General features: G+C 69.1%; 59 protein-coding genes and 1 pseudogene. 42 read left to right on the top strand and 18 right to left on the bottom strand.

The genetic code is table 11. From position 1 onward, the window contains the following. Positions 1-27: 27 nt before the first annotated feature. The 9 genes from AC5592_RS31020 (at position 28) to AC5592_RS30980 (ending at position 8,784) form a co-directional block, all read left to right on the top strand. Positions 28-1,233, top strand: a complete 1,206-nt coding sequence (locus AC5592_RS31020; RefSeq protein ID WP_063066246.1) for an MFS transporter — start codon at positions 28-30, stop codon at positions 1,231-1,233. Positions 1,234-1,303: 70 nt separating this feature from the next. Next, on the top strand, positions 1,304-2,653 hold the full coding sequence (locus tag AC5592_RS31015; RefSeq protein WP_063066245.1) for a pentapeptide repeat-containing protein: 1,350 nt from the start codon (positions 1,304-1,306) through the stop codon (positions 2,651-2,653). Between the two features lie 115 nt (positions 2,654-2,768). Further along, positions 2,769-3,884, top strand: coding sequence for an alcohol dehydrogenase catalytic domain-containing protein (locus tag AC5592_RS31010; protein ID WP_063066244.1), 1,116 nt, complete (start codon positions 2,769-2,771; stop codon positions 3,882-3,884). 108 nt (positions 3,885-3,992) lie between these two features. Then, entirely contained in the window at positions 3,993-4,748 is a 756-nt protein-coding gene (gene dapB / locus AC5592_RS31005; RefSeq protein ID WP_371507552.1) for a 4-hydroxy-tetrahydrodipicolinate reductase, read from the top strand. Next, a complete protein-coding gene (locus AC5592_RS31000; RefSeq protein ID WP_063066243.1) occupies positions 4,745-5,233 on the top strand; it encodes a hypothetical protein in 489 nt (162 codons plus the stop codon). Before dapB ends, AC5592_RS31000 begins: the two co-directional genes overlap by 4 nt. Positions 5,234-5,263: 30 nt before the next feature. Further along, a complete protein-coding gene (locus AC5592_RS30995) occupies positions 5,264-5,716 on the top strand; it encodes a flavodoxin family protein (protein ID WP_030513190.1) in 453 nt (150 codons plus the stop codon). Positions 5,717-5,841: 125 nt separating this feature from the next. After that, the gene (locus AC5592_RS30990) at positions 5,842-6,498 is read left to right on the top strand and encodes a response regulator transcription factor (RefSeq protein WP_063066242.1); all 657 of its coding nucleotides are present in this window, start codon (positions 5,842-5,844) and stop codon (positions 6,496-6,498) included. Beyond that, complete coding sequence (locus AC5592_RS30985) at positions 6,462-7,763, top strand: sensor histidine kinase (RefSeq protein WP_157122345.1); 1,302 nt, start codon at positions 6,462-6,464, stop codon at positions 7,761-7,763. The genes AC5592_RS30990 and AC5592_RS30985 overlap by 37 nt, the downstream gene beginning before the upstream one ends. Beyond that, positions 7,753-8,784 carry a DUF8320 family protein gene (locus AC5592_RS30980; RefSeq protein WP_157122343.1) on the top strand — a complete coding sequence of 344 codons (1,032 nt, stop codon included), beginning with the start codon at positions 7,753-7,755 and terminating at the stop codon, positions 8,782-8,784. The genes AC5592_RS30985 and AC5592_RS30980 overlap by 11 nt, the downstream gene beginning before the upstream one ends. Before the next feature lies 1 nt (position 8,785). On the opposite strand, the gene AC5592_RS30975 is transcribed toward AC5592_RS30980, so the two are convergent. Next, positions 8,786-9,232 (bottom strand): hypothetical protein, encoded by a 447-nt coding sequence (locus AC5592_RS30975; RefSeq protein WP_063066241.1) that lies wholly within the window; start codon positions 9,230-9,232, stop codon positions 8,786-8,788. A 147-nt stretch (positions 9,233-9,379) separates the two neighbouring features. Here AC5592_RS30975 and dapA point away from each other — a divergent pair, with 147 nt between their 5' ends. From dapA to AC5592_RS30955, 4 genes are all read left to right on the top strand, one after another. Beyond that, positions 9,380-10,288 (top strand): 4-hydroxy-tetrahydrodipicolinate synthase, encoded by a 909-nt coding sequence (dapA, locus tag AC5592_RS30970; protein WP_036503318.1) that lies wholly within the window; start codon positions 9,380-9,382, stop codon positions 10,286-10,288. Then, positions 10,285-12,366, top strand: a complete 2,082-nt coding sequence (locus tag AC5592_RS30965; RefSeq protein ID WP_063066240.1) for a ribonuclease J — start codon at positions 10,285-10,287, stop codon at positions 12,364-12,366. Before dapA ends, AC5592_RS30965 begins: the two co-directional genes overlap by 4 nt. Positions 12,367-12,439: 73 nt before the next feature. After that, positions 12,440-13,063: a TIGR03085 family metal-binding protein gene (locus AC5592_RS30960; protein ID WP_036503315.1), complete on the top strand. Its 624-nt coding sequence runs from the start codon at positions 12,440-12,442 to the stop codon at positions 13,061-13,063. A gap of 114 nt (positions 13,064-13,177) precedes the next feature. Beyond that, positions 13,178-15,766: a DNA translocase FtsK gene (locus AC5592_RS30955; protein WP_063066239.1), complete on the top strand. Its 2,589-nt coding sequence runs from the start codon at positions 13,178-13,180 to the stop codon at positions 15,764-15,766. A gap of 29 nt (positions 15,767-15,795) precedes the next feature. Here AC5592_RS30955 and AC5592_RS30950 read toward each other — a convergent pair whose 3' ends face one another. The 4 genes from AC5592_RS30950 to AC5592_RS30935 form a co-directional block, all read right to left on the bottom strand. After that, positions 15,796-16,221 carry a TIGR03668 family PPOX class F420-dependent oxidoreductase gene (locus AC5592_RS30950; protein WP_063066238.1) on the bottom strand — a complete coding sequence of 142 codons (426 nt, stop codon included), beginning with the start codon at positions 16,219-16,221 and terminating at the stop codon, positions 15,796-15,798. Between the two features lie 36 nt (positions 16,222-16,257). Continuing rightward, a complete protein-coding gene (locus tag AC5592_RS30945) occupies positions 16,258-16,674 on the bottom strand; it encodes a nuclear transport factor 2 family protein (RefSeq protein ID WP_036503311.1) in 417 nt (138 codons plus the stop codon). Between the two features lie 65 nt (positions 16,675-16,739). Beyond that, positions 16,740-17,042 carry a YciI family protein gene (locus AC5592_RS30940; protein WP_036503273.1) on the bottom strand — a complete coding sequence of 101 codons (303 nt, stop codon included), beginning with the start codon at positions 17,040-17,042 and terminating at the stop codon, positions 16,740-16,742. Between the two features lie 17 nt (positions 17,043-17,059). Next, entirely contained in the window at positions 17,060-17,602 is a 543-nt protein-coding gene (locus AC5592_RS30935) for an amino-acid N-acetyltransferase (protein ID WP_051024760.1), read from the bottom strand. Positions 17,603-17,721: 119 nt separating this feature from the next. On the opposite strand from AC5592_RS30935, the gene pgsA reads away from it, so the two are divergent. The 10 genes from pgsA (at position 17,722) to AC5592_RS30885 (ending at position 25,041) form a co-directional block, all read left to right on the top strand. Further along, on the top strand, positions 17,722-18,384 hold the full coding sequence (gene pgsA / locus AC5592_RS30930) for a CDP-diacylglycerol--glycerol-3-phosphate 3-phosphatidyltransferase (RefSeq protein ID WP_369974834.1): 663 nt from the start codon (positions 17,722-17,724) through the stop codon (positions 18,382-18,384). A 16-nt stretch (positions 18,385-18,400) separates the two neighbouring features. Further along, the gene (locus AC5592_RS30925; RefSeq protein WP_051024759.1) at positions 18,401-18,916 is read left to right on the top strand and encodes a CinA family protein; all 516 of its coding nucleotides are present in this window, start codon (positions 18,401-18,403) and stop codon (positions 18,914-18,916) included. Between the two features lie 147 nt (positions 18,917-19,063). Next, positions 19,064-19,435 carry a helix-turn-helix domain-containing protein gene (locus AC5592_RS30920; protein ID WP_036503270.1) on the top strand — a complete coding sequence of 124 codons (372 nt, stop codon included), beginning with the start codon at positions 19,064-19,066 and terminating at the stop codon, positions 19,433-19,435. A gap of 219 nt (positions 19,436-19,654) precedes the next feature. Then, positions 19,655-20,467 (top strand): phage shock protein PspA, encoded by an 813-nt coding sequence (gene pspA, locus AC5592_RS30915; protein ID WP_036503267.1) that lies wholly within the window; start codon positions 19,655-19,657, stop codon positions 20,465-20,467. 494 nt (positions 20,468-20,961) lie between these two features. Continuing rightward, positions 20,962-21,711, top strand: coding sequence for a phage shock envelope stress response protein PspM (pspM, locus tag AC5592_RS30910; RefSeq protein WP_036503264.1), 750 nt, complete (start codon positions 20,962-20,964; stop codon positions 21,709-21,711). 211 nt (positions 21,712-21,922) lie between these two features. Then, complete coding sequence (locus AC5592_RS30905; protein WP_030513209.1) at positions 21,923-22,096, top strand: hypothetical protein; 174 nt, start codon at positions 21,923-21,925, stop codon at positions 22,094-22,096. 177 nt (positions 22,097-22,273) lie between these two features. Continuing rightward, positions 22,274-22,987: a PIG-L deacetylase family protein gene (locus tag AC5592_RS30900; RefSeq protein WP_036503262.1), complete on the top strand. Its 714-nt coding sequence runs from the start codon at positions 22,274-22,276 to the stop codon at positions 22,985-22,987. Positions 22,988-23,095: 108 nt separating this feature from the next. Further along, positions 23,096-24,259: a glycosyltransferase gene (locus AC5592_RS30895; protein ID WP_036503299.1), complete on the top strand. Its 1,164-nt coding sequence runs from the start codon at positions 23,096-23,098 to the stop codon at positions 24,257-24,259. Between the two features lie 46 nt (positions 24,260-24,305). After that, positions 24,306-24,500 carry a DUF3046 domain-containing protein gene (locus tag AC5592_RS30890; RefSeq protein WP_063066237.1) on the top strand — a complete coding sequence of 65 codons (195 nt, stop codon included), beginning with the start codon at positions 24,306-24,308 and terminating at the stop codon, positions 24,498-24,500. Positions 24,501-24,567: 67 nt separating this feature from the next. After that, positions 24,568-25,041: a nuclear transport factor 2 family protein gene (locus AC5592_RS30885; RefSeq protein WP_063066236.1), complete on the top strand. Its 474-nt coding sequence runs from the start codon at positions 24,568-24,570 to the stop codon at positions 25,039-25,041. Between the two features lie 116 nt (positions 25,042-25,157). Here AC5592_RS30885 and AC5592_RS30880 read toward each other — a convergent pair whose 3' ends face one another. Continuing rightward, the gene (locus tag AC5592_RS30880; RefSeq protein WP_051024757.1) at positions 25,158-26,567 is read right to left on the bottom strand and encodes an MFS transporter; all 1,410 of its coding nucleotides are present in this window, start codon (positions 26,565-26,567) and stop codon (positions 25,158-25,160) included. Positions 26,568-26,663: 96 nt separating this feature from the next. Between AC5592_RS30880 and AC5592_RS30875 the strand changes: the two genes are divergently transcribed. The 6 genes and pseudogenes from AC5592_RS30875 to AC5592_RS30850 all read left to right on the top strand — a co-directional run bounded on the left by AC5592_RS30875 (position 26,664) and on the right by AC5592_RS30850 (position 31,757). Next, positions 26,664-27,698: an Lrp/AsnC family transcriptional regulator gene (locus AC5592_RS30875; RefSeq protein ID WP_063920425.1), complete on the top strand. Its 1,035-nt coding sequence runs from the start codon at positions 26,664-26,666 to the stop codon at positions 27,696-27,698. Positions 27,699-27,914: 216 nt separating this feature from the next. Further along, on the top strand, positions 27,915-28,958 hold the full coding sequence (recA, locus tag AC5592_RS30870) for a recombinase RecA (protein WP_025351561.1): 1,044 nt from the start codon (positions 27,915-27,917) through the stop codon (positions 28,956-28,958). Between the two features lie 795 nt (positions 28,959-29,753). Further along, positions 29,754-30,398 (top strand): annotated as a pseudogene (gene recX / locus AC5592_RS30865) (recombination regulator RecX); the annotation flags it as partial. Between the two features lie 138 nt (positions 30,399-30,536). Then, positions 30,537-30,989 carry a hypothetical protein gene (locus AC5592_RS30860; RefSeq protein WP_371507553.1) on the top strand — a complete coding sequence of 151 codons (453 nt, stop codon included), beginning with the start codon at positions 30,537-30,539 and terminating at the stop codon, positions 30,987-30,989. A 160-nt stretch (positions 30,990-31,149) separates the two neighbouring features. Beyond that, entirely contained in the window at positions 31,150-31,560 is a 411-nt protein-coding gene (locus AC5592_RS30855) for a hypothetical protein (protein ID WP_157122341.1), read from the top strand. Further along, on the top strand, positions 31,557-31,757 hold the full coding sequence (locus tag AC5592_RS30850) for a DUF6186 family protein (protein ID WP_063066233.1): 201 nt from the start codon (positions 31,557-31,559) through the stop codon (positions 31,755-31,757). Before AC5592_RS30855 ends, AC5592_RS30850 begins: the two co-directional genes overlap by 4 nt. Positions 31,758-31,951: 194 nt before the next feature. Here AC5592_RS30850 and AC5592_RS30845 read toward each other — a convergent pair whose 3' ends face one another. The 4 genes from AC5592_RS30845 to AC5592_RS30830 form a co-directional block, all read right to left on the bottom strand. Next, positions 31,952-32,857, bottom strand: coding sequence for an amino acid ABC transporter permease (locus AC5592_RS30845; protein WP_063066232.1), 906 nt, complete (start codon positions 32,855-32,857; stop codon positions 31,952-31,954). After that, positions 32,854-33,540, bottom strand: coding sequence for an amino acid ABC transporter permease (locus tag AC5592_RS30840; protein ID WP_036503247.1), 687 nt, complete (start codon positions 33,538-33,540; stop codon positions 32,854-32,856). Before AC5592_RS30840 ends, AC5592_RS30845 begins: the two co-directional genes overlap by 4 nt. Before the next feature lie 66 nt (positions 33,541-33,606). Then, on the bottom strand, positions 33,607-34,437 hold the full coding sequence (locus tag AC5592_RS30835) for a glutamate ABC transporter substrate-binding protein (protein WP_036503245.1): 831 nt from the start codon (positions 34,435-34,437) through the stop codon (positions 33,607-33,609). Between the two features lie 85 nt (positions 34,438-34,522). Next, positions 34,523-35,251 carry an amino acid ABC transporter ATP-binding protein gene (locus AC5592_RS30830; protein WP_036503292.1) on the bottom strand — a complete coding sequence of 243 codons (729 nt, stop codon included), beginning with the start codon at positions 35,249-35,251 and terminating at the stop codon, positions 34,523-34,525. A gap of 297 nt (positions 35,252-35,548) precedes the next feature. On the opposite strand from AC5592_RS30830, the gene miaB reads away from it, so the two are divergent. Together miaB and AC5592_RS30820 are read left to right on the top strand one after the other, a co-directional pair. Next, the gene (gene miaB, locus AC5592_RS30825; RefSeq protein WP_051024756.1) at positions 35,549-37,141 is read left to right on the top strand and encodes a tRNA (N6-isopentenyl adenosine(37)-C2)-methylthiotransferase MiaB; all 1,593 of its coding nucleotides are present in this window, start codon (positions 35,549-35,551) and stop codon (positions 37,139-37,141) included. Positions 37,142-37,289: 148 nt separating this feature from the next. Beyond that, the gene (locus AC5592_RS30820; protein ID WP_063000884.1) at positions 37,290-37,871 is read left to right on the top strand and encodes an Rv2732c family membrane protein; all 582 of its coding nucleotides are present in this window, start codon (positions 37,290-37,292) and stop codon (positions 37,869-37,871) included. Positions 37,872-37,899: 28 nt separating this feature from the next. Here the strand turns inward: AC5592_RS30820 and AC5592_RS30815 are convergent, their stop codons facing one another. Next, on the bottom strand, positions 37,900-38,301 hold the full coding sequence (locus tag AC5592_RS30815) for a nitroreductase/quinone reductase family protein (RefSeq protein ID WP_063066231.1): 402 nt from the start codon (positions 38,299-38,301) through the stop codon (positions 37,900-37,902). Between the two features lie 88 nt (positions 38,302-38,389). Next, a complete protein-coding gene (locus AC5592_RS30810) occupies positions 38,390-39,898 on the bottom strand; it encodes a DUF349 domain-containing protein (protein WP_036503240.1) in 1,509 nt (502 codons plus the stop codon). 199 nt (positions 39,899-40,097) lie between these two features. Between AC5592_RS30810 and AC5592_RS30805 the strand changes: the two genes are divergently transcribed. The 7 genes from AC5592_RS30805 (at position 40,098) to AC5592_RS30775 (ending at position 47,533) form a co-directional block, all read left to right on the top strand. Then, on the top strand, positions 40,098-40,859 hold the full coding sequence (locus AC5592_RS30805; protein WP_063066230.1) for a class III extradiol ring-cleavage dioxygenase family protein: 762 nt from the start codon (positions 40,098-40,100) through the stop codon (positions 40,857-40,859). Then, a complete protein-coding gene (miaA, locus tag AC5592_RS30800; protein WP_063066229.1) occupies positions 40,856-41,779 on the top strand; it encodes a tRNA (adenosine(37)-N6)-dimethylallyltransferase MiaA in 924 nt (307 codons plus the stop codon). The genes AC5592_RS30805 and miaA overlap by 4 nt, the downstream gene beginning before the upstream one ends. After that, positions 41,776-42,636: a TrmH family RNA methyltransferase gene (locus tag AC5592_RS30795; protein ID WP_084507446.1), complete on the top strand. Its 861-nt coding sequence runs from the start codon at positions 41,776-41,778 to the stop codon at positions 42,634-42,636. The genes miaA and AC5592_RS30795 overlap by 4 nt, the downstream gene beginning before the upstream one ends. Before the next feature lie 32 nt (positions 42,637-42,668). Continuing rightward, complete coding sequence (dapF, locus tag AC5592_RS30790; RefSeq protein ID WP_036503284.1) at positions 42,669-43,550, top strand: diaminopimelate epimerase; 882 nt, start codon at positions 42,669-42,671, stop codon at positions 43,548-43,550. 94 nt (positions 43,551-43,644) lie between these two features. Then, complete coding sequence (gene hflX, locus AC5592_RS30785) at positions 43,645-45,246, top strand: GTPase HflX (protein ID WP_036503234.1); 1,602 nt, start codon at positions 43,645-43,647, stop codon at positions 45,244-45,246. Between the two features lie 77 nt (positions 45,247-45,323). Continuing rightward, positions 45,324-46,235 (top strand): lysophospholipid acyltransferase family protein, encoded by a 912-nt coding sequence (locus AC5592_RS30780; RefSeq protein ID WP_232329627.1) that lies wholly within the window; start codon positions 45,324-45,326, stop codon positions 46,233-46,235. A 152-nt stretch (positions 46,236-46,387) separates the two neighbouring features. Next, positions 46,388-47,533 carry an acyl-CoA dehydrogenase family protein gene (locus AC5592_RS30775; protein ID WP_036503217.1) on the top strand — a complete coding sequence of 382 codons (1,146 nt, stop codon included), beginning with the start codon at positions 46,388-46,390 and terminating at the stop codon, positions 47,531-47,533. 79 nt (positions 47,534-47,612) lie between these two features. Here the strand turns inward: AC5592_RS30775 and AC5592_RS30770 are convergent, their stop codons facing one another. From AC5592_RS30770 to AC5592_RS30755, 4 genes are all read right to left on the bottom strand, one after another. Next, on the bottom strand, positions 47,613-48,239 hold the full coding sequence (locus AC5592_RS30770; RefSeq protein WP_036503214.1) for a UdgX family uracil-DNA binding protein: 627 nt from the start codon (positions 48,237-48,239) through the stop codon (positions 47,613-47,615). Positions 48,240-48,263: 24 nt separating this feature from the next. After that, entirely contained in the window at positions 48,264-48,821 is a 558-nt protein-coding gene (locus AC5592_RS30765; protein ID WP_063066228.1) for a type 1 glutamine amidotransferase domain-containing protein, read from the bottom strand. Positions 48,822-48,848: 27 nt separating this feature from the next. Beyond that, positions 48,849-49,112, bottom strand: coding sequence for a hypothetical protein (locus tag AC5592_RS30760; protein WP_063066227.1), 264 nt, complete (start codon positions 49,110-49,112; stop codon positions 48,849-48,851). A 450-nt stretch (positions 49,113-49,562) separates the two neighbouring features. After that, the gene (locus AC5592_RS30755; protein ID WP_051024753.1) at positions 49,563-50,210 is read right to left on the bottom strand and encodes a flavodoxin family protein; all 648 of its coding nucleotides are present in this window, start codon (positions 50,208-50,210) and stop codon (positions 49,563-49,565) included. A 142-nt stretch (positions 50,211-50,352) separates the two neighbouring features. Between AC5592_RS30755 and AC5592_RS30750 the strand changes: the two genes are divergently transcribed. From AC5592_RS30750 to AC5592_RS30740, 3 genes are read left to right on the top strand one after another with little or no spacing between them, the layout of a single operon-like run. Continuing rightward, complete coding sequence (locus AC5592_RS30750; protein WP_083870861.1) at positions 50,353-51,447, top strand: iron-containing redox enzyme family protein; 1,095 nt, start codon at positions 50,353-50,355, stop codon at positions 51,445-51,447. 27 nt (positions 51,448-51,474) lie between these two features. Continuing rightward, positions 51,475-52,125, top strand: a complete 651-nt coding sequence (locus AC5592_RS30745; RefSeq protein ID WP_036503207.1) for a HemK2/MTQ2 family protein methyltransferase — start codon at positions 51,475-51,477, stop codon at positions 52,123-52,125. Then, positions 52,115-52,336, top strand: a complete 222-nt coding sequence (locus AC5592_RS30740; RefSeq protein WP_036503219.1) for a CDGSH iron-sulfur domain-containing protein — start codon at positions 52,115-52,117, stop codon at positions 52,334-52,336. The genes AC5592_RS30745 and AC5592_RS30740 overlap by 11 nt, the downstream gene beginning before the upstream one ends. Positions 52,337-52,350: 14 nt before the next feature. On the opposite strand, the gene AC5592_RS30735 is transcribed toward AC5592_RS30740, so the two are convergent. Continuing rightward, the gene (locus tag AC5592_RS30735; protein ID WP_063066225.1) at positions 52,351-53,874 is read right to left on the bottom strand and encodes an MFS transporter; all 1,524 of its coding nucleotides are present in this window, start codon (positions 53,872-53,874) and stop codon (positions 52,351-52,353) included. Positions 53,875-53,948: 74 nt separating this feature from the next. Continuing rightward, positions 53,949-54,650, bottom strand: a complete 702-nt coding sequence (locus AC5592_RS30730) for a TetR/AcrR family transcriptional regulator (RefSeq protein ID WP_167332019.1) — start codon at positions 54,648-54,650, stop codon at positions 53,949-53,951. Between the two features lie 104 nt (positions 54,651-54,754). On the opposite strand from AC5592_RS30730, the gene AC5592_RS30725 reads away from it, so the two are divergent. Continuing rightward, the coding region (locus tag AC5592_RS30725) for a phosphatase PAP2 family protein (protein ID WP_198163980.1) at positions 54,755-55,671 on the top strand (917 nt) is incomplete at its 3' end.

Here is a 55,671-nt window from a genome sequence, read left to right as displayed (position 1 = left end):
ATCAAACTTACCTGATGGAGAGAATCGATGGCCGCAACTGTCACGGTTGCACCGGCTCAGCGGACCACACAGTCCTGGGCCTATGCACTGATTCTGGTCGCCAGTGGAGTCGCGCTCGGTGTGTCCGGTGTTCCCGCCCCGCTCTACGGCCTGTACCAGAAGGAGTGGCATTTCTCGCCGCTGACCACCACCATCGTCTTCGCCGTCTACGCCGTCGCCGCCCTGGCCGCGGTGCTGGTGTCGGGCAAGATCTCCGATGTGGTCGGCCGCAAACCGGTGCTGCTGGGCGCACTCGCCACGATGGTGCTCGGGCTGGTCGTCTTCCTGTTCGCCGACAATGTCGCGATGCTGCTGGTCGCGCGGGCGCTGCACGGTGTGGCCGTCGGCGCGACCGTGGTGGCCGGGGCGGCGGCACTGCTGGATCTGCGTCCGCAGCACGGTGCGCGATCGGGACAGTTGACCGGTGTGGCCTTCAATGTCGGTATGGCCGTGGCCATTCTGGGTTCGGCACTGCTGGCGCAGTACGTCCCGCATCCGCTGCGCACGCCGTATGTGGTCATCACGGTGTTCTGCCTGCTGATCGGCGTCGGCGTGGTGGTGATGACCGAAACCCACACCGCGCGGATGTCGGGTCCGATCCGGATCGCGAAACCGGCGGTACCGCAGGAGATCCGGGCCGATTTCTGGTTCTCGGCGCTCGGCGTGATGGCGGCCTGGTCGGTGCTCGGTGTACTGCTGTCGCTGTATCCCTCGCTGGCCGCGGAGAAGACCGGCGTGCACAATCTGGTCTTCGGCGGTGCCGTGGTCGCCTCCACCGCGACGGCCGGGGCCCTGGCGCAGCTGTTCGCGACCGCGATTCCGGCGCGACGCGCGGCCATCGGCGGTGATACCGGGATGGCGATCGCCCTGCTGCTGACCCTTCCGGCGCTGGCGACTCACAACTGGGTGGTCGTCCTGCTGGCCGGAGTCCTGCTCGGCACCACCTTCGGCCTGGGCTTCGGCGGATCGCTGCGGCATCTGTCGAATGTGGTGCCGCAGCACAAGCGCGGCGAGACCATGTCCGCCTACTACCTGCTGGCCTATACCGCGATGGCGCTGCCGACGGTCCTGGCCGGCTGGGCCGCCACCCAGTGGGGGATGGGCACGATCTTCCCGTGGTTCGTGGTGGTGGTCGCGCTGGCGTGCCTGGCCGCGGCCGCGATCGGTGTCCGCGGGAGTCGCGCGGCGGCCTGACCGCCGCGAAACAGGTTGCCGGACAAGACGACGCGGTGTGGCGGATTCGAATTCTCGTTACTATGCGCCCATGGCTCGGCGGGGGACTTTTCTGCAGCGGCAGGCTCAGCGGATACAGCGCTCGGCATTGCTGGTATCGGTCGTCACGGTGGTGCTCGGCGGCTTGGCGATCGCGGGTATCGCCTGGTGGGCGCTGTGGCTCGTGCTCGGCGCGAAGGCCGATACGCCGAATCAGCTCGATCTGACCAAGATCGCGTTGTCGGTCTCGGCCGGCGTCGGCGGTGCGGTGGCCCTGGTCGTGGCCTATCGCAAGCAGCGCGACAACGAACGCGGCCGCTTCGCGCAACTGTTCGGCGCCGCCGCGGCGCAACTGGGCAATGCCGATGTCGCGGTGCGGATCGCCGGCGTCTACGCGATGGCCGGGGTGGCCGACGAATTCGCGACACGCGGCATGCGGCAGCAGTGCATCGACGTGCTGTGCGGCTATCTGCGCCTGCCCTACGATCCCGAGGAGGGCGCCACCCACCTGAGCTCCCGCAAGGTCACCGAGGAGGCGGGGAGCTCCCAGGTGGAGCGGGCCTACCAACTGCGTCAGAACGATCGTGAAGTGCGTCGCACCATCGTCTCGGTGATCGCCTCGCGGCTGCGCCCGACGGCCGAAATATCCTGGTCCGCATATAATTTCAACTTCGACGACGCGGTGCTCGAGGATGTGGACTTCCGTGGCGCGGTCTTCGCCGGCCGGCATACGCATCTGCGCGGCGCGCGTTTCACCGGTAGCCGCTCGGCCAATTTCACCGACGTCAAATTCGTCGGGCAGCATGTCACCTTCCATGCCGCGCAATTCGACAACGATGTGCTGTTCCACAACACGCACTTCGCCACCACCGCCTATACCGACCACACCGCCAGGGCCGGAACGAGTTTCGTGGACGCGGTCTTCCATCGGGGTGCCGACTTCACCGGCGCCGAATTCCTCGGTCCGGGAACACGATTCCTGCGCGCCCGCTTCGCCGGCGAATCGACGTCGCTCAGTGGCGCGAGCTTCGGGGCCGATATGACGGATTTCCGGGAGACCCGCTTCGAGGGCGGCCGAACGCATTTCGACGACGTCCGCTTCGCGGGCGCGGACACCCGTTTCGACGACGCCGTGATCCGCGGTTCGCACATCACGTTCGCCGACACCCGTTTCGATGCCTCCCACACGGTGTTCGACAACGCCCGCATCGGCGCCGATGGTGACTCGCCGCACGCCGATTTCCGTGGCGCCACCTGTCGCGGCAGCGTCTCGACCGAGGGTGCTGCGATCCCCGGCTGCCCGTTCGGCCCCGCGGCGCCGGAGGAGACGCCGGCACCGCAGGGGGTCCGAGAACCTGACGGCGCCGTCCTGTCGTCGCCGGACAACCGGACACGTGAGTAACTGCGGCCGGTAGGCGCTGACGGCGAATCGGGTGCACCGCGCCCGCGGCGGCTCCGGATGATCACGGTCCGCCGAGTGATACTCCGCTCCGCGCTCGCCCGGTACCGTCGGTGCCATGAAGATTCGTGGTGCTGTGCTCGAGCGGATCGGCGACCCGATTCCCTACGCCGATTCGACCCCGATCGTGATCGAGGATCTGGAGTTGGCGGAGCCGGGGCCGGGCGAGTTGCTGGTCCGGATCGAGGCGGCCGGACTGTGCCATTCGGACCTGTCGGTGGTCGACGGAAACCGGGTGCGGCCGGTGCCGATGCTGCTGGGGCACGAAGCGGCCGGACGGGTCGAGCAGGTGGGCCCGGGTGACAGTGATCTGCGGGTCGGCCAGCGCGTCGTGATGACCTTCCTGCCGCGCTGCGGGCAGTGCGAGGGCTGCGCCACCGACGGCCGCACCCCGTGCGTACCGGGCAGCGTCGCCAACAACGAGGGCGAGTTGCTGGGCGGCGGGCGGCGGCTGCGCGGCGCGAACGGTGCCGTGCACCACCATCTCGGCGTCTCCGGATTCGCCACCCACGCCGTGGTCGATCGGCGCTCGGTGGTGCCGGTCGACGACGACGTGCCGCCGGAGATCGCCGCCGTACTCGGCTGCGCGGTCCTCACCGGCGGCGGAGCGCTGCTGAATTCGGCCCGGCCCAGCGCGGGTGATCGCATCATGGTCGTCGGGCTCGGCGGCGTCGGGATGGCCGCGGTGCTGGTCGCCGCCTCGCTGCGGGAAAGCCTCGGCGCGGAGGTCATCGCCGTCGATACCGTGCCCGAAAAGCTCACGCTGGCACGTGAACTCGGCGCCACCCAGGTGTACACCCCGGCCGAGGTGGCCGAGCGCGGAATCGCCGCGGAGGTTGTCGTGGAGGCCGCGGGAAATGTGCGGGCCTTCGAGACCGCGGTGGCCGCCACCGCCCCGGGCGGTACCACCGTCACCGTCGGACTGCCCAATCCCGAAGCGCGCGCGAGCATTTCGCCGCTCGGGCTGGTCGCGCAGGGACGGTCGATCGTGGGCAGTTACCTCGGCTCCGCGGTTCCGGCGCGCGACATCCCGGAATACGTGCGGATGTGGCGGGAGGGGCGGCTGCCGGTCGAACGACTGGTGTCCTCGCGTATCCGGCTCGACGAGATCAATCACGCGATGGACGAGCTGGCCGCCGGCCACGCCCTGCGCCAGGTGATCATGTTCGACTGACCCGGGGTGACCTACGCGACTTCCGGGTGACCGGTGTGGCGGCGGCCGGTGCCCCTGCCGATAGGCTCTGAGCGCAACGGGCATCGAACGGTATGTGAGGAGTTCACGGTGGCGACGAACCGGATCCGGGTGGGCGTACTCGGCGCGCAGGGCAAGGTCGGGCAGGCGATCTGCGCGGCGGTCGAGGCAGCCGACGACCTGGAGCTGGTCGCCGGCGTCGACAAGGACGACGCGCTGGATGCGTTCACCGAGGCCGGCGCCCAGGTGGTGGTCGACTTCACCCATCCCGATGTGGTGATGCCGAATCTGAAGTGGTTGGTGGAACACGGCATTCACGCCGTGGTCGGCACCACCGGATTCGACGAAGCCCGGCTCGAGCAGGTGCGCTCCTGGCTTGCGAGCAATCCCGAGGTGGGCGTGCTGATCGCCCCCAACTTCGCGATCGGCGCGGTGCTGTCGATGCGGTTCGCCGAACAGGCCGCGCGCTGGTTCGATTCGGTCGAGGTCATCGAACTGCATCATCCGAACAAGGCCGACGCACCCTCCGGCACCGCCTACCGGACCGCCGGCATCATCGCCGAAGCCCGCAAACAGGCCGGTGTGGGCCCGAGCCCCGACGCCACCACCACCGAACTCGACGGCGCGCGCGGGGCGAGCGTCGACGGGGTGCGGGTGCATTCGGTGCGGCTGGCCGGGCTGGTCGCGCACCAGGAGGTGCTGTTCGGCACCCAGGGCGAAACGCTCACGATCCGCCACGACTCGATCGACCGCACCTCCTTCGCTCCGGGCGTGCTGCTGGGTGTGCGGCAGATCGGCGCCCGCCCGGGACTCACCGTCGGGCTCGATCCGCTGCTGGACCTGTGAACGAGCGCGACAGCGGGCGGCAGGTGCTGCGCATCGTCGCCTTCATCGCCTTCCTGGTCATCGCGCTGGCTTTCTATTTCCTGCTGCTGGGCCGCATCGCGATCGAACTGCTGACCTCGGGCAAGGCCGCCGCCGTCGCGATGGGCGTGGGCGTGCTGATCCTGCCGATTCTCGGGGTGTGGGTGATGGCCACCAGCATTCGCGCCGCGCTCGCCCACCAGCACCTGGCCCGGCGCATCCATGACGAGGGCCTCGAACTCGACGTCTCCGAGCTGCCTCGCCGCCCCTCCGGCCGGCTGGAGAAGGCCGCGGCCGACGAGTTGTTCGAACAGGTCAAGAAGGAGTGGGAAGCCGACCCCGACAACTGGCGCACCAACTACCGCGCCGCCCGCGCCTACGACTACGCCGGCGATCGCTCCCGCGCCCGCGACATCATGCGCCGCGCCGTGGAACTCGAGCGCGTCGAACGCCGGACCGGGTCCTGACACCCCATCGGCCCCACTAGGCTCGCCTGGGTGCCGACGTTGCTGATCATCCACCACACGCCTTCGCCGTTCCTCCAGGACATGTTCGAAGCGGTGGTCGCGGGCGCGACCGACCCCGAGATCGAGGGGGTCGAGGTGGTGCGCCGGGCGGCGCTGGCGGTGACCGCGAGCGATGTGCTCGCCGCCGACGGCTACGTCCTGGGCACGCCGGCCAATCTCGGCTACATGTCGGGCGCGCTCAAACACGCCTTCGACACCTTCTACTACCCGTGTCTGGACAGCACCCGCGGCCGGCCGTTCGGGGTGTACATCCACGGCAATCAGGGCACCGAGGGGGCCGAGCGCAGCATCACGACCGTGACGACCGGGATGGGATGGCAGCAGGCCGCCGCACCGGTGATCGTCACCGGTCAGCCCGGCAAAGACGACCGGGAGAAGTGCTGGGAACTGGGGGCGACGATCGCGGCGCAGTTGACCGCGTGAGCCGATGACCCGATTTCTGGTGTCTCACACGGATATCACCGGCACCGTCATACTCGACGGCAGGACGTCGCGCTCACTGGTGGGGCGCGGTGTGGTGTTCGGGTTTCGGGAAGGGTGAGGACCATATGACGCCATCGCGGCGGATCGGTCTGGTCGAGGACCACGAGTCGGTCGCGCTCGGCTTGGCCAGCATGCTGGCCGGCGAAAGCGATCTGGAACTGGTCATCACCGCCGGAACGGTGTCCGAATTGCTCTCGGCGGCACCGGAATTGGATCTGGTGATTCTCGATCTACGGCTCGCCGACGGCTCCACCCCGCAGTCCAACGTGCAGGCCCTGCGCGACCGCGGGGTCGAGGTGCTGGTGTTCACCGGAGCCGACAATCCGTTCCTGGTGCGCTCGGCGGCGCGGGCCGGGGTGCTGGGCGTGGTTCGCAAATCCGAGGATGTGCAGACCGTGGTCGCCGCGGTGCGCGCCGCCGCGAGCGGCGAACAGGTGGTCACCACCGATTGGGCCGCCGCCATCGACGGAGATCCGCAGCTGCCCGATGTCGGCCTGAGCCCGCGCCAGCAGGAGGTGCTGACCCTCTACGCGTCCGGCGAGAAGGCCTCGCGGGTGGCGCGGTTGACCGGGCTCTCGGAACAGACCGTCAACGACTATCTGGGCCGGATCCGCCAGAAGTACGCCGACGCCGGTCGCCCGGCGCCCACCAAGACCGACCTCTACAAGCGTGCGGTGGAGGACGGGTGGCTGCCGGTGCCCGAGCGCAACAACCAGGCATGATCGCGGTCGACGCACCCGGAGTCTTCGCCCGCACCGCGGCCGCGGCCCGCATCCGGGTTCCCAGCCGCGCCCAGGTGCGCGCCGATACTCCCGCGGTGGAGCGCGTCATGCGCCGGCTGGGTCTCTCGGTCGGCGCGGGCGGGGTGATCATGGGCCTCGCCGACGTTCCGGAGATCACCGAGCAGGCCCAGTTCACGCCCGCCTGGTGGACGCCGGCCGCAGGCGCGCTCGCGTTCGGACTGTTCCCGGTACTGGCCCTGCTGTCGATCCGGTCGAGCCCGCGCACCATCCGGCTGATGTCGGGCTGTGCCGCGGTGGCCTTCCTGTCCGCGGTGGCGACCATGCTGATCGGACTCGACACCCACAGCATCGGCGCGAATTCGGTGTGGCTGTACCGGATGCTGCCGCTCGGGGTGCTCGCGGCGACGTTGGCGTGGCCGACGCTCGTCGCCATCGCCTATCTGCTGCTCGGGTCGGCGGCCGTCGCGTCGACGAATATCTATCTGGCCGAACAGTTCACGGCAGCGTCGGTGCTCAGCGCGTTCGCCCGCGCGGTCGGGTTGTCGGCGCTGTTCCTGTGGTGCGTGGTCTCGGCGCTGTCGGCCGCGGCCCGGGTGGACCGCGAATCGGTGGCGGCGAGCAGACAGGCCGCCGAAGCCGCCGCGGCCGCGGCGCGCGACAACGAGAGCGCCCGCTTCGCCGCCCTCATCCACGACGCCGTCCTGTCCACGCTGCTGGACGCCTCGCGCGGCAGCGAACCCTCCGACGTGTTGCGACGGCAGGCCGAACGCACCCTGGACCAACTCGACGAGATCCGGGTCGAATCGCGCGAACCCGATGTGCTCGACGCCCGTGCGGCCGTGAACTTCCTGCGCGCCTCGGTGCACGAGGTGAACGCCGGCGTTCGCTTCACCACCAGGACCTGGCCGGGCTTCGACGACCTGCGCATGCCCGCCGCCGCCGCACGCACCCTCGCCGCCGCCCTGGCCGAGGCGATCCGCAACAGTCTGCGTCACGCCCCGGTGCCCGGTCGCGCGGTGACGCGCACGGTGACCTGCACGATCAGCGCGGGCAGCATTCGGGTCGTCTTCGCCGACGACGGTGCGGGATTCGATGTGAACGCGGTCTCCGCGGACCGGCTCGGCATCTCCGTGAGCATTCTGGGCCGCATGCGCCAGCTGGCCGGCGGCGCCGGATTCGTGGAATCGCAACCCGGGGAGGGCACCGCGGTGACGTTGGTCTGGGGTGGTGACGGTGCGCACTGAAACCGGTCGGGAGCAAGCGTTCGGTCTGCGCGAGCTGCTGGGGCTGCGCGGCGGTACCGCCTGGCTGTTCCTGGTCCTTCTCGAAGTGACCATCACTCTCTACATGGTCCGCAACCTCGACACCACGAATGCGCTGCCCGCGGTGACCGCGCTGATCGTGATGGTGGTGGCCGGTGCGCTGGTGCTGGTGGCTCCCGGTGATCCGCTGCCCTGGACCGTGACGATCTTCGTCGCCGCCGCCGGGCCGGTCGCCACCGCGCTGACCTCCGCCGATCCCGGCACACCGGAAACCCGGCACATGGTGTGGACCACCTTCGCGACCTCGTATGTGCTGGCCGTGCTGGTACTGCGGGGCCGGATGGGCACGGCGTGGCTGGGCGTGGCCGGAGTCGCGGTCGTCATCGGTGTCGACGGCGCGCGGGCCTGGCTGAGCGCGAGCGCCATCGTCGCCGCGATCGTGCCCATCGGCACCGTCATCGCCATCTCGGTGTTCGCGCAGATCATGCGGCCCACCCAGCGGTCGCTGCGGATGTTGCGCGAGGAGGCGAGCGCCCAGGCCGCCGCCGAGGCGACGATGGCGGCCGCCGACGGCGAACGCACCCGGCAGCTGGAACGCCTGGACCGGGTGGCCCGCCCGATTCTGGAACGCATCGCCGAGGGCGCGGTCCTCACCGTCGGCGAACGCGAACAGTGCCGGCTGCTGGAGGCGGAACTGCGCGACGGTCTGCGCGCCCCGCAGCTGGTGACCGAGGAACTCAGCGGGGCCGCGCGGGGCGCGCGGGCGCGCGGGGTGGAGGTCGTACTCCTCGACGACGGCGGTTTCACCGATGCGCCGAAATGGTTGCGCGAGCGCGTCATCGACGTCGCCACCAGGGAATTGGACGCGGCGAACGCCGGCTCGGTGACGGTGCGCATCCTGCCACCCGGGCGGCGGGTGCTGTCGACGGTCCTCGCTCAGGCGCCCGATCGGGACCGCCGCACAGAGATCGGTCCCACCGGCACCGTGACGGTGATGGACTGACTCAGCTGTCGCAGCGGCCGGGGCCGCCCTTGCGCATCTGGTCGCGCAAGGCGCCCTGTACCGCGCCGGCGAGCCAGGAGTTCAGCGACTGACCGCTCTGGGTGGCGGCCTCCTCGGCGCGGGCCTTCAAGTTCTCGACCATGCGCAGGGTGACGCGGCTGATGTCGCCGGTCATCTCCTCGAAGGTCGGATGCGACTCCTCGGACGCCGTGCGGCGTACCTCCACCTGTGCGTCGGTCCCCGACAGGGACACGTGCACGGTGCGATCGTCGAGGGTCGCGTTGATCTCGTCCGCCAGATCCGAGAGCGCGGCCAGCAGCGTCAGCCGCAGCGAATTCTCGGTGGCGGCGGCCAATGCCGCGGCGGTGGCCTGAGTCTTCTCGTCGCCCAGGGCGGCCGCGGCGATCAGATCGTCGCGCAGCCGGGCGGTGTACTTGTTCAGATCCATGACATCATTATGACGTCATCTATGACATCGCGCCAGTGCCGGAATGCCGTCACCGTTGCTGTCATTGCTGGAATGTGACCGGAATGTCCGCCGATATCACGGACGACGGTTCGGTGTCGTATCCGCGACCGGGTAGCCTTTCTGACCATGACGAACGGTGAATCGACGCGAACAGGGCTGCGCGCGTCCGGCACGGTCGGTGTCGCGATGGTGACCCCCTTTACCGCCGAGGGCAAGCTCGATGTCGATGCCGGCGTCGCCCTGGCCGCACGCCTGGTCGACCGCGGTGTCGACCTGCTCGCCATCTCCGGTACCACCGGAGAATCGCCGACCACCACCGAATCGGAGAAGTTCGACCTGCTGCACGCCGTCGTCGACGCCGTGGGCGACCGCGCCACCGTCATCGCGGGCGCCGGCACCTACGACACCGCGCACAGCATCGAGCTCGCCCGCAACGCCGAGCGTGCGGGTGCGCACGGTTTGCTGGTGGTGACGCCGTACTACTCGCGCCCGTCACAGGAAGGTCTGCTGGCGCATTTCACCGCCGTCGCCGACGCCACCGATCTGCCGGTGACGCTGTACGACATTCCGCCACGCTCGATCGTGCCGATCGCCCCGGACACGCTGCGGCGCCTGGCCGAACATCCGAACATCGTCGCGGTGAAGGACGCCAAGGGCGACCTGGGCGCGGGAGCGGAACTGATCGCCGACACCGGACTGGCCTACTACTCCGGTGACGACGTGCTCAATCTGCCGTGGTTGTCGGTGGGCGCGGTCGGATTCATCAGTGTGATCGGCCATCTGGTGCCGGAGCGGCTGGTGCAGCTGCGCGATGCCTACATCGCCGGTGAGGTGACGCTGGCTCGCGACATCAATGCCGGCCTGTTGCCCGTCAACCGCGCGATGGCCCGTGTCGGCGGCGTGGCCCTGATCAAGTCGTCGCTGCGACTGCTCGGAATGGAAGTCGGCGAGCCGCGGCTGCCGCAGCTGATGCCCGTAGGTGTGAATCTGGAATCGATCGTCGCCGAACTGCGGCTGGCGGGGGTGCTTGCATGAGTGAACCGGTGAACCGTCGTCCGCGCCGGACCGCGAGCCGAGCGGCGGGAGCGCCGGCTCCGGCGCCGCCGCCCGCGCCGCGGGTGGAACCCGAAAAGCCTGCGGTGCAGCAGGTTTCGCCGCCTGAGCCAGCGCGTGCCGAACCGGCAGCCGAGCGTCGCGCTGCCACCGAGCAACGCGAGACCGGGTCCGCAGCGCAACGCGAGACCGCTCCCGCAGCGCAGCGCGAAACCGCTCCCGCGGCGCGCGAATCGGCTCCCGCCGCCCAGCGTGGCGAATCGGCTGCTGCCCCGCGTGGCGAACAGGCCGGTGACCGGGGCCGTTCCCGCCGTTCCGGCCGTGGCCGCCAGTCGGGCAGCCGTGGGCGTGCGGAACAGTCCGTGCAGCAACCTGTTTCGACGGGATTGCCGGTCGGCCTGCCGCCTAGGCTGCCGAAGCAGGGCCTGCGCGTCTACGCGCTCGGCGGCATCGGCGAAATCGGCCGCAATATGACCGTGTTCGAATACGGCGGCGCGATGCTGATCGTCGACTGCGGTGTGCTGTTCCCCGAGGATCAGCAGCCCGGCGTCGACCTGATCCTGCCCGACTTCCGGCCCATCGAGGACCGGATCGACGAGGTCGCCGCCGTGGTGCTGACCCACGGTCACGAGGACCACATCGGCGCGGTGCCGTTCCTGCTGCGGCTGCGTCCCGACATCCCGGTCGTGGGTTCGAGATTCACCCTCGCGCTGGTCGCCGCGAAATGCCGCGAACATCGCTTGCAGCCCAAGCTGATCGAGGTCACCGAGGGCCAGCGGACCACTCACGGCCCGTTCGACTGCGAGTACTTCGCGGTCAACCACTCCATTCCCGATGCGATCGCGGTCGCGGTGCGCACGCCGGCCGGGCTGGCCCTGCACACCGGTGACATCAAACTCGATCAGCTGCCGCTCGACGGCCGCCTCACCGACCTGGCCGGGTTCTCCCGCCTCGGCGACGAGGGTGTGGACCTGTTCCTGGTCGATTCGACCAATGCCGAGGTGCCCGGCTTCGTCACCCCGGAACGCGAGATCGGCCCGGTTCTCGACAGTGTGATCGGCAAGGCCAAGGGCCGCGTCATCGTGGCCTCGTTCGCCAGCCACGTCCATCGCATCCAGCAGGTCGTCGATGTGGCCCAGCGCTACAACCGCCGGGTGTGCTTCGTCGGGCGTTCGATGGTCCGCAATATGCAGATCGCGCAGGATCTCGGGTATCTGAACATTCCCGAGGGCATCGTGGTCGATCTGGATCAAGCCGCGAATCTGCCCGTGCACAAACTGGTGCTGATCTCGACCGGCTCGCAGGGTGAACCGCTCTCGGCACTGTCACGCATGGCGCGCGGCGACCATCGTCAGATCAACATTCGCGCCGACGATCTCGTGGTGCTGGCGTCCTCGCTGATCCCGGGCAACGAGAACGCGGTGTTCGCGGTGGTCAACGGCCTGGCCCGGCTGGGCGCCACCGTGGTGACCCAGCAGAGCGCGAAGGTGCACGTCTCCGGGCACGCCTCGGCCGGCGAGCTGCTGTACCTGTACAACGCGGTCCGTCCCACCAACGCCATGCCGGTGCACGGGGAGTGGCGGCATCTGCGCGCCAACGCCGCGCTCGCGGTGGCGACCGGCGTGCCCGAGGAGCGGGTCATGCTCGCCGAGGACGGTGTGGTGGTCGACCTGGTCGACGGCATCGCCTCGATCGTCGGCCGCTATCCGGTCGGCCAGGTGTACGTCGACGGACTGTCGGTCGGCGACGTCGGCGAATCGACACTGTCGGATCGCCTGGTGCTCGGTGAGGGCGGTTTCATCGCGATCACCGTCGCCGTCGACGAGACCACGGGTAAGGCGGTGAGCGCGCCCGAGGTCAGCGGCCGCGGTTTCTCCGACGATCCGGGCGCGCTGATGGGCGCCCAGGAGCTGGTGGAGGCCGAACTGCTGCGGCTGGCCGGGGAGGGCGTCACCGATACGCACCGCATCGCGCAGGGCGTGCGGCGCGTGGTCGGCCGCTGGGTCGCCGACACCTACCGCCGTCGCCCGATGATCGTGCCGACCGTTATCGGCGTCTGAGCGCGCGCCCGGGGGAGCGCGCGGGGCCGTACTCCGCTACCTCCTCCGGGCTCCGACCCATTACGCTCGGCCCATGAGTATGGCTCAACGGGAGCGCCGGGCCCTGGTGTCGACCATGACGGCGGTCGGTCCCGACGCCCCGACCCTGTGCGGCACCTGGACGGTGCACGACCTGGCCGCGCATCTGGTGGTGCGGGAGCGCCATCCCGCGGCCGCACCGGGGATCCTGCTGAAACCCCTTGCGGGATACCTGGATTCGGTGCAGGCGAAGGTGTCGGAGAAGCCGTTCACCGAGCTGCTGGAGCAGATCCGCACCGGTCCGCCGTGGTGGTCGCCGCTGAAGCCGGTCGACGCCGTGGTCAACCTGACCGAGATGTTCGTCCATCACGAGGACGTGCGCCGCGCCGACCCTGAATGGAAGCCGCGCCCGCTGCCGGCCGAGGACGAGCGCAAGTTGTGGTCGGCGACGCGGCGGATGGCGCGGATGGCGTATCGCAAATCGCCGGTCACCGTCGTGCTGGCGACGCCGGAGGGCGAACGCGTGACGGCGCACAACGTCGGGGGCGATGCGGTGGTGCTCACCGGGCAGCCCTCCGAACTGCTGCTTCACGCGTTCGGCCGCAACGAGGTCCGCGTCGATGCCGCCGGCGGCGTCGATGATGTGGCCGCGGTCTTCGCCTCCGATCGCAGCGTCTGAGGCGGTCGCGCGCATCGTTTCCGGCCGCTGACGGCGTTGTGAGGTCGGCAATGATGTGGCTGGGATGGGTGTTGCGGATGGTCCCGATGGGGCTGTTGCGGCTAGCCTGAGGTCATGGCAGGTAAGTCCCGCGGCACCACGACGTCGAGTTCGCGGGCGGGATCCACCCGGGGGCGGGCTCCGGCGCGGACTCGCTCGGGAGGCTCGCGCGCCCGATCGGCGCCGCGCGGCCGCACCACCGCGACCCGCCGGCCGGTGCGCCGGTCACCGCAGACCGCACCGCTGGCGGTGATCGGCCGCGGTATCGGCAACGGCTGGTCGGTGCTGGCGCGCGGATTCGGCGCCACCACCCGCACCATCAGCCGCGCGGGGGAGATCGAACACGGTCACCGCCGCGACGGAATCGCGTTGGCGCTGGTCGCTTTCAGCGTCGTCATCGCGGCAGCGGTCTGGTTGTCGGCGGGCGGCCCGGTGGGGCACTGGGTCGACACCGCGGTGCGCGCGATCGCCGGATCCGCCGCGGCCGTCCTGCCTTTCGTGGCCTCCGGTATCGCGGTGGTGCTGATGCGCACCGAACCGCGGCCCGAGATCCGGCCCCGGCTGGTCCTCGGCGGGTTGCTGGTGGGTCTGCCTGCGCTGGGAATCTGGCATATCTTCGCGGGCGCGCCGGCCGATGCGCAGGGGCGCGCCCACGCGGCGGGTTTCGTCGGCTACGTGCTGGGCGGGCCGCTGCGCAACGGGCTCACCGCGTGGCTGGCGGTGCCGTTGTTGTTGCTGGCCATGCTCTTCGGGCTGCTGCTGGTGACCGGTACGACGGTGCGTGAGGTTCCGCATCGGCTGCGCGAGCTGTTCGGCCTGCCCGATGCCGAATTCGCCGACGACGACGGGCAATACGGGCTCTACGACCCGGAAAACTATGACGCCGACGGTTTTCCGGTGCACAAGAGCCGTTCGTCGCGGCGCGGCCGTACCCCGGAGGAGAACTACCCGGCCGACGAATTCGGCGGTGCCGACGCGGTCACCGAGGTCCTCGGCGAACCGCCGCTGCGCGATGCGAAGGATATCGCCGAGGCGGACGAAACACCGCCTCCCGCGGCCAAACCCAAGACGCGCAAGGCGCCCAAGGTCGTCGATCAGACACCCGAGCCGCCGCCCGCGCAGCAGCTGGAATTCGTCACCGATCGCGAGGTCGACGGCGACTATCAGCTGCCGCCGCTGACGCTGCTGACCGACGGTGATCCGCCGAAGAAGCGCAGCGCCGCCAACGAATCGATGATCGAGGCGATCACCGAGGTGCTGGTGCAGTTCAAGATCGACGCGGCGGTCACCGGTTTCGTCCGCGGTCCGACGGTCACCCGATACGAGGTCGAACTCGGGCCCGGTGTGAAGGTCGAGAAGATCACCGCCCTGGCGCGCAATATCGCCTATGCGGTGGCCACCGAGAATGTGCGTTTGCTCGCACCGATCCCGGGCAAGTCGGCGGTCGGTATCGAGGTGCCCAACGCCGACCGTGAGCTGGTCCGCCTGGCGGATGTGCTCAAGGCGCCCTCCACGCGAAACGACCACCACCCGTTGGTGATCGGACTCGGGAAGAACATCGAGGGCGAATTCGTCTCCGCGAATCTGGCGAAGATGCCACATCTGCTGGTCGCCGGTTCCACCGGTTCGGGTAAGTCGAGTTTCGTCAACTCGATGCTGGTCTCGCTGCTGGGCCGCGCCACCCCAGACGAGGTGCGGATGATCCTCATCGATCCGAAGATGGTGGAACTCACTCCGTACGAGGGCATTCCGCATCTGATCACGCCCATCATCACCCAGCCGAAGAAGGCCGCCGCCGCGCTGGCCTGGCTGGTGGAGGAGATGGAACAGCGATATCAGGACATGCAGGCCAGCAAGGTCCGCCATATCGACGATTTCAACAAGAAGGTGAAATCGGGCCAGATCACCACACCGCTGGGCAGCGAGCGCGTGTACCGGCCCTACCCCTACATCCTGGCGATCGTCGACGAGCTGGCCGATCTGATGATGACCGCGCCGCGCGACGTCGAGGACGCCATCGTGCGCATCACCCAGAAGGCGCGCGCGGCCGGTATCCATCTGGTGCTGGCGACCCAGCGGCCCTCGGTGGACGTGGTGACCGGCCTGATCAAGACCAACGTTCCCTCCCGGCTGGCGTTCGCGACCTCGTCGCTCACCGACTCGCGGGTCATCCTGGATCAGCCGGGTGCGGAGAAGTTGATCGGTATGGGCGACGGCCTGTTCCTGCCGATGGGCGCGTCCAAGCCGACCCGGTTGCAGGGTGCGTTCATCTCCGACGAAGAGATCCAGGCCGTCGTCGACTTCGCCAAGAATCAGGCCGAACCCGAGTACCAGGAAGGTGTCACCACGGCGAAGGCCGGGGAGAAGAAGGACGTCGACCCGGATATCGGCGACGATCTCGATGTCTTCCTGCAGGCCGTCGAACTGGTCGTCACCTCGCAGTTCGGTTCCACCTCGATGCTGCAGCGCAAGCTGCGCGTCGGATTCGCCAAAGCGGGCCGCCTGATGGATCTGATGGAGACCCGTGGCGTGGTCGGCCCGAGCGAGGGCTCCAAGGCGCGCGACGTGCTCGTCAAACCCGATGAGCTGGACGGACTGCTGTATTCGATCCGCGGTGGGGGAGAGGCCGAGGAAGCAGCCGAACCCGATGCGATCGACGCCTAGGTTTCCGGCGTGGGTCTTAGGCGTAGGTCTTACCCGGTGTAGGCCCAGCCGGTGACGGTCCGGATCTCGACCCGGATGACCGGTCCGCGCGGGGCGTTGTCCCGATACTGCGGGTATTTCGCGGTGAGCCAGGCGATCGCCTCGGCGCGCTCGGTGTCGGTGGTGGCGACGGCGGCGGTGCCGTCGAGCCGGACCCACCACAGCCGGGTCCAGTCCTCGTCGTAGTCGTCGGCCAGCACCGAGACCCGGTTCTCGGCCGCGATATTGCGCAACCGCCGCAGGCCGGTCGTCGATTTCGGTTTCTGATCGACCGCGGTCACCAGGGTGCGACCCGAGGGCGAGAGCGCGAAGGTCACGGGGACCAGATGGGGACGGCCCGTCGGGTCGGTCGTGCCCAGCCGGGCCACGCGGGCCGCGCGTGCTCGTGCCAGCGCGGTGTTCGGATCCAATCGCACCGGTTCACGGTAGATCGCCGGACGCGACGGTGCGGCCTACAGCGGCGCGTTCTCCCGCTCGATCTGCTCGGCAGCTTCGGCCTGGATGCGCTCGAATTGCGCCCCCATCGCCGCGGCCAGGGCATTGGCCGCCGAGAGCGGGCGCACCATCACCATCAGATCGTCGATCCGGCCGGCCTCGTCGGTGTGGATGAAGTCGGCGCCGGTCACGCGCTTCCCGTCGACCGTCGCCTCGAAGATCAGCGTCGAGTCGTGCCCGCCCGCGTCGGTGATCTCGCGGACGTAGCGGAAGTCCTCGAACACCCGCAGGACGCCGCGCAGAATCGCCGCGGTGATGGCCCGGCCGGGATAGGGCTTGAACGCCACCGGACTCGTGAACACGACGTTCTCGGCGAGCAACGCCTCGATCGCCGCGCTGTCACGTGCCTCCACGGCCTGTCGGAATGCCTGCATCGCCACCTCGCATATGCAACTGGTTGACTATGCCGAGCATCGTAGCGGGCATTCGCCGCCCCTGCCTAGGGGTTCGGCGCCGCCTGTGCCGAGAAGGCGCCCATCACCGGGGTCCACTCCAGGAATCGCTTCGCATCGATCAACTCCTCCTGCGCGAACGGATCGGAGGCGAGCAGTTCGTCCAATGCCGCGGCGTCCTCGGCGCGGAACAGCAGCAGCGCGCCGGATCCGTCGGCATACGGCCCGGTCGTGAGGACCACACCCTGGTCGACCAGATTCGACAGCCATTCCCGATGCCGGGGTCGATGCTCGTCGCGCCCGGCGACGGTGGCGTCGGAATAGGTGTAGTGGACGGCGAAGATCGGCACGGGCGCTCCCGAAAGGTTCAGAGGGTCAACAGCATTCGAGTATTGCCGAGGGTGTTCGGCTTGACGTAGCTGAGGTCGAGGAATTCGGCCACACCGGTGTCGTAGGAGCGGCACATCTCCGCGAAGACCTCGGCGGTGACGGGCGTGCCGTCGATCTCGGCGAACCCGTGCCGGGAGAAGAACTCCACCTCGAAGGTCAGCACGAACAGTCGCTGCAGCTGGAGTTCGCGGGCGGTCGCGATCAGCTGATCCACGATCAGGCGCCCGACGCCGCGGCCCTTGGCGTCGGGGTGGACCGCCACGGTGCGCACTTCACCCAGATCGGCCCACAACACGTGTAATGCGCCACATCCGACGAGGCTCTCGTCGACCTCGGCCACCCAGAATTCCTGCACCGACTCGTAGAGCGTGACGAGATTCTTCTCCAGCAGGATGCGGCCGGCGTAGACGTCGACGAGGTTTTTGATGGCGGGCACATCCGAGGTGCGGGCGCGTCGGACTCGCACGGTGCCGGGGTCGGTGGCGCCGATCGAATCACTCTGATGTGCCCGCGTGGTCATGGGGTGCACAGTAGTCGGGTCGTTAACCGATAGTCTGGTGGAGTGCCGCACATCTCGTCCGCCCGCCTGCCTCGATCCGCCGGGGGCCGCGGCTGCGTGCGTTCCGGCCGGGGGTGCCGGTGAGCGTGCAGAGCGACGATATGGACCGGACCTGGGCCGAGGCCGGCAGAGCGCGAGCGAATCTCGTTCCGCCGCAACCCAACCGGACGGTCGAGCCCTCCGCGGTGCCGCTGATGAACATCGCCAACATCCTCACGGTCCTGCGCATCCTGATCGTGCCGATCTTCCTGCTGGCATTGTTCGCCGGGGGCGGCCACGACACCGGATGGCGGATCGCCGCGGCGGCCCTGTTCGGCATCGCGGCGGTCACCGACCGCATCGACGGCCAACTCGCGCGCAAGTACGGACTGGTCACCGACTTCGGTAAATTGGCGGATCCGATCGCCGACAAGGCGTTGATCGGCGCGGCCCTGATCGGGTTGTCGGCACTGGGCGATCTGCCGTGGTGGATCACCGTCGTGATCTGTGCCCGCGAGATCGGCGTGACGTTGCTACGGCTGGCCGTGGTGCGCCGCGGCGTGATCCCCGCCGGGCGCGGCGGTAAGGCCAAGACCCTGGTGCAGTCGGTGGCGATCGGCGTCCTGCTGCTGCCACTCGCCGACGCGTGGGCGAGCGCGGGCATGGCGCTGATGTATGTCGCGGTGGTGCTGACCGTGGTGACCGGACTGGATTACGTGGTGCAGGCGGCCCGATTGTGGGCGCGGCCGGTCGAGCGGCGGTGACACGCTGGGCACCGACGTGGGCGCCGCCGATCCGCTGAGCGCTGCGCCCGAGACCGTCGACCTGGTGGCGACCCTGACCCGCACCGGACAGACCGTGGCCACCGCCGAATCCCTGACCGCCGGTTTGCTCGCGGCCACGATCGCGGGGGTGCCGGGAGCAAGCCTGGTGTTGCGCGGCGGACTGATCGTCTACGCCACCGACCTCAAACACCGCCTGGCCGGCGTGAGCGAAGACACCCTGGCCTCGGACGGGCCGGTCGCGGCGGGGACCGCCGAACAGCTCGCCGTCGGCGCGCGCACGAAATGCGGGGCCGACTGGGGCATCGGGCTCACCGGTGTCGCCGGGCCGGACGCGCAGAACGGCTGCCCGGTCGGCACGGTCTTCCTGGGTCTGAGCGGCCCCGGCGGGACCGAGGTGATGCGGTTGCAGCTCGCCGGGGATCGGTGGACGATCAGGATGAACGCGGTGCGCACGGCCGTCGCGGAGCTGCTGCGCCGCGTCGGTGGCGGCGACCCGGACGGCACCGGCTGAGGACGGCTGTCCGATGGATGCCGATCGGTTCCCGCGGGCGGGAACCAACGGGGTGGCGTGCGACGTTGGCACTGTAGACGGAGGGGTGCGTCACGCTCGACGGCGGTCGCGCTCGGCCCGGTGAGGCGAGAACGTGAGGAGAACGAGATGACGCTGCTTCGAGAGGCCATCGGCGAGAGTCTGCGGCGCGCTCGGATCGCCCAGAACCGGACCCTGCGCGAGGTGTCGACGTCGGCACGCGTGAGCCTGGGCTATCTGTCCGAGGTGGAACGCGGCCGGAAAGAGGCCTCGAGCGAACTGCTGGCCGCGATCTGCCAGGCGCTGGACGTGCCGCTGTCGCAGGTGCTGGTCGACGTGAGCGCCGCCATGGCCGACGCCGACGCCCCGGCACCCGCGCCGGAGACGGCCGCCGCCGCACCCGCGGCGAGCGTGTCGGCGCGGGCCGGGATCGCCGGCGACACCCGGATCGTGATTCCGGCCCCGAAGGCCGAGAAACTGGTCCTGGTGCAAGCGAAGTGACTCGCCGCGAACCGGCGATCACGACTGCCGGCGCCGGATCGGCGCCGGCAAGGCTGTACGACGGAGCGGAAACCGATAGATTCTCTGTAAGCGTCGGTTACGGGTGGTTCGGCAGCCCGGATCCGATGCCGTGGAGGATAGGGACACAGGGGTGCGTGACGGTCGCGCACCGCCGCCGTGCTGGGGCGCGGCGTAGTCAGATGGAGGCGGGATCAATCGATGGCTAATCCGTTCGTGAAGGCCTGGAAGTACCTGATGGCCCTCTTCGATTCGAAGATCGAGGAGCATGCGGATCCGAAGGTGCAGATTCAGCAGGCTATCGAGGAAGCCCAGCGTCAGCACCAGGCCCTGTCGCAGCAGGCGGCGTCGGTGATCGGTAACCAGCGCCAGCTGGAGATGAAGCTCAACCGTCAGCTCGACGAGGTCGAGAAGCTCAACGCCAACGCCCGCCAGGCCGTGCAGCTGGCCGACCAGGCCAACGCCGCCGGCGACACCGACAAGGCGATCCAGTACACCAACGCCGCCGAGGCGTTCGCCGCCCAGTTGGTCACCGCCGAACAGTCCGTCGAGGACCTGAAGGTACTGCACGACCAGTCGCTGCAGGCCGCCGCCCAGGCCAAGAAGGCGGTCGAGCAGAACGCCATGCTGCTGCAGCAGAAGGTCGCCGAGCGTACCAAGCTGCTCAGCCAGCTCGAGCAGGCCAAGATGCAGGAGCAGGTCTCCGCGTCGCTGCAGCAGATGGATTCGACGCTGTCCGCCCCCGGCAGCACCCCCAGCCTGGACGCGGTGCGCGAGAAGATCGAGCGTCGCTACGCCAACGCCCTGGGCGCCGCCGAGCTCGCGCAGAACACCGTGCAGGGCCGCATGATGGAGGTGCAGCAGGCCAGCGTGCAGATGGCCGGCCACAACCGTCTCGAGCAGATCCGCGCCTCCATGCGCGGTGACGCGCTGCCGTCGGGTGACTCCGCCGGTCAGTCCATCGCCAACCCGGCTCAGCCGCAGGTGAACAAGGGCCAGGCCGCGCAGCAGTAGGCGCGTCGCGGGTCGATCGGAAGGCTGGGCAGATGGGGCGAACGCGGGCAGGTAACGAGCCCGCGCCGACCCGTGCGCGGCCCTGGTTCCGATCTGCTCGCAGCGCCGCGTCCGCGCCGCCCGCCTCCGCCGCACCGTCGGCCGATACGGCGCGGACGCCACTGTCGGCCTCTCCACCCGCCGCCGACGCTGCCGCGTGGCAGTCGATCGCCGAATCCATTGAGCGGCATCGTGTTTCCGGTGCCGTCCCGTCCGGCCGCCCGACATCCGATCGCGGATCGGGCACGGAGAGCCCGAGTGCTCACGGCGTCATCCACGAAATTCATGAACCGGACAGCGGGCCCGCCGCCCGGTCGCACACCGGATCACGCGAAGCCAAGGGAAACCCGCGCGAGCGCCGTCGTTCGCCCGGCCCGAGCGCGTTTCGGAATTCTTCGACCCACAGCCCGACCGAGGGCGATCAGCTCGCACGCGCCAGGCGGCTTCCGGGCGCAGTGCGCGACGCCGGCGAATTCGCCTTGCACGCGGTCCGGAAGTGGGCCGACCCGCGGGAGCGGGAACTTCGCCGCCGGCGGCGGGTGCGGCGGCGCAGCCTCCGCTGGAGTGCGGCCTCGGGTGTGACCGCGCTGGGCACGGCCGGACTGGTGGCGATCTCGGCCCCCGTGTGGGCGGTTGTCGTGGTCGGTGGCGGTGCGGCCGCGCTGGTGACCGGCGCGGCGGTGAGTACCCGCCGGTACCTCGAGTTGCGTCGAAACCCATTGCCGCCCGCGGCGTTCGTCCCGCGCCGGCTGCCCGGAGTGCAGTCCGCGGCGCGGGCGCCCATCGCCCGACTGGTCCGGGCGGAACGGGCCTTCTACGCCCTCGGCCGTCAGATCGAGGCGAGCGGCCGAGTGCCGGCCGACGATTTCGCCGACACCGTGGCGACCGCGGAATCCGGGGCAGCCGCCCTGCACGCTCTCGCCGGGGACATCGCGGCCATGGAGAAGGCGCTCGAGGTGGTCGCGACCTCGCATGCCGGGGCGGGGTTGCGGCAGCAATCGGGCGCGATGGTCGATCGGCTGGACGCCGGCGTGACCGAATACGAGCAGCTCGTCGCCGCCGCCGGTCAGATGCTGGCGGCCGGAGCGAGCACAGCGGCGACACCGGCGGACGACTTCGGCTGGGCCATGTTCACCTTGCGCGAGGCGGCCGACCGCCTGGACGGCTGGGCCCAGGCCCTCACCGATCTCGCCGACCGGCGCTGAACGCGGCCGCCTCGGCGGCATCCGTGCCTTCGCGGCCGCACGGGGCGATATTCGGCGCGCGGACCGATCCTCGCGGGTGATCCGGCTAGGGGTTCACCCTGAGATTTCCCGGATATCGGTCGTGACCTGGTGATTTTCCGTCGCCGAGTTGACAGTATGGAGGAGTCGGATCGCGCTGACGGCGGTTCGGAAACCTTCGGGAGGAATGGACATGTTCTGGAAGATTCTGGGCGTCGTCGCGCTCGTGTGGCTGGCGCTGATCGTGATCGGCGCGCTGGTCAAGGCGCTGTTCCCGATCCTGATGATCAGCGTCGTGGTCTTCGGCCTGTACCTGCTGTACAAGGCCGTCTCCGGCTCGAACAAGTCGACTGTCACCAAACTGTAGCCAGCTACAACCCGGGCCGTTCGGTACGAAAGCCGAACGGCCCGTTGCTGTTTCGCAACTACGAAGCCGAGAAATTTGCTGTGTTAGCGTTTCGCGAGAGGTGCACCTTCATGGTTCTCGGCCTAAGGGCCGAGAACCCGCGGTGGCGGAGCCGCCGCATCGAACACGGAGGCCGAAATTACAGCCCAACTACCCGAGGATTGGCAGCGCGGTCTGGTGATCGTCGCCCATCCCGACGATATCGAATACGGTGCCGCGGCCGCGGTGGCTCGCTGGACGAAGCAGGGTAAGGACATCCGGTATCTGCTGGTCACCAGCGGTGAGGCCGGGATCGCGGGCCTGCCGCCGGCCGAGTGCGGGCCGGTGCGGCAGCAGGAGGAGATCGCCTCGGCGCGCGCGGTCGGCGTCGAGGAGGTGGAGTTCCTGGGCTATCCGGATGGGCGGATCGAGGGTGGGCTCGGTTTGCGCCGCGATCTGGCCGCGGCGATCCGGCGGCATCGCCCGGAGATGGTGGTGTTGTTCAATTTCGGCGACACCTGGGCGCCCGGATATGCGAACAGCGCCGATCATCGCGCGGTGGGGCGCAGTGCGCTGGACGCGATCTCGGATGCGGGCAACGAATGGATCTTCCCGGAGCTGGCCGAATTGCCGATCTGGACGCCGCGTTGGGCCGCGGTGGTGGGCCCGGTGGTGACGCACGCGGTGGACGTCACCGATACCGTTCGGGCCGCGGTGGATTCGCTCATGCAGCACAGCCGCTACCTGAGCGCGCTCAGTGACGAGCCGGTGGCGGACCAGGCTCGCGCCATCGTGGATCGGGCCACGGGGCCGCATGCCGGTTTCGCTGCCGAGCGGGCGGTCGGGTTCGAGCTGTACCACTTCGCCGACTGACCGCCGGTACTGTGAGCGGCCACGATCGGTTCCGGCGGCGTTCATGACCGTCGGGTAGCTGTGCCCGCCCGGCATCGGGTGGTGACCGGGTATGGCATGGTGGGGCGCATGCGAGTGGCTGTCGTCGCGGGTCCGGATCCGGGTCATGCGTTTCCGGCGATCGCGCTGTGTCTGCGGTTTCTCCAGGCGGGCGATGATCCGGTGTTGTTCACCAGTCCGCGCTGGTTCGATGCGGCGCGCGAGGCGGGGATCGCGGTGCGGCGGTTGAAGGGTTTGGCGCCGCGCCCGCAGGACGACGACGCCGACGCGGGTGCGCGCATCCATGACCGAGCGGCCCATATCTCCTCGGAGATCCTGCCCGATCTCAGTGCCATGCTGCCGGAGCTGGTGGTCTCGGATGTGCTCACCGCCGGCGGCGGGATGGCCGCCGAGCGGCTGGGGGTGCCGTGGGTCGAGCTGTCGCCGCATCCGCTGTATCTGCCGTCGAAAGCGTTGCCGCCCATCGGTAGTGGGCTCGCGCCGGGTGAGGGTCTGCGTGGGCGGATGCGCGATACGGTGCTGCGCGGGCTGACCGCGCGCGCGATCACCCGCGGCGATCGGCAGCGGGGAGCGGCGCGGGCGAGCGTGGGGCTGCCGGAGCTGGATCCCGGCCCGGATGCCCGGTTGATCGCCACACTGCCCGCTCTGGAGGTCGACCGGCCGGATTGGCCGGAGGACGCGCATGTGGTGGGGCCGCTGCTGTGGGAGCCGACGTCGGAGGTGCTGGCGCCGCCGCCCGGTGACCGGCCGCTGGTCGTGGTCGCGCCGTCCACGGCCCGGACCGGATTCGGTGATCTGGCGACCGGTGCGCTGGAGGCGCTCGCGGACAGCGATGTGCGCGTGGCGATCTCGATGCTCGATACGCCACCGGAGGACCTTCCGCCGTGGGCGACGGCCGGCCTGGGACGGCAGGACGAGCTGTTGCGGCATGCCGCGGTGGTGGTCGGCGGCGGAGGGCACGGGTTGCTGGCCAAAACTCTGCTCGCCGGCGTGCCGATCGTGACCGTGCCCGGTGGAGGTGATCAGTGGGAACTCGCCAATCGTGCGGTGCGCCAAGGTAGTTCGCTGCTGGTACGGCCGTTCACGCCCGAATCGCTGCGCGCGGCGGTGCGCACCGTCCTCGGCGACGAGTCCTATCGCAAGGCCGCCGCGGCGGCCGCGGCCACCGCCTCCGATGTCGCCGATCCGATCGACATCTGTCACCGCACACTGGACCGGGCGCGCGCGAGCTGACCGCGCCGCCGTCGGCGGTTCGTGGGCGACCGGTACCCTCGGCACGGTGCGGTTGACTGAATTTCAGGAACTCTTGCATACCGAATTCGGCGTCGCCCGCGGCGACCTGCTGCTGGCCGATCATGTCCTGCCCTCGATGAACGGCCGTACCGGCTCCCAGGCGATCGAGGACGGTATCGACCCCCGCGAGGTCTGGCGTGCTCTGTGCGCCGAATTCGACGTACCGAAGAGCCGCTGGTGACCGGTAGCGGTCGGCTGCGTCACAGCGGCCTTGACCTCGAGTTCGCTCGAGGTTGCAGGGTGGTCGCATGGATACCGAGATCACCGAGAACCGGATTCGGGAACTACTGGACCGGTCCGAGATAACCGACCTGCTGGACCGCTATCTGCGGTCGCTCGACGACGGCGTATTCGACGATCGGTGGGCGCGGACCTACTACACCGAGGACGCGACCGCGGAGATGCCGATCGGCACCGTCCGCGGCCGCGACGCCGTACTCGCGCACATCCGGCGCGGGATGGCGCTGTTCGACCGGACCGTTCATCTGGGAACCAACGCGGTGATCGAACTCGACGGCGACCGCGCCACGGCGCGCGGCGCTCAGCTGAGCACTCATGTCCTCGCCGACGGTTCCGAGGGGGTCTTCATCTCCGCCGGGCATGCCGACACCGAATTGGCCCGGACGGCCGACGGCTGGCGGATCCGGGCGTCGTCGCTGCGCATCACGTGGACTCAGGGAACCCCGCCGCGACTGCCGGTGGGGCTCGGCCCCGAAGTGTGAGCGCACCTTCTCCGAATCGGCCACCGCGCCGCGGCGCGGAATCGGCACTGCGCCGCGGCGCGGAATCGGCACTGCGCCGCGGCGCGGAATCGGCACCGCGCCGCGGCGCCGCCGGTTCAGCCGACCGGGATCTCTGCGGCGGCCGGTTCCGCCGTCTCGGCGCTCCGGGGACGAGGACGGAACAGGGCGAAGGCGATGAGGCCGAGAACGATGCCCACACCCGCTGCCACCGCCACGGCCGCGTCGAGCCCGGACACGAACTGCGACACCGTGTTCCGGCCCTCGCCGGCCGCGCTGCGGAATGCCGTGCCGAGTACCGCGACCCCGAGGGCGAGGCCCAGTTGGCGTGCGGTGTTGACCGCCCCGGCGGCGGTGCCGCTCTGCTGCGGGGGCACCGCGGCCATCGCGACCGCCACCAGCGGCGGCGCGAGCACGCCGATGCCGATGCCGATCACCACGTAACCGAAAAGTAGTGCACTCCAGGTCGATCCGGCGTCGATCACGCCCAGCAGACCCGCCCCGATACCGGTGATCACCAATCCGCCGCCGATGGTCCAGCGGGGTGCCACGTCGTGCAGCCACCGCCCGAACGCGCCCGAGACCACGAACGCCGTCGCCGCCATCGGCAGCATGGACAGTCCGGCGCGCAGTGGGCTGAGCTGCAACGGCTGCTGCAGCCACAGGGAGATGAGGGGGCTGCTCGCGAAGGCGGCGAAATTGAAGCCCGCCGCCGCGACCAGGGTTGCCGCGAACTCCCGGTTGCGCAGCAGTGCGAGCGGGAACATCGGTGTGGCGCTGCGTGATTCGACGAGGACGAAACAGCCGATCGCGATCGCGCCGAGGGTCAGCGTGGCGACTGCCGCGCCGTCGCCCCATCCGTCCTCCCCACCCCGGATGATGCCGTAGGTCAGCGCGGTGGCCGCGACGGCGAAGGCGGCCATTCCGGCGAGGTCCACGCCACGGCCGGGGCGTCGTGGCGAGGGGCCGAAGGCGTACAGCGACAGCGCGATGGTGACGGCCGCGATCGGCAGGTTCACCAGGAAGATCCAACGCCACGACAGCAGGTCGGTCAGCACCCCGCCGAGCACCACACCGATGCCGGCGGCCGCACCCGCGATCGCACCCCAGGCGCCGAACGCGGTGCCGCGATCACGGCCGGTGTAGGTGGCGTGCAGCAGCGACAGCGTGGTCGCGAACATGGCCGCACCGCCGATGCCCTGCACGGCCCGCGCGGCCACCAGCAGGGCCGAGGACTGGGCCAGTCCGCACGCCAGTGAGGCGGCGGCGAAAACCACGAGGCCCGCGAGATAGGTGGGTTTGGCGCCGAACCGATCGGCGAACGAACCCAGGACCAGCAGCAGTGCGGCCAGTCCCAGCGCATAGCCGTCGACGACCCACTGCAGGCCCGACAGTCCGGTGCCGAGATCGGCGGCGATGTCGGGGAGTGCGACGTTGACGATGGTGACGTCGATGAGCAGCATCAGCGTGCCGAGGCACGCCGCGAACAAGGGGAGCCATTTCCGCATGGCGACCTCCGGGTAGGGCGAACGATATCGACGCCAAGCGTGCGAGATGTTTGAATATCCATCCAGCTACCCGGCCCTCGATGTGAGATTCCGCCTGTGAACCCCGAAGACGAACTCGAATCCTCCGTTCTCGATACGCTCGACAAGCAGATCGTGCACGGCTTGGTCACCGATGCCCGCATCCCGTTCGCCACCCTGGGCGCGATCCTCGGCGTCTCCGAACAGACCGTGGCCCGCCGCTTCCGGTCGATGCGCCAACGCGGCATCCTGCACGTCTCCGGCCAGGTCAACGCCATGCCGCTGGGGAATACGCGCTGGATGCTGCGGGTGCGGTCGACCCCGGACAAGGCGCTGCGGCTCGCCGAATCGCTGGCGCGACTGCCGGACGTGAGTTGGGTGGCGCTGCTGTCGACCGGTTCGGAGGTCACCTGCGTGAGCCGCCCGCGCTCGATCGAACAGCGAGACGCGTTGCTGCTCAACGTCCTTCCGCGAGCCAGCCAGGTCACCGGATTGATGGCCTACGAGATCATCCACCGATTCCCGCTGGCAGAGGAGTGGCCACGGTACAGCAGGCTGCTGACCGAGGAACAGTTGCGGCAGCTGGGACCGAGGCCCGCGATGAACGATCAGCGCGGGCCCGACGCGCCGATGGAGCTGTCCGCGGCCGACGAGGCGATGCTCGCCCTGCTGGCCCGCGACGGGCGCGCCTCCTATGCCCGGCTGGCGGCCGAAACCGGCTGGAGCCCAACCCGGGTCGCGCGGCGGATGTCCGAGCTGACGGCGGCGGGCGTGCTGTATTTCGATCTCGATTTCGCCATCGAGCGCATGGGGTACGCGGTGCGGGCGTCGCTATGGGTGCGGACGCATCCGGCCGAGCTCGACGCCATCGGCCGGGCGATCGCCACCCATCCGGAGACGGCGTTCGTCGCGGCCACCACCGGGCCCACCAATCTGGTCGCCTCCATCGTCTGCCGCGACAGCTCACACCTGTACCGCTACCTCACCGAGCGGCTGGGGGCTCTGGACGGGATCGTCGACGTGGAGGTGACGCCGACACTGCGGATGCTGAAACAGGCGCAGGCGCTGATGCAGACCGATCGGATCGCGGTGGTGCCGACGGCGACTCGATGACCGGGCACGGCCGCATCGGGGCCGCGTGACCGGCCGGATAGCGCGGCGATTGCCTGGGACGGGGTGCGGCTGTACGGCCGCCGTGCGTGTCGGCGGCCGCGTCGCTTGCCTCGAACACGTGTTCGTCTAAGCTTGCCATCAGAACTTGTCGGTGCCGCCCTCTACCGTGGGCGCCAACCACACAACGAGACTTACCCGTCAGAAGGGGAACAGACGATGGCACCACAGGCCTACGACCGTGACAAGGCGCTCGAGCTCGCTCTTGCGCAGGTCGAGAAGAGTTTCGGTAAGGGCGCGATCATGCGTCTGGGCGAGGAGGCGCATCAGCCCATCTCGGTCATTCCGACGGGTTCGATCGCACTGGATGTGGCGCTGGGCATCGGCGGTCTGCCGCGTGGCCGCGTCGTGGAGATCTACGGTCCGGAATCCTCCGGTAAGACCACGGTCGCTCTGCACGCCATCGCCAACGCGCAGGCCAACGGCGGACTCGCGGCCTTCATCGACGCCGAGCACGCGCTGGATCCGGAATACGCCCGCAAACTCGGCGTCGACACCGATGCCCTGCTGGTGTCGCAGCCCGACACCGGTGAGCAGGCACTGGAGATCGCCGACATGCTGGTGCGCTCCGGCGCGCTGGACATCATCGTCATCGACTCCGTCGCGGCGCTGGTACCGCGCGCGGAAATCGAGGGCGAGATGGGCGACAGCCACGTCGGTCTGCAGGCCCGTCTGATGAGCCAGGCGCTGCGCAAGATGACCAGTGCGCTCAACAACTCCGGCACCACCGCCATCTTCATCAACCAGCTGCGCGAGAAGATCGGCGTGATGTTCGGCTCGCCCGAAACCACCACGGGTGGTAAGGCATTGAAGTTCTACGCCTCGGTGCGTCTGGATGTGCGCCGCATCGAGACGCTGAAGGACGGCAGCGACGCGGTGGGTAACCGCACCCGCGTCAAGGTCGTCAAGAACAAGGTGTCGCCGCCGTTCAAGCAGGCCGAATTCGACATCCTCTACGGTGCCGGCATCTCCAAGGAGGGCTCGATCATCGATATGGGTGTCGATCAGGGCTTCATCCGCAAGTCCGGTTCCTGGTACACCTACGAGGGCGATCAGCTCGGCCAGGGCAAGGAGAACGCCCGCAAGTTCCTGCTGGAGAACACCGACGTGCGCGACGAGATCGAGAAGAAGATCAAGGAGAAGCTCGGCATCGGTGCCGACGTCACCGCAGACGCGGGTGCCGAGGCGCCCGTCGACTTCTAACCGATGCCGCACCGGGAAGCGCCGGGGTCCACACCCCTCCCGGACCCTGGCGCCTCTCGGCTCGACGCCGTCGAACGCCTGCGGCGGCAACTGGAAGATATCGAATCCCGCTCCCGACGCACCGGCGACCCGGACGAGGAGTCGTGGTCGAAACCCGTTCGCCGGCAGGGCGGTTCGCCCCGTCGCCGGCGATCGAAGCCTAGCGCTGGGGATTCGCCCACCGGTGTATGGCGTTCCGATGACGGACCTGTGCCCCAACACGATTCGGTCGATGACACGGGCACATCCGTACACGTGGACCGGCCGGTATTCGAGCCTGAGCTTCCGCACCGCATCGAGCCGGAGGTTCGCTCCGGCTCCGAGTCCGAGGTTCGGCGTGGTGGTGGGCCGGAGGTTCGGTCCGGTCCCGAATCCGACTCTCGGCGTCTTGGTGGGCCTGAAGTTCGCTCTGGTTCCGAGTCCGAGGTTCGGCGTGGTGGTGGGCCGGAGGTTCGCTTCGGTTCCGAGCTTGACGATCGGCGTCGTGATGGACTCGAGGACCGGGTCGGCTCCGAGGTCGAGGGGCGGATGCGGTCGAGTGTCGACGCCGCGATCTCCGGTCGCCGCGGTGATGGCTCTGCGACACAGGATTCCCAGGCGCGCAATCGAATTCGCGCACTGCAGGCCGAGGTCGACGCGCTGCAGCGGAGGTGGGGCGAGCGTGCCGACGGGGATCGTCTGCTCGGCCGCACCCACCGGGCGGAGGGGCAGCCGAAGGGCGGCGACGACGGCTCGTTCGTTCCGGACGACAGCCCCGTGGCGTATCCGCGGTCGGATGACGGGGCGGATGCGGGCGGCTCGAGAAGACGGTCACGCGGAGACGGCGGGAACGGGGGAGGGCGCCGGGGTTCGCGGCATCGATCCGACACCGACGGCGGGAAGCGTTCCGACGCCGCGCAGACCGCTGCGCCGAAGGCGGGGACCGAGGCGCAGGCCAAGGACATCTGCCTGCGCCTGCTCACCGATCGAGCGCGCAGCCGCGCCGAACTGGCGGACAAACTGGCGGCCAAAGGGTTCGCGCCCGAGGTCGCCGAGCGGGCACTGAACCGCCTCGCCGAGGTCGGACTGATCGACGATGCCGCCTTCGCCGAACAGTGGGTGCACTCTCGTCACACCTTCTCTGGTAAGGGGAAAAAGGTTCTCGCGCAAGAACTTCGACGCAAAGGAGTGTCCGACGCCGATGCCGGGCCCGCACTGGCCGCCATCACTCCCGCCGACGAAAGCGCCCGTGCCGCCGAACTGGTCCGCCGCAAACTCACCACCCTGCCGGCGGACCTTCCCGCCGACACAGCGACCAACCGGCTGGTCAGCATGCTCGCCCGCCGCGGCTACAACCAAGCCATGGCCTACGCCGTGGTCAAGGACGAGCTCGCCGCAGCCGCCACCTCGAGCGGCGACCTCGACCGTTCCGAGCACGCAGATCACGTCGCGGGCGACGAACCGGCCGACGGTTCCCTTCCCCTTGTAGCGGAACAACATTCGCCGAAGGAGCGAGTCGGGAAAGGGTCCGGCCTCACCTCGACCGGGTCGGCATCGCGGATATCCGAGCCCGACGACGCCGAGCACGCCGCACAGCTGGTACGGAAAAAGCTCGCAACACTATCGCGCGACGTCCCGCAGGACAAGATCATGGCGCGACTGGTCGGCATGCTCGCCCGCCGCGGTTATCCGCAGTCCATGGCGTATGCCGTGGTGAGGGACGAAATTGCCGCGACCACGAAACCATTTGCGGCACAGCGGAATCGGACTGGGAAAGCACCCCTCGCCGAGGACGGTGCCGACGCGGATACGGTAGCTGGGGATCCCGACGACAACGAGGCGGAGCGAGCCGCGGAACTGGTACGCCGCAAACTGCGCACGATGCCGCGAAGTCTGTCCGAGGACAAGGCGGTCAACCGCCTCATCGGTATGCTCGCCCGCCAGGGATTTCGCCAGTCGACCGCCTACGCCGCCGTGCGCGCCGAACTCGCACACGGTTACCCGCCCGACTGAACAGCGCGGCACAACGCCGCCTCATCCGTTCGGCCGACGCCGCCGCGACGCCATCCACGCGAATCGGAAAGAAGGCCCCGGTCGCCAGCCGGCTCGGCAGTCGACGGCCGGCACTGCGCGCGACTCGACCGGTGTCCGGCGGAGGTCCTATGCTGCGCTGGTGACCACCGACGTGCGGGGTGGCAGGAGGGGGCAGCGACGTGCTGGTCTGATGGCCGTCTGGGTCGCGGTGGCGGTGGTGGGGTCGTTCACACGTCCGTTCGGTGTGGCCGCGACGGTGCTGGTCGCCGGGGTAGCTGTCGTGGTCGCCGTCCGCGCCGTTGTGCTCGGAACGCGGCCTGTTTCGTTCACTCCGCCGGTTCGGCGTGCGGTGGTGGTGTGGTCGATCCTGCTGGCGGCGGTACTGGCGTGGGAGTTGTATGCCTGGCTGTCCCAGCCCGCGCTGCTCGTACCGGATGCCGCCCATCCCACCCTGTCGACATTGCTCAGCCCCGCGCTGGAGGGCGGGGCGGGGCGTTTCGCCGGATGGCTGCTCTGGGTGGGGGCCGGATGGTGGATGGTGCGGAGATGACCGATCGCGCACTGGTGATCACCGGATTCGCGGTCCTCGTCGTCGCGGTGATCGTCGCGGCGGTCGTGGCATGCCTGCGGCGCACGTGGTTCGCCGGCCTCGGTGACACGGTGCGCGCGCTGACCCGTACCCGCACCGTCCGGATCGTCGCGGTGGTGCTGTGGGCCTGGCTGGGCTGGCATTTCCTGGCCAGATGAGTCGCCGGTTGGACACCCATCCCCGGTCGCCGCGAGTGGCGTGGCTTGGCGACCGGGGTGGTGCGTGATCAGGATCGACCATCGAGCCGGCGGGGGCGAGGGTTGTGCTCGGTGCGAGCGCAACTCGTCCCGCGGAGGACGTCGACACCGCCGCCCGGCGCACCCGTATCCGCCGCGATCGCCGAGCCGCCCGGTTACGGCGAGGTGGTCCGTCTCAGCGACAGATCCACGCCCGGCGCGGCATCGGTGAGCACCGAATTCACGCCCAGCACCGTCCGACCCCGGCGGCGCGACCGCAACCGCTGTTCCACCCTGGTGGCGAGGAAGGTCAGCGCCCAGTTCAGGGCGATCATGATGACGGCCACCACGATCAGCGCCGGCACGGTGTTCTGCTCGGCCGCGCCCAGCTGCTGACCCTGGCGCACGATCTCCTGATAGGTGATCTGGTAGCCGAGTGCGGTGTCCTTGAGCGCCACGACCATCTGCGAGATCAGCGCCGGCAGCATCGCCGTCACCGCCTGCGGCAGCAGGATCATCCGCATCATCTGACCCTTGCGCAATCCCAGGGCCTGCGCCGCCTCGGTCTGCCCGCGCGGCAGCGACCGAATGCCCGAGCGCACGATCTCGGCGATCACCGACCCGTTGTACACGGTCAGCGCGATCACCACGGCCGCCAGCGCCAGCTGGTCGGAGGCGAACAGATTGTCCTTGGCGAACCAGTTGTAGAGGAAGATCATCAGAATCAGCACCGGAATGGCCCGCGCCACCTCGACGATCGCCCCCGCCACCCACCGCACGACGCGATGGTCGGACAGGCGCAACAAGCCGAAGATCACGCCGATCGCCATCGCGAACACGATCGCCAGCGCCGCGGCGACCACGGTGCCACGCAAGCCGGGCAGGATGTAGGTCTGCCAGACTTCCGACTGCACGAACGGCTTCCACTTCTCGGCGGTGAGCTGGCCCTTCTCGTCGAACGCCCGCCACACCAGCCAGCCGAGCACCACCAAAGCCGCCAGCACCAGCACCGAATACAGCGCATGCCGCCGGCGCGCCTTCGGGCCGGGGACGTCGTAGAGGACCGAGGCGTTCGCGCTCATCGCTTCACCTCGAATCGCTTGGCCAGCCAGCCGAACAGCAATCCGGTGGGCAGGGTGAGAATGACGAAACCGAGGGCGAAGATCGCGCCGATGGCGAGAATATCGGCCTCGGTCTCGTTCATGGATGCCATCAGCGCCGCCGCCTCGGCCACGCCGATCGCCGAGGCGATGGTGGAATTCTTCGTCAACGCGATCAGTACGCTGCCCAGCGGCGCGATCACCGACCGAAAGGCCTGCGGCAACACCACATGTCGCAGATTCTGGCCGAAGGTCAATCCCAGTGACCGTCCCGCCTCGGACTGTCCCAGCGGCACGGTGTTGATACCCGCGCGCAGCGATTCACAGACGAACGACGCCGTGTACACGCTCAAGCCGAGGACTGCGAAACGAAAGTTGTTGGTGGGCAGGAAATCCAGTCCCGAACTCTCACTCGCGAGCTTGATGCCGAGGGTGGTGTAGAGACCGAGTGAACAGAACACCAGAATGAGGGTGAGCGGGGTATTGCGGAAAATGGTCACATACGCCGTCCCGATCCACCGCGCCACCGGAATCGGCGACACCCGCATCGCCGCCACCAGGGTGCCGATGATCAGCGCCCCGATCGCGGAGATCACGGTCAGTTTGATGGTCACCCAGAAGGCGTCCCACAGCTGATTGTCGTATCGGGAGATCAAGTCGAACACGGTGGACGCGCCCTCCTACTTCTCTGTGCCGGACGGGGGTGCGGCGCGGCCGGAACCCGTGCCGATTCAGTAGCGGTCGACCTGCGGCGGCGACGGGATCGGGAAGGTGTTGCCGAAGTTCTTCTCCAGCGAGGCTTTCCAGGACCCGTCGTTGATCATCGATTCGATCGCATCGTTGATCTTGTCGCGTGAGTCCTTGTCGCCCTTCTTCAGGCCGATGCCGTAGTTCTCGGTCGTGAACGGCTGCCCGACCACCTTCACCTGGCCCGGCGACTGCGCGGCGTAACCGGCCAGAATGATGTTGTCGGTGGTCACCGCATCCACCGCCCCGGATTTCAGCGCCTCCACACACAGCGAATAGGTGTCGTATTCCTGCAGCTGCACATCGTTGGCGAAATTCTTCTGAATGTTCTGCGCCGGCGTCGATCCCTTCACCGAGCAGAGTTTCTTGCCGCCCTTCAGCGATTCCGGTCCCGTGATGTCGGTGTTGTCGGCGCGCACCAGCAACGATTGGCCCGCAACGTAATACGGCCCGGCGAAGTCGACCTTCTGCTTGCGCTGATCGGTGATCGAATAGGTGGCGACCACGTAATCCACCTGCCCGTTCTGGATCAGCGTCTCACGTTGCGCGGACGGCGCCTCCTTGAAGGTGATCTTGTCCGGGCTGACGCCGAGTTTCCCGGCGACGTAGGTCGCCACGTCCACGTCGAATCCGGAGAACGACCCGTCCCGATTGCGCAGGCCCAGACCCGGCTGATCGAATTTGATGCCGATGGTGAGTTTGCCTTCCGACGCGTGTTCGGTGGCTGTCTTGTTGCTGCCGCCGCCGCATCCGCTCGCGACGACCGCGATGGCCAGCGCGCCGATGCCGAACCGCAGCGCTCGGGTGATCCTCATCGAATGCCTTCTCTCTCGTGAAGTGTGAAGGGTCCTCCGCGGTGCCCGGAGCGGTCATCGCTCCCGCCGCGGTCGTGAACAGCGATCAATGGCTCAGAATTTTGCCCAAGAAATCCTTGGCCCGCTCGGAAGCGGGTGCGGTGAAGAAGGTTTCGGGTGCCGCGTCCTCGACGATCCGGCCGTCGGCCATGAACAGCACGCGGTCTCCGGCGCGGCGGGCGAATCCCATCTCGTGCGTGACCACCAGCATCGTCATGCCCTCCTTGGCCAAGGCGACCATCACTTCCAGCACCTCGTTGACCATTTCCGGATCAAGGGCGGAGGTGGGTTCGTCGAACAGCATCACCTTCGGATTCATCGCCAATGCCCGGGCGATGGCCACGCGCTGCTGCTGACCGCCCGACAGCTGCGCCGGATACTTGTCGGCCTGATCGGCGATGCCGACGCGATCGAGCAGTTCCAGCGCCCGTGCGCGCGCCTGCTTCTTGTCGATGCGGCGTACCTTGACCGGACCGAGCATCACGTTGTCCAGAATCGTCTTGTGCGCGAACAGATTGAACGACTGGAACACCATCCCCACGTCGGCGCGCAACTTCGCCAGTGCGCGCCCCTCGGCGGGTAACTCGACGCCGTCGACGGCGATGGTGCCGGAATCGATCGGCTCGAGCCGATTGACGGTGCGGCACAACGTGGATTTGCCGGACCCGGACGGGCCGAGCACGATCACCACCTGTCCACGCGGCACTTCCAGATTCACGTCACGCAACACATGCAGATCACCGAAGTGCTTGTCCACGTTGCGCATCGAGATCATCGGCGGAACGGTCGCGGACGCCGCGGCCGCGGTGGCAGCGCCCGGGTCGGAGGTGTTCCCAGCGCTGGCGGTGCCGGGTGTTGCGTCGGCAGCATCGGTCATGACAGTCGACCCTAGAGCGGTCCTGCGCGAAATGCGCACTTTTGGCGCGTGCGTCGCGCCGTCGCCGCCTGCGCTTAACCCGGTGGTGACCTGGGCGCCCGGCCACGTGACCGGCGTCACCAGCCCCCCGATCGTGGCGACCGGGGTGGGCGTCCGATTTCGCACAGCGTCTACCCTGGACCCGTGAATTCGTCCATGCAGGTTGCAGCGCATTCGGCTGCGGGACGCGCCCCCGGTTCGGCCACCGATCCGCAGTCGCCGCGGACCTACGAGGTGCGCACCTACGGCTGCCAGATGAACGTGCACGACTCCGAACGGCTGTCGGGCCTGCTCGAGGACGCCGGATACACCAAGGCCACGGGCGGGCAGACCGCCGATCTGGTGGTGTTCAACACCTGCGCGGTGCGCGAGAACGCCGACAACAAGCTGTACGGAACGCTCGGACATCTGGCGCCGATCAAGGCCGAGCGGCCCGGTATGCAGATCGCGGTCGGCGGCTGCCTCGCGCAGAAGGACCGCGACACCGTCGTGCGCAAGGCGCCCTGGGTCGACGTCGTCTTCGGCACCCACAACATCGGGTCGCTGCCGGTGCTGCTCGAACGCGCCCGGCACAACGAACAAGCGCAGGTCGAAATCCTGGAATCGCTGGAGGCGTTCCCGTCCACGCTGCCCGCTCGCCGCGAATCCGCCTACGCCGGCTGGGTGTCGATCTCGGTGGGCTGCAACAACACCTGCACGTTCTGCATCGTGCCCTCGCTGCGCGGCAAGGAGGTCGACCGGCGGCCCGGCGATGTGCTGGCCGAGGTGCAGGCGCTGGTGGATCAGGGAGTGCTCGAGGTGACGTTGCTCGGGCAGAACGTCAACTCCTACGGTGTGAACTTCGCCGAACCCGCACTGCCGCACGGACATCCGGCCGACTTCGCGCCCGAACACCGCGATCGCGGCGCCTTCGCGAAACTGCTGCGTGCCTGCGGCAGTATCGACGGGCTCGAGCGGGTGCGGTTCACCTCGCCGCATCCGGCGGAATTCACCGACGACGTCATCGAGGCGATGGCACAGACCCCGAACGTGTGCCCGCAGCTGCACATGCCGCTGCAGTCGGGTTCCGACCGGGTGCTCAAGGCGATGCGCCGGTCCTACCGCAAGGACCGCTACCTCGGCATCATCGAGAAGGTGCGCGCCGCGATGCCGCATGCCGCGATCACCACCGACATCATCGTCGGCTTCCCCGGGGAAACCGAGGAGGATTTCCAGGAAACCCTGGATGTGGTCCGGCAGGCCCGGTTCACCAGCGCCTTCACCTTCCAGTATTCGATCCGTCCCGGCACGCCCGCGGCCACCATGGCCGATCAGGTACCCAAGGCGGTGGTCCAGGAGCGCTACGACCGGCTGATCGAACTGCAGGAACAGATCTCGCTGGAAGCCAATCGCGCGCTGATCGGCACCGAGGTCGAACTGCTGGTCGCCGAGGGCGCCGGCAAGAAGAACGCGGCCACCGCGCGGATGAGCGGCCGGGCGCGCGACGGCCGCCTGGTGCACTTCCGGCCCGGTGAGGCGGCGATCCGGCCCGGCGATATCGTCACCGTCGACATCACCGAGGCGGCGCCGCACCACCTCATCGCCGACGGCCCGATCCACAACCACCGCCGTACCCGCGCCGGCGACGCGCACGAACGCGGTGTGCTGCCCAAGACCGCACCGATCGGAGTGGGCCTGGGGTTGCCGCGGATCGGCGCGCCGGAGCCGCTGCCGGCGGCCGCCGGTTGTGACACCGGATGTGGGGTCTGACATGGCCGAACGCGGGAACGAGGATGCCGATCGCGACGTCACGCCGGAGCGCTCCGGCGACGCCTCGCCCGCGCCGCGGCACCCGCACCAGCCGGAGCCGAGCGATGTGACCGAGCCGAATCCTGCGACCGAGCCGAATGAGGAGAGCATGAACCCCGCAGAGTCGAAGGTCTTCGAGCAGTTCCGCGGTGATCTCGAGGCCGTCGAACGCAAGATCGCCGGCGAGATCGACCCCGGGACGCGCGCCATGGTGGTCGCGATCGCGGTCTTCGTGCTGCTGCTGTCGCTGATCCTGCCGCACGCCGGCGCCGCCCGCGGCCTCGACGTGCTGGCCTTCGACACCCACGCGCAGGACGAGCACATCGGGCTGCCGTCGCGGGTCTTCGAATGGTTCGTGGTGATCTTCGGAATCGGGTTCTCGTCGCTCGCGCTCGTCACCCGCCGCTGGGCACTGGCGTGGGTGGCGGTCGCCGGATCCGCGGTGGGCAGTGTGTTCGGAGTGCTCTCGATCTGGCACCGTCAGACGCCCGGCCTCGGCAACTATCACGGCGCCGGACCCGGTATCGGACTGATCCTGGCCACGATCGCGATCGTCGTGCTGACCTTCCACTGGATCCGAGTGGTGTGGAGCCGGACCGCGCTGCAGCTCGAGGCCGAGGAGCGCCGGCGCATCGCGGCCGCCGAACAGGAAGAGCAGGACCGGCGCCGGCTGTTCGGCGACGACAAGTAGCCGGACCGGCGCTCGGGAGGCGTCGTTCTCAGCGGCGCAGTGCCACCACGGGGATGGTGCGTGCGGTCTTCTCCGCGTGTTCGGCGAAGAACGGATACAACGCGGTGAGCTCGGTCCACGCCCGGTCGTAATCGGCGCCCTGCAACGGTACGGCGGTGGCCGGATAGGTCTCCCGGTCGACCTCGACCGTCACGGCCGGATCGGCGACGAGATTCAGATACCAGTCCGGATGCTGCGGGGCGCCCACGTTCGAGGCGACGACCAACAGCCGGTCGCCGTCGGGATGGAACATCATCGGCGTGGTGTGCGGAGTCCCGGACCGGCGGCCGGTGGTGGTGAGCAGCACCAGACGCTCCCGGTGCATCCCCTCGATCGGGCCCCCGGCCCGGAACTGCTCGATGACGCCTCGATTGATCTCGCGGACATCCATGGTCGGCTCCTCGTCCGGATCGCTACGGGCAGGAACGGCTCATACCGGCCGGCGGCGAACTCGGCACCGCAGACCGGCGACGAACGTCTCAGCGCCGGCTGACCGCGCCCTCGGCGGCATCGGCCCATTCACGCCACTGCTTGGCCTGTTCGAGCGCCTTCTCGGCATCGCGCGGGCGGCCCGCGGCCTCGGCCTTGGCCGCCTGCTCCTCGAATTGGGCGACCCGCTCGCGGAACTGCGCCGCGCGCGCCATCGCCTCGGGATCGGTGCGCCGCCACTGGGCGTCCACCGCCTCGCGCACCCGCTTCTCCAGCGCCCGCAGTTTGCCCTCGAGTTCGTGCATGCGCTCGCGTGGCACCTTGCCGATGGCGTCCCACCGCTCCTGCAGTTCGCGCAGGGCCGCACGAGCGGAATCCAGTGTGGCGGACTCGGGTTCGATGTGCTCGGGGATGCGGTCCTCGTAGTGGCGCAGCAGTTCTTCCTTGGCCGCCGCGTTCTGCCCGAATTCGGCATCGCGTTCGGACGCGGCGGCATTGCGCGCGGCGAAGAACACGTCCTGGGCGCTCTTGAACCGCCGCCACAACTGCTCGTCGGCCTCGCGGGGCGCGCGCCCGGCCGCCTTCCATTCGGTCAGCAGATCGCGGAAGAGCGCGGCGGTGCCCACCCAGTCGGTGGAATCGGACAGCTCCTCGGCGCGCGTGCACAGCTCCTCTTTGCGAGCCTTCGCGGCGGCGCGTTCGCGATCGAGTTCGGCGAAGTGCGCGCCCCGGCGGCGGTTGAACGCCTCGCGTGCCTTGGAGAAGCGCCGCCACAGCGCATCGTCGACCTTGCGGTCCACCCCGCGGATGGACTTCCACTCCTCGAGGATTTCGCGCAGCCGGTCACCGGCCGCCTTCCACTGGGTGGATTCGGCGGCGATCTGCTCGGCCTCCGCGCACAACGCCTCCTTGCGCTCGGTGTGCTCGTGCCGGGTGCGTTCCTTCTCCTCCTTGGCGTGGGCGGCCGCCTCGTCGGAATGTTCGATGATCGCCTGCAGGCGCTGGGCCAGACCGTCCACATCGCCGATCACCGCCGCGGTGGGTAGCGAGTCGGCGAGCGCGACGGCCGCGGCCTTGGTCTTGCGGGCGTCCGTGCCGGCCGCGAGGCGAGCCTCGAGCAGCGCGACCTCGGTGGCCAGATCGTCGAAGCGACGCCCGAAATGCGCCAGCCCCTCGGCGGCGTCACCGGCCTGCCACGAACCGACGACGCGTTCGCCGCCGGCGGTCTTGACCCAGGCGGTGCCGTCGTCGTCGACCCGGCCCCACTCGCTGGGATCGCTGACGGTCGGCACGACCACGGGATGCGGATGCTCGTGGGCGGGGCCGGGGACGGGAGCCGGTTTGACGTGGTGAGTCGCCGCGGGTTTCGCCGCCGGTTCGGTCCGCTGCGCCGCGGCGGGTTTGGGCGCCCCCGGCTTGGGTACTCCGGGTCGTGGTGCCGCGCCGGGTTTCGGGGCGGCATCGGCCGGAGTCGGACGCTTCGCGGCGGGATTGCTGGACTGCTGCGCCGCGCCGGTTTCCGGATGCACTGCCTTCTCGGTTCCGCTGTTGTCGGTCATCGCTCCTCATCCCTGCCGCGCGTCACGGCTGCCTGGTTACGCCCTAGCAGATCCCATTCAACCAGCCAATAGACAGAATTGCCCTCTCTTGCGAACGGTGGCGTGCAGCGAGTGACGGTTGAGAGTGGTGGGAACACGCTCACCCGCGGTGAGCGACGGCCTCGGCCGCCGTTTTCCCGGCGGCCGCTACCGTTGACGGGTGTTTCGTGTCGCCGCGTTGATTCCCTCGCCGCTCGTGCTGATTCCCGAACTGGGCGGTGCGACGCCGCTGACCGACTCCACCCATCCGGCCGCGCAGGTGCCGCAGCTGCGCGAGGCGGTGCTGACGGCCGGGCGGATGCTGGCCCGGCAGGCTCGGCGCTGGACCATTGTCGGCGCGGGCACCGAGCCGCCGGCCGGTGTGGGTAGTTTGCGCGGCTTCGGCGCGGACGTCCGGGTCACCTTGTCGGCGACCGAACCCGCCGGTGAGCCGCGACCCGACTGGCCGACCGCACTGCTGGTGGGTGCCTGGCTGCGCGGCCGGATCGCGGCCGAGGACGGCGACGACATCGAGGCGCGGGCGCAGCCGGTCGACCCCGGCGCCGAGCCGTCGCACTGCGTGGACCTGGGATCCCGGCTGCGCGGTGAGCTGGACGCCGACCCCCGTCCGCACGGCGTGCTGGTCGTCGCCGACGGCGCCGCCACCCTGTCCACCACCTCACCCGGATATCTCGATCCCCGGGCCGAGCGCGAACAACGGCGGATCGACGACGCCCTCGACGCCGGTGACCGCGCGGCACTCGGCGCGCTGGACCCCGGGCTGTGCGCCGAACTCGAGGTGGCCGGCCGTCCCGGCTTTCAGGTGCTGGCCGGACTGTTCGGCATCGACACCGCCGATCCGAAGGTCGAAACCCTGTATCGCGCAGCGCCTTTCGGTGTCGGATATCACGCGTCGGTCTGGTATCCGGCGGGTGCGCGATGAGGGCGCCCATCGCCGTCATCGGCCCGACCGCGACCGGAAAGTCCGATCTGGCATTGGAATTGGCGAGTCGCCTGGACGGTGAGATCGTCAACATCGACGCCATGCAGCTGTATCGCGGCATGGATATCGGCACCGCCAAACTGGCACCGCAGCAGCGCCGCGGCATCCCGCACCACCAACTCGACGTGCTGGAAGTGACCGAAACGGCCACCGTCGCCGCATATCAGGCCGCGGCCTGCGCCGATGTCGAGGACATCCGCGCGCGCGGCCGGGTGCCGGTCATCGTGGGCGGTTCGATGATGTACGTGCAGGCGCTGCTCGACGAGTGGGAGTTCCCGGCCACCGACATCCGCGTCCGCGAGAAGTGGGAGGGGGTTCTCGAGCGCGAGGGTGTCGCGGCCGTTCACGCCGCCTTGCGAGTCGCCGATCCCGTTGCGGCGCAGACCATTCTGCCGACCGACGGGCGGCGGATCGTGCGGGCGCTCGAGGTGGTCGAACTCACCGGCCGCCCGTTCGCCGCCTCGCAGCCGCAACGCGGCACGCCCCGCTGGAACACCACGATCATCGGCGTCGACCGCGAGACCGCCGAACTCGACGCGCGTATCGAGACCCGCACCGAGACCATGTTCGCGCAGGGTCTCGTCGACGAGGTGCGAGAACTGATCGGCCGCGGCCTGCGCTCGGGCCTGACCGCACGCCGGGCGATCGGATACGCACAAGTCCTGGCTCATCTCGACAACGAATACGACCTGAGCCATGCGCGTGAGCGCACGCTGATCGGCACCCGCCGCTACGTGCGCCGGCAACGCTCGTGGTTCCGCCGCGACCCGCGCGTGCACTGGGTCGACGGCGCCGATCCGCAGCTGGCGGATTCGGTACTGGCCCATGTGCTCGACGAACAGGAATCGATTCGGCAGTGACCCGCCCATCGACCACCCGCAACGCCTCCGTGGGGGAGTGGCGCGCCTATCTCGGCAACCGCGCCCGGCGCCGCAGCGACGGCCGCTTTCTCGTGCACGGCCGGGAACCGATCACCGCGGCCGTGGCGAACGGGTGGCCGCTGGAAGCGGTGCTGTACCGCCTCGGCGCCCCGCTGCCGCCGTGGGCTCGTGAGGTGCTCGACGACGACGCGGTGCCGGCGATCGGACTGGTCGGCGACGCCCTCGACGAACTCGCCGAACCCGGCACCGGCACACCGGAACTGGTGGCCCTGGCACACACCCGCGGCCGGGACCCGGCGCAGATCTGCCTCGATCCGGCACATCCGGTGGTCGTGATCGATCGCCCGTCCTCCGCGCTGCGGCTGGGCAGCGTGCTGCGCACCGCGCACGCCTTCGGTGCCGCCGCGGTCGTGATCAGCGGATCCGGCGCGGACGAATACGACCCGCGGTGTGTGCGCGCCTCGGCCGGAGCGCTGTTCGCGGTGCCGGTGGTGCGCGTGTCCGGGCCGGCGGCCGTCGCCGAATTACGGGCGGGCGCGAAAGTCCCGGCCCGGCTGGTCGGTGTCGGGACCGAACCCGGCGACCGGCCGGTCGATGCGCACACCTTCGCGGATGCGACGATCATGGTGCTCGCCGACGACGGCGTGCTCGACGCGCGGTGGCGCGACGCATGCGACGCGATGGTGCGGATTCCGGCGGGTGCGATGCCGGTCACCCCCTGCGCCGTATCGGTCGTGCTGTACGAAATATCCCGGCAGCGCCGGGTGTCGGTATCGAGGGAGAACGCCGGCGCGGCCGGCCAATGTGCGGGACAGGTGGAGGATCGACGTCGATGAGCGAGCAGCAGCGGGTGTCCGGCGCGGCCGATATCGAGTTCAGCAAGGGCCACGGGACCCAGAACGATTTCGTGGTGCTGCCGGACTCCGACGCGCGCCTGCGCCTGGCGCCCGACACCGTCGCCGTGCTGTGCGACCGGCGCCAGGGTATCGGCGCCGACGGTGTGCTGCGCGTCGCCCGGGCGGGCGCACTGGTGGAGCGGGGCGAACTCGCCGGACTTCCCGACGGTGTGGCCGCGGCGGACTGGTTCATGGACTACCGCAACGCCGACGGATCGATCGCCGAGATGTGCGGCAACGGTGTCCGCGTCTTCGCCCACTATCTGCTCGCCACCGGGTTGCAGCAGGAGACCGAATTCGTGGTCGGCACCCGCGCGGGTGCGCGTTCGGTGGTCGTGCACTCCTTCGACGAGGTACTCGGCGAGGTGACCGTCGGTATGGGCCGGGTGCGGATGCTCGGCGATTCCACCGCCACCGTCGCCGGCAGCGCGCTGCCCGGGGTCGGGGTCGACGTCGGCAATCCGCATCTGGCCTGCGTCGATCCCGGGCTCACCGCCGACGGTCTGGCCGCACTCGACCTCACCGTGCCGCCCGGATTCGATCCGGAGCTGTTTCCGCAGGGCGTGAACGTGGAGATCCTGACCGCCCTCGGCGAGGACGGCGCGGTGGATATGCGGGTCTACGAACGCGGCGTCGGCGAAACCCGCTCCTGTGGCACCGGCACGGTCGCCGCGGCCGCCGCGGCGCTGACGGGTGCGGGAGTCGATCCGGCGACGGAGTCCGCGCAGGTGCGGGTCCGGGTGCCCGGCGGCGCGGTCACCGTCGGCATCGATCACGGGCAGGCGTGGTTGCGCGGCCCCTCGGTGCTGGTCGGTTCCGGGCATCTCGCCGGTGAGTGGTGGGCCGGCGCCTGAATTCGGGTGAGCTGCGCCGTACCGGGCCGTTCCCGGCCGGGGCCGGAAATATCCGAGTGCGCCGGGTGGTTGTGGCGTGGGACCATGGAGGTGTATGAGGAAATCACAAACGTACGAGTTCACCCCGATCGAGCAACTCGACTCGGACACGGACGGCTACGCGGACCAGGACTACAGCATCGGCGATGACGACGCCGATACCGGCGTGACCGATTACGACGCCGACGAGACCGAAGGCAGCGGTTTGTCCGGCAACGGCTGGGCCGCCGAGCCCACGGTCGGTGAGCTGCAACTCGACGAACGCAGCGCGCTGCGACGTGTCGCCGGGCTCTCGACCGAGCTCACCGACATCACCGAGGTCGAGTACCGGCAGCTGCGACTCGAGCGGGTCGTGCTGGTCGGTGTGTGGACCGAGGGCAGCGCGGCGCAGGCCGACGCCAGTATGGCCGAATTGGCCGCGCTCGCCGAAACCGCCGGCTCCCAGGTGCTCGACGCGCTGATCCAGCGCCGCGACAAGCCGGATCCGGCCACCTACATCGGCTCGGGTAAGGCCGACGAACTGCGCTCGGTGGTGCTCGAGACCGGCGCGGACACGGTGATCTGCGACGGTGAGCTGACCCCCGCGCAGCTGAACGCGCTGGAGAAGGTCGTCAAGGTGAAGGTCATCGACCGCACCGCGCTGATTCTGGACATCTTCGCCCAGCACGCCACCTCCCGCGAGGGCAAGGCGCAGGTGTCGCTGGCGCAGATGGAGTACATGCTGCCGCGACTGCGCGGCTGGGGTGAATCGATGTCGCGGCAGGCCGGTGGCCGAGCCGGTGGTGCGGGCGGCGGTGTGGGTACCCGTGGCCCCGGTGAGACCAAGATCGAAACCGATCGCCGCCGGATCCGCGAGCGTATGGCCAAACTGCGCCGCGAGATCAAGGAGATGAAGACCGCGCGTGACACCAAACGGTCGCGGCGCACTTCCAGCGGCATTCCGGCGGTCGCGATCGTCGGCTACACCAACGCCGGCAAATCCAGCCTGATGAACGCCCTGACCGGTGCGGGCATCCTGGTGCAGGACGCCCTGTTCGCCACCTTGGATCCCACCACCCGGCGCGCGGCGCTCGACGACGGCCGCGAGGTCGTCTTCACCGACACCGTCGGATTCGTCCGGCATCTGCCGACTCAGCTGGTGGAGGCGTTCCGCTCCACACTCGAGGAGGTCACCGGCGCCGATCTGCTGCTGCACGTGGTCGACGGTTCCGACGCGCTGCCCGATCAGCAGATCAAGGCCGTGCGTGAGGTGATCACCGATGTGCTGCGTGAGCAGGGCGAGGGGGCCGGACCGCCGGAGTTGCTGGTGGTGAACAAGATCGACGCGCTGGACGCGACGCAGCTGGCGCATCTGCGTGCCCAGTTGCCCGGGGCGGTGTTCGTCTCGGCCCGCACCGGACGTGGAATCGACCAGTTGCGCGAACGGCTGGCCGAGATCCTCGGCGGGCTCGATGTCGAGGTGAGTGTGCTGCTCCCGTACACTCGTGGTGATCTGCTCGCGCGCATCCACTCCGACGGCCGCATCATCAGCTCCTCGCACGAGGAGGGTGGTACGCGGGTGCGGGCCCGGGTTCCCCGGGCGCTCGCGCCGACCCTGTCGCAGTATGCGCACGCGGGCACCATCGGCAGTGCGGAAGCAGCGGGGCCTTCGCGCTGAAGCTTTCGTAGTCTGTGTGCCACAGTCGTTTTCGGTAGAATCGCGTCTTTCACCGAACGGCTGCAGGGAGGGTGCAAATGTCCGGGACCGAGTCCACGCCTGTCGATGTCATGCCCGACGACTCCACCGCCGCGCGCTCGGTGGAGTCCGTACGGCAGCTCAGTGACGGCGCGCCGCTGCGAATGACGGTGCCCGCCATCGATCTTCGCATCTTCGACGCACTGTCGACGCCGGTGCGGCTGTGGAACAGTCCGGTCTTCCACGGCTTGGACAACATTCCCGAGACGGGCCCGGTCATGCTCGTCGGCAACCACACGCTGCTCGGCGGTGTGGACGCGCCGCTGCTGGTGCACGAGATCTATCACCGCACCGGCCGGGTGGTGCGTGGCCTGGCGGAGAACGTGCTGATGCGGGTACCGCCGGTGCGCGAGCTCGTGCACCGAATCGGCAGCGTGCGCGGTTCGCGCGACAACTGCCGCACCCTGCTCGACAACGGTGAAGCGGTCATCGTCTTCCCGGGCGGCGGCCGCGAGGCGATGCGCCGCAAGGGCGAGAAGTACCACTTGAAGTGGGAGGGCCGCACCGGCTTCGCGCGGATGGCGATCGAGGCCGGCGCGCCGATCCTGCCGACCGCGATGATCGGCGCCGACGACGTGTTCGACGTCGTCTTCGACGGTGATCATCCGGTGATGAGCCCGCTGCGCTGGACCGTCGAGGCGCTCGGTATCCGTGGCAACCTCACTCCGCCGCTCATGCGCGGCATCGGCCCCACCGTCGTGCCGCGGCCCGAGCGGTTCTACTACTCGATCGGTACGCCCATCGAGACCACGCCGTGGCAGGACGCCACCGATCTGGACGCCGCCGCCGAGGAATTGCAGCAGGTGGTGCACAAGGCGCTGGAGGAGGAGATCACCGCTCTGCTGGCCGAGCGCGATCGTGACCGCGGCCGCACGCTCTGGGGCCGGGTACGCGGCGCCGTGGGGCTGTAGAGGTTTACCCGCGTTCAGGGTGCGCAAAGACCACCCTCCGAAGCTTTTCGCACAGGTAAGCGACTTTTTTCGGATCTGAAGTGAACCGCGATTCCCCTTCCGGGTACCGTATGTGGCAGGCGAGTTGCCGATGTGGTCACTAGGAGGTTGGCGTGGAGCGCACCCTTTTCGAGCCCGAACACGATCTGTTCCGGGAGTCCTACCGTAAATTTCTGGATCAGCATGTCGCGCCGCACCATGCCGAGTGGGAGCAATCCGGGGTCGTGGATCGGCAGCTGTGGCTGGAGGCCGGTAAGCAGGGGTTCCTCGGCATGGCGGTGCCCGAGGAGTTCGGCGGCGGCGGGGTTGAGGATTTCCGCTACAACGCGGTGATCACCGAGGAGACCACCAAGGGCCAGTACTCAGGGCTGGGCTTCTCGCTGCACAACGACGTGATCGCGCCGTATCTGCTGGAGCTGGCCAACGAGGAGCAGAAGCAACGTTGGCTGCCCGGATTCTGTTCCGGTGAGATCATCACCGCCATCGCCATGACCGAGCCGGGCACCGGTTCGGATCTGCAGGGCATCAAGACCCGCGCGGTCAAGGACGGCGACGACTGGGTCATCAACGGCGCCAAGACCTTCATCACCAACGGCATCAACTCCGACATCGTGATCGTGGTCGCGCAGACCGATCCCGAGAAGGGGGCGATGGGCTTCTCGCTGCTCGTCGTCGAGCGCGGCATGCCCGGCTTCGAGCGCGGCCGCAACCTGGACAAGATCGGTCTCAAGGCGCAGGACACCGCGGAGCTCAGCTTCACCGACGTGCGGGTTCCCGGCAAGAATCTGCTCGGCACCGAGGGCATGGGTTTCATCCACCTGATGCAGAACCTGCCGCAGGAGCGGATGTCGATCGCCGTGATGGCCGCCGCCGCGATGGAAGGCTGCCTGGAGACCACCATCCAGTACGTGCGCGATCGCAAGGCCTTCGGCAAACCGATCGGCGCCCAGCAGAACACGCGGTTCGTCCTGGCCGAGCTGGCCACCAAGACCACCGCGGTGCGCGTGCTTGTCGACCGCTTCATCGAGGCCCTCAACGCCGGCACCCTCTCGGCCGAGGATGCCGCGATGGCCAAGTGGTGGAGCACCGAGGAACAGCTCGACCTGATCACCAAATGCCTGCAGCTGCACGGTGGTTACGGCTACATGCGCGAATACCCGATCGCCAAGGCGTACATGGACGCGCGGGTGCAGACCATCTACGGCGGCACCACGGAGATCATGAAGGAAATCATCGGCCGCTCCTTGAAGCTGAGCTGACGCACCCCGGATGCTCTCGCGGCAACGGCCGCCGCCGGTTCTCCGGCGGCGGCCGTTGTGTGCCGCAAGTATTTTCGCGCTATGAGCTCGTTCCCGACAGTGCGGTGGCCGCCTCGGTGAGGTCGGCGACCAGACTGTCGTAGGCCTCGGCACGATCGGGAGCGCGCAGCGCGGCGGCCGGATGGATGGTGGCCAGCGCACGGAGATCATCGTGTGCGATCAGCCGCCCGCGGTCGCGGGTGATCCGGAAGTCCGGGCCGAAGACGGCCTGCGCCGCCACGGCGCCCAGGCAGACCACCAGCTGTGGACGGATCGCGTCGAGTTCGGCGGTCAGCCAGGGCGTACACGCGACGATCTCGGTGCGCCCGGGCTTCTGATGGATGCGGCGCTTACCGCGCTCGGTGAATTTGAAATGTTTCACCGCGTTGGTGAGATAGACGGCGTCGCGGTCGATTCCGGCATCGGTGAGGGCGCGGTTCAGCAGCGCTCCGGCGGGGCCGACGAACGGATGCCCGGCCAGATCTTCGCGGTCGCCGGGTTGCTCGCCGATCATCACCATCGGGGCGTGCGGCGGGCCCTCGCCGAAGACGGTCCGGTTCGCATGCTTGTACAGATCGCAGCCGTGACATCCGCGGGCGGCCTCGCGCAGTCGCGCGAGATCGGTGGTGTCCGGCACGAATTCCGCTGCGCCCGGAGCCTTTACCATGACCGCGCCTTCACCTTTCTCTCGTCACTTCGCGCCCACCTCGGTCTCGATCGCCGAACAGAACGCGTCCAGATCGCGCGGATTGCGGGAGGTGATCAGCGTCCAGCCGTCCTGCCTCCGGACCACCTGCTCATCGACCCATTGAGCGCCCGCGTTGCGCACATCGGTCTGCAGCGACGGATACGAGGTCATGGTCTTGCCGCGGATCAGGTCGGCCTCGACCAGCAGCCACGGGCCGTGGCAGATCGCGGCGATCGTCTTCCCGGCGTCGGCGAATCCGCGCGCCAGGTCGACGGCCTCCTTCGTGGTGCGCAACTTGTCGGCGTTGACGGTGCCGCCGGGGACCACCAACGCGTCGAAATCGCTCACCGACACCGAGGCCAGATCGGTATCGGGGTCGACGGTGGTGTCGATCTCGGTGTCGTGGACGAAGGTCTGCACCGCGTCGGTGGACGGGGCGGCGTGGGTGACACGAATACCGTTGTCGCGCAACTGCTTCAGCGGTTCCAGCAGCTCGTCGCGTTCCACACCGGTCTGCGAGGTCACCACCAGGACGGCGGGCTCTCGGTCGGGTCGGCTCATCTCGTCTCCTTCTCGGGCTCGGGGCGTTCAGGCGCCCTGCAGGCGGATCAGCGTGTTGAGTAGTTCGGCCTGTTCGGCAAGTTCGTGCTGATCGGGGTGGTTGCCGATGCGGTCGGCCAGTTCGGGACGCCGGATCAGCTCCAGTCCGTCCTCGCCGCTGTCGGTGGCCAGCCTTACCCGGCCCTCCGACAACACCAGGCGGGTACCGGGGCTGCCCGCGTCCAGCAGCATCCGCAGATCCTCGGTGGTGACCTGCGGATGCGTTCCAGGGGTCTGCTCATCGGATGTCATGTCCGGCGGGTGCCCGGCCGACAGCGGGTGAAACACCGGCCTGTGGAACCGGGGGCCGCGGGTCGCGGCCGGGTACATCCGGGCCGGGATCGGGTGCGGGTCCCGGGATGGGCCGGCCGGGATCCGGAGGTGGTTCCGGGGTCGGTTCCGGCGGGACCGGCCGTCCGGGATCGGGCGGCGGATGACCGGGAATCGGATCGGGGCTCGGGCCCGGAATCGGCCGGCCCGGTTCGGGCGGGCGGCCCGGCACGGGATCGGGTTCCGGAATCGGCGGGCGCGGATCCGGGTCCGGGGCCGGAATCGGATGTTCGGGCGTGGGATCCGGAACCGGCTGCGGTGGAACCGGTTCCGGAATCGGAGGCTCGCCGGCCCGTAGTCGCGGACCGGCGTTGTCGGTATACATGTCGACTCCTCGAACGGATGATGATCGGCCGCGCGGTGGACGGCGCGCTACGACGACGGATAGGCCGGGTAGGGCGCGGCCTTCAGGGTCCGCGCCAGGTGCGCGGCATTGCGCGCCATGCCCGCGGTGGTCGTCGCGACGGCCTCGGGAGTGTTGTCCAGGTCCAGATAGTCGACGCCGCTCATCGCCTCGCCGTTCCAGTACGTGCAGCCCTGGGCGGGCACGGTGAAGCCGATGTCGTTGAGCGCCTGGAACGTATCGGCGCAGATCTTGTGCGCGCCGTCCTCGTTGCCGACGACGGCGGCGATGCCCACCTTGCCCACCATGGCGGGCCGGTTCTCGTCGTCGGTGACCGACAGTTCGGCGTCGAGGCGTTCCAGTACGCGCTGAGCGACCGAGGACATGTGGCCCAGCCAGGTGGGCGTGGCGATCAGCACGATATCGGCGGTGCTGATCTGTTCGCGCAGCTGCGGCCACTGATCGCCGTCACCTTCGTCCGCGGTGATGCCGGGGCGGATATCGAGGTCGACGGCACGCACGGTCTTGCCGGTGACGCCGTGGTTCGACAGTTCGCGCAGCACCTGCTCGGCGATCAGCTCGCTGCTCGATCGATCCGGTGACTTCTTCAACGTGCAACTGATCGCGATGGCGGTGAGGTCGTCCCCGGGAGCTCGGGAACCGGTCGGGTCGTTCACAATGTGCTCCTTTCGACGGGCGACAGGATGCTCTGATTCGCGCATACCCGCCGATCCGCGGTCGAACCTGACCGGCAGGCGCCGCCGATCGAACCGGCGCGGGCCACCGATTGAGGCGCCGAGCACCGGGTATGCGGCGCCTATGGAGATTCCGCACCCCGACGTGCGCCGAACATCCGGCCACCGCCCGCTCTCGGCGTCCCGGCATCGGCCCACCCCGGCGCCGGTGACGGTGAATACCGGCGCGCCGCCGCTACCGCAGCCGCGCGGCGAACTCTCCGCAGGCATCTGCGCCCTGCTCGGCGGCACCGCCTGCCATGTCGATTTCGACACCGCGAACGCCGATCCGTACGGCGAGGATCTGCAGCTGGCACTGCACCTGTGCTACGAATTGCATTACCGCGGTTTCGATTCCGTCGATCCCCGGTGGGAATGGGACCCGAAGTTGCTGCGCATGCGCGCCCACCTCGAGGACCGGTTCCTGGCCGCGATGCGACGCGACGTGCCCGGCGGCGACGACCTCGACGGCGAACTCGACGATCTGCTCGTCGAGCCGGTCGAAGGCGCGGGCGTCGGGCATTTCCTGAACGAGCAGGGCCAGTGGTGGCAGGTGTGCGAATACTTCGCGCACCGATCGATCTATCACCACAAGGAAGCCGACCCCTACGCGTGGGTGATTCCCCGGCTGCGCGGTCAGGCGAAAGCCGCATTGGTCGCGGTCGAATACGACGAGTTCGGCGCCGGTCGCGGTGAGGACGTCCACGCACAGCTGTTCGCCGATCTGCTGGCCGGCGCCGGCCTCGACGACACCTACCTGCACTACCTCGACGCCGTCCCCGCGCCGATGCTGGCGCTGGTGAACATGATGTCGCTGTTCGGCCTGCACCGGCAGTTCCGGGGCGAACTGGTCGGCCATTTCGCGAGTGTGGAGATCAGCTCGCCCCCCGCTTCGCGCCGGATGGTCGACACGTTGCGGCGGTTGGACGCGCATCCGGCGTGCGTGCGTTTCTATGCCGAACATGTGGAGGCCGACGCGGTGCACGAACAGGTGATGCGCCGCGATGTCATCGGCGATCTCTCGGCCCGCGAGCCCGAGTTGATCGCACCGATGGTTTTCGGCATTCAGGCGACGACATTGCTGGAGAACGCCATCGACCGGCACATGCTCGACAGCTGGTCGGCCGGGAACAGCTCGCTGCGCGACCCGGAGGCGATCCCGCGAGATCGCGCGGGTTGATCATGGGAAGGCGGGTATTCGGCGATCATGAGACTGTTCCGCGCACCGGGTGTCTACGCCCCGACAGCCGATACCGGACTGCTGATCAGAGCGCTGGGGGCCGCCGCCATCCCGGAGGGGTCCAAGGTGGTGGACGTGTGTACCGGCACCGGTGCCGTGGCTATCGAGGCGGGACGGTCCGGTGCGTCCGCGGTCACCGCGGTGGACATCTCGCGCCGCGCGCTGGCCTCGGCGTGGCTCAACAGCAGGCTGCACGGGGTGCCGCTGGAGTTGTTGCACGGCGATTTCGGCCGGGTGCTGCACCGGCGCACCTTCGACGCGGTGCTGGCGAACCCGCCCTATGTGCCGGGACCCACCGAGGTTCCGGCACACGGCCGGGCACGGGCCTGGGAGGGCGGGCCGAGCGGCCGGGCGCTGCTCGACCCGCTGTGTCGGCTGATGCCGGAGTTGTTGCGCACCAAGGGAATCGCGCTGATCGTGCATTCCTCACTGTGTGATCCGGATCTGACCGTGCGCCAGCTGCGCGACGGTGGGCTCAAGGCCGCGATCGTCGTCCGCGAAACGTGCGAATTCGGGCCCGTGCTGCGCCGGCGCGCGGACTGGCTGGAGCAACAGCGCCTCATCGAACCCGGGGCGCGGCAAGAGGAGCTGGTGGTGATCCGTGCCGATCGAGAATGACGACCCCACGCCCGGCCCGGCCCGCCGCACCCGGGTCACGCTGACCAAGGACGGTCCGGCGCTCATCGAAGGTCCGGTGGAGCTGGTGACCGACGACGGCCGCGTCGTGCGCTGCGATCGGTTCGTGGTCGCGGTGTGCACCTGCCGCCGCTCCGGAATCTATCCGCTCTGCGATACCACCCATCGCCGTCATCGCCGCAAGCGCGGCTGACCGCTCGCCGTGCGTCAGTGCCGCGGTGTCACGCTGGTGTGCCGCGGGATCAGGATCGCGGTGAGGACCGCGACCGCCGCCACCACCACCGCGGCCGCGTACGAGGTGACCGTGAGCGCGGAATCGAATGCCGCCGAGGCCATCTCGTGCACTCGCGCCCCGAGTTCGCCGCCGATGTCGCCGGCCACCGCGATCGCGCCGCCGGCCGATTCACGAGCCGTCTCGCCCTGAGCCCCGGCCAGCGGGACGTCGCTCATGTAGTGAGTGAACAGCGCGCCGTGCACACTGCCGAGCAGCGCCACCCCCAGGCCGTTGCCCAATTCGTAGCTGGTCTCCTCGACCGCGCCGCCCTGCCCGGCCCGTTCGGCGGGCACCGAGGAAACCAGAACCGCCGCGGCGGCGGTGACCGCGATTCCGTCACCGATGCCCAGGCAGACCAATACCAGCGCCACCACGGCGTAGCTGGTGGGCTCGGGCGAGATCGCCAGCACCGCGAAGCCGGCGGCGAGGATGAGCAGGCTCGTGACCATCACCCCGCGTACCCCGGTCCGGCGCAGCAGCGCCGGTGTGGTCAGCGAGCCGATCAGGGTCGCGGCCGCGGCGGGTGCCGTACGGATACCGGCCTCGGCGGGGGAGTAGCCGTGAATGTACTGCAGCCACAACGAGATCAGGAACAGGGCGGCGCCGATCGCGATCATCGCCATCAGTGTCGCCAGGGCCGCGGCGAGGAAGACCGGGCGCCGGAACAACCGGATGTCGAGCAGCGGATCGGTCAGCCGCAGCTGCCGTCGCGCGAACCAGAACAGCATGGCGAGCCCGGCCAGCAGGACGCACACGTTCACCACGATGTCCTCACCGCGCGCGAGATGTTTGACGCCCCAGACGAATCCGACGATGCCGAGCACCGACAGCGGGACACTCGGCCAGTCGAACGGGCTGGTCGACGGCGCCCGGTATTCGGGCAGCAAACCGACGCCGGCCGCCAGCGTGAGCACCACCACCGGCACATTGATCCAGAACGCCGCGGCCCAGCCGAAATGTTCGACCAGGACGCCACCCACGATCGGACCCACCGCGGCGCCGACCCCGGCGATGGCAGCCCAGATCGCGATGGCCCGGGTTCGTTCGTGCGGATCGTCGAAGATGTTGCGGATCAGCGAGAGCGTCGAGGGCATCACCATCGCGCCACCCACCGCCAGGAGCACGCGTCCGCCGATGAGCTGACCGGTGACCTGAGCGGTGGCCGCTACCACCGAAGCGACGCCGAACAGCGCGAATCCGGTCAGGAACAGCCGCTTGCGGCCGATCCGGTCGCCGATCGCGCCGAAGGTGATGAGCAGGCCACCCAGGACCAGACCGTAGATGTCGACGATCCACAACTGGGCGACCGCGCCCGGCTGCAGATCCTCGATCAGCGAGGGCAGCGCGACGTTGAGCACGGTGGCGTCCATCGCGACGAGGAGCAGGCTCGCGCACAGCACCGCCAGCATTCCCCAGCGGCCGCGCACCGGTGTCGCCGTCCGGTTCCGGTCGATCATCGGGCCTCCCAGTTGCCGAAGCGGCTCCTGCTACCTTCCGGCAATCCTACAAATCCGGGATCGATGACCAAGGGCTAGTGGGCCGCCGCGGCGGACTTGCGCAACCCGTCGAGGATGAGGTCCAGGCCGTACAGGTATTGCTCCTCGCCGCCGCCGTGCGTGATCACGAGCTCCGGCATCAGATCGGCGATCGTCGGATGGGCCACCGGATCCAGCATCTGCAGGCGGCTGGGGATGTTCTCGCCGTTGCGCCGCGCCGGAGCGAACACGTGGCGCAGGGCCGATCCGAAGGTGTACTGCAACAGCACCACGTAGCCGCGCGCGGTTTCCTGCCGGCCCAGTCCGGCGGCCCGTAACTGGGAGAGCACCAATTCCAGTGCGGCCGTGGCGGTATCGGCGAAATCGCCGTCGCCGTCGGGTTTCACCGCGAGCACCCGGAGCACCGCCGGGCGTTCCACGAGCAGCCGGTACAGCGCCTGGCAGCACGCCCGCACGCGGTCGGCCCAGTCGCCGGAGACGGCCGGGGGATGGAAGCTGTCGAGCACCTGGTCGCGCGCGGCCTGCAGCAGTTCGTCCTTGCTGCGGAAGTAGGTGTAGAGCGTCATCGTGCCGACGCCCAGTTCGGCGGCGAGGGCACGCATGGAGATGCCCTCGCAGTCGGTGTCGTCGAGCATGCGCAGCGCGGCGTCCACGATCGCCTCGGCGCTGAGCGTATGGCGTGGTACTCGGCGGCGGCCGCCCCCGGTGCGGGTTCGTCGGGCGGGCTCAGATGTCACGGCAACGTCTCCGGTCGGGATGAAATCCGGTCTCGACGCCATTGTAGTATGCACGTACGACGTACCGTACGTTGTACGTCAGCCCTCGTCGTGGAGGTCGGGTCGTGGCTGCAACAACCATCTCGGGTCCGCTCGCGCAGGCTCCGGCGCGAGCCGGGGGCTGGTTGCGGGAAATGGTGCTGGTCGTCGTGGTGTATTTCGCCTACGACGGGGCTCGGCTGCTGGTCGGCAGCGGTCTCGACCACGCCCGCCGCGACGCGCACGCGCTGCTGCGCATCGAGGACTGGCTGCGGCTGGACCCGGAACTGTGGCTGAACCGGATCTTCGCCGGCCATTCCTGGATCGCGATCCCGGCCGACTTCGCCTACGCCACGCTGCACTACGTCGTGACTCCGGCGATCCTGATCTGGATGTGGTGGGCGCATCGCGAGCAGTACCGGGCGGTTCGCACCCAACTGGGCATCGCGACGGCCGCCGGCCTGATCGGTTTCGTCGCCTTGCCCACCGCGCCACCGCGCCTGCTGGAGGACTCCCACGGCTTCATCGATGTGATGGCCCTGCACGCCTCGGTGGGCTGGTGGCAGGGCGATGCCAGCACACCGCGCGGATTGGATTCGCTCACCAACGATTTCGCGGCGATGCCGAGTTTGCACGTCGGCTGGGCGCTGTGGTGCGGGCTGATGCTGTACCGCTTCGGCCGGACTCGGCTCACCCGGTGGGCCGGGGTCGGCTATCCGATTCTCATCACGCTGGTGGTGATCGGCACCGCGAACCACTATCTGCTCGACTGCGCCGCCGGTGCGGCACTGATCCTCGCCGCCGGTTACGTCGCCGGGCCGTACCTGCGCCTCTGCGACGCGACCGCCGACGGGATCCGAGTCTGGTGGGCGATGGTGCGCACGAATTCGCCGTGGCCCGCATGGCTCGGTGCGGTCGTCGGCGCCTTCGCGCCGGGCGCGGTCACCGGGCCGGCGCTCGGCATCGGCGCCGGATTGGCGGTGGCGCTGCCGGAGCCGGCGCA

The organism is Nocardia violaceofusca NBRC 14427 (genome assembly GCF_963869435.1).
Lineage (GTDB): Bacteria > Actinomycetota > Actinomycetes > Mycobacteriales > Mycobacteriaceae > Nocardia > Nocardia aobensis.
Note: the sequence above shows the minus strand (reverse complement) of the source record. Positions and strands in the feature narration are given on the sequence as shown.

What these genes read in the sequence shown, in the direction of transcription:
- AC5592_RS31020 (WP_063066246.1), top strand. Translation starts at nt 28, where the DNA reads ATGGCCGCAACTGTCACGGTTGCACCGGCTCAGCGGACCACACAGTCC.
- AC5592_RS31015 (WP_063066245.1), top strand. Translation starts at nt 1,304, where the DNA reads ATGGCTCGGCGGGGGACTTTTCTGCAGCGGCAGGCTCAGCGGATACAG.
- AC5592_RS31010 (WP_063066244.1), top strand. Translation starts at nt 2,769, where the DNA reads ATGAAGATTCGTGGTGCTGTGCTCGAGCGGATCGGCGACCCGATTCCC.
- AC5592_RS30990 (WP_063066242.1), top strand. Translation starts at nt 5,842, where the DNA reads ATGACGCCATCGCGGCGGATCGGTCTGGTCGAGGACCACGAGTCGGTC.
- AC5592_RS30975 (WP_063066241.1), bottom strand. Translation starts at nt 9,232, where the DNA reads ATGGATCTGAACAAGTACACCGCCCGGCTGCGCGACGATCTGATCGCC.
- dapA (WP_036503318.1), top strand. Translation starts at nt 9,380, where the DNA reads ATGACGAACGGTGAATCGACGCGAACAGGGCTGCGCGCGTCCGGCACG.
- AC5592_RS30965 (WP_063066240.1), top strand. Translation starts at nt 10,285, where the DNA reads ATGAGTGAACCGGTGAACCGTCGTCCGCGCCGGACCGCGAGCCGAGCG.
- AC5592_RS30960 (WP_036503315.1), top strand. Translation starts at nt 12,440, where the DNA reads ATGAGTATGGCTCAACGGGAGCGCCGGGCCCTGGTGTCGACCATGACG.
- AC5592_RS30955 (WP_063066239.1), top strand. Translation starts at nt 13,178, where the DNA reads ATGGCAGGTAAGTCCCGCGGCACCACGACGTCGAGTTCGCGGGCGGGA.
- AC5592_RS30945 (WP_036503311.1), bottom strand. Translation starts at nt 16,674, where the DNA reads ATGCAGGCATTCCGACAGGCCGTGGAGGCACGTGACAGCGCGGCGATC.
- AC5592_RS30935 (WP_051024760.1), bottom strand. Translation starts at nt 17,602, where the DNA reads ATGACCACGCGGGCACATCAGAGTGATTCGATCGGCGCCACCGACCCC.
- AC5592_RS30920 (WP_036503270.1), top strand. Translation starts at nt 19,064, where the DNA reads ATGACGCTGCTTCGAGAGGCCATCGGCGAGAGTCTGCGGCGCGCTCGG.
- pspA (WP_036503267.1), top strand. Translation starts at nt 19,655, where the DNA reads ATGGCTAATCCGTTCGTGAAGGCCTGGAAGTACCTGATGGCCCTCTTC.
- AC5592_RS30905 (WP_030513209.1), top strand. Translation starts at nt 21,923, where the DNA reads ATGTTCTGGAAGATTCTGGGCGTCGTCGCGCTCGTGTGGCTGGCGCTG.
- AC5592_RS30895 (WP_036503299.1), top strand. Translation starts at nt 23,096, where the DNA reads ATGCGAGTGGCTGTCGTCGCGGGTCCGGATCCGGGTCATGCGTTTCCG.
- AC5592_RS30885 (WP_063066236.1), top strand. Translation starts at nt 24,568, where the DNA reads ATGGATACCGAGATCACCGAGAACCGGATTCGGGAACTACTGGACCGG.
- AC5592_RS30880 (WP_051024757.1), bottom strand. Translation starts at nt 26,567, where the DNA reads ATGCGGAAATGGCTCCCCTTGTTCGCGGCGTGCCTCGGCACGCTGATG.
- recA (WP_025351561.1), top strand. Translation starts at nt 27,915, where the DNA reads ATGGCACCACAGGCCTACGACCGTGACAAGGCGCTCGAGCTCGCTCTT.
- AC5592_RS30850 (WP_063066233.1), top strand. Translation starts at nt 31,557, where the DNA reads ATGACCGATCGCGCACTGGTGATCACCGGATTCGCGGTCCTCGTCGTC.
- AC5592_RS30845 (WP_063066232.1), bottom strand. Translation starts at nt 32,857, where the DNA reads ATGAGCGCGAACGCCTCGGTCCTCTACGACGTCCCCGGCCCGAAGGCG.
- AC5592_RS30835 (WP_036503245.1), bottom strand. Translation starts at nt 34,437, where the DNA reads ATGAGGATCACCCGAGCGCTGCGGTTCGGCATCGGCGCGCTGGCCATC.
- AC5592_RS30830 (WP_036503292.1), bottom strand. Translation starts at nt 35,251, where the DNA reads ATGATCTCGATGCGCAACGTGGACAAGCACTTCGGTGATCTGCATGTG.
- miaB (WP_051024756.1), top strand. Translation starts at nt 35,549, where the DNA reads ATGCAGGTTGCAGCGCATTCGGCTGCGGGACGCGCCCCCGGTTCGGCC.
- AC5592_RS30820 (WP_063000884.1), top strand. Translation starts at nt 37,290, where the DNA reads ATGAACCCCGCAGAGTCGAAGGTCTTCGAGCAGTTCCGCGGTGATCTC.
- AC5592_RS30815 (WP_063066231.1), bottom strand. Translation starts at nt 38,301, where the DNA reads ATGGATGTCCGCGAGATCAATCGAGGCGTCATCGAGCAGTTCCGGGCC.
- AC5592_RS30810 (WP_036503240.1), bottom strand. Translation starts at nt 39,898, where the DNA reads ATGACCGACAACAGCGGAACCGAGAAGGCAGTGCATCCGGAAACCGGC.
- miaA (WP_063066229.1), top strand. Translation starts at nt 40,856, where the DNA reads ATGAGGGCGCCCATCGCCGTCATCGGCCCGACCGCGACCGGAAAGTCC.
- hflX (WP_036503234.1), top strand. Translation starts at nt 43,645, where the DNA reads ATGAGGAAATCACAAACGTACGAGTTCACCCCGATCGAGCAACTCGAC.
- AC5592_RS30780 (WP_232329627.1), top strand. Translation starts at nt 45,324, where the DNA reads ATGTCCGGGACCGAGTCCACGCCTGTCGATGTCATGCCCGACGACTCC.
- AC5592_RS30770 (WP_036503214.1), bottom strand. Translation starts at nt 48,239, where the DNA reads ATGGTAAAGGCTCCGGGCGCAGCGGAATTCGTGCCGGACACCACCGAT.
- AC5592_RS30765 (WP_063066228.1), bottom strand. Translation starts at nt 48,821, where the DNA reads ATGAGCCGACCCGACCGAGAGCCCGCCGTCCTGGTGGTGACCTCGCAG.
- AC5592_RS30760 (WP_063066227.1), bottom strand. Translation starts at nt 49,112, where the DNA reads ATGACATCCGATGAGCAGACCCCTGGAACGCATCCGCAGGTCACCACC.
- AC5592_RS30750 (WP_083870861.1), top strand. Translation starts at nt 50,353, where the DNA reads ATGGAGATTCCGCACCCCGACGTGCGCCGAACATCCGGCCACCGCCCG.
- AC5592_RS30745 (WP_036503207.1), top strand. Translation starts at nt 51,475, where the DNA reads ATGAGACTGTTCCGCGCACCGGGTGTCTACGCCCCGACAGCCGATACC.
- AC5592_RS30735 (WP_063066225.1), bottom strand. Translation starts at nt 53,874, where the DNA reads ATGATCGACCGGAACCGGACGGCGACACCGGTGCGCGGCCGCTGGGGA.